This is a genomic window from Corynebacterium bovis DSM 20582 = CIP 54.80, assembly GCF_030408615.1.
In the GTDB taxonomy this organism is placed as follows: domain Bacteria; phylum Actinomycetota; class Actinomycetes; order Mycobacteriales; family Mycobacteriaceae; genus Corynebacterium; species Corynebacterium bovis.
Window position 1 is genome coordinate 2,476,736 of record NZ_CP047187.1, and the last position, 57,671, is coordinate 2,534,406.

Below are 57,671 nucleotides of genomic sequence, written 5' to 3' on the forward strand. Positions count from 1 at the left end.
GTGCCGGCCGGGGACACGGCCCCCGGGACCACGGTCGTGTTCGAGGACCCGTGGCGCACCGCCGCGGCAGACACCGCCGCATCAGACACGGCCGCGGGAGACACCGCCGGCCCGGACGCCCCGCCCGCCGGACCGCCCGCCGGCCCGTCCGCCGCGCCGCTGTCGGTCACCCTCGCCCCCGGCACCGCGGCGACGTACTCCCTGCTCGTCGACGGCACCCGCACCGCGGACCCGGCGAACCCGGACGCCGCGGGCCCGACCGCCTCCCTCGTCCACCACCCGTCGGTCGACCGGTCGCTGTGGCCCGCCCGCCCCGCGGACGCGGTCGCCGACATGCCCGGGTCGCGCCTCCGCCTCGACCGCGCGGTCCTCGGCCGCCGCGCGACGCTCCGGCTCGACGTCCCGGACGCGGCGAACGCCACGGCTGCGGACGGCCCGGACGCCGACGACACAGACGCCACGGCCGCCGCCCGCCCGCTCCCGGTCGTCGTCGTCCTCGACGGGGACGACTGGATCCACCTCCACGACCTCACCACGGCCCTCGACACGGCCGTCACCCGCGGGCTCCTGCCGCCCCACGCACGCGTCTTCGTGCCGGCCGCCCCGGACCGCGCGGAGTTCGCGGACCCGGCGGCGGCGGAGGGGTTCGTCGGACCCCTTCTCGACACCGTCACCGCGGCCGTGGCCGCCGCCGGCGCGCGGCCAGGGCCGGTGGTGCTCGTGGGGCAGAGTCTCGGCGGGCTCGGGGCGGTCCTCGGCGCGCTCGCGGACCGGGGGCGCGGGCGGGTCGCGGGGGTGCTCGCGCAGTCGCCGTCACTGTGGTGGCCGGGCGCGGAGGAGGGGGACGACGCACCCCTCTCCGGACCGGCCGGAGGGGACCTCGTGCAGCGTGCGGCCGGGATGGACGGCGCGGACGCGGGGGCGACGGCCGGCGCGGGGATGGCGCGGCTGCTGCTCACCGTCGGCGAGGGCGAACCGGAGATGCACCGGCACGTCGACGCCGGGGCGGAGGCGCTGCGCCGGCTGGGCGCGGACGTCACCGTGCGCCGCGTGCCCGGGGGTCACGACCGCGCGATGTGGCGGCTCGGGATCGTGCCGGGGCTCGCGGAGCTGCTGGCGTCGCCGGGGCGTCCGGAGCAGGTGGCGTAGCCGGGGGCGTGGGGACGGGAGCGGGGACGGTCCGCGACCGGGGTCGGCCGGTCACGTCCGGGCCGGTCAGCGGCGGGGGTGCGGGCGGTCGGCGGCGGGGCGGGGCGCGTCCTCGTCACGCTCCATGAACAACCCGTGCGCCGGGCGCATGACGAGGTTCTTCGCCACGAGCGTGGACGTGATCCGGTCGATGCCGGGCAACGTGGCGATGTACCGGTCGATGAAACGGTTGTAGGACTCCAGGTCCTCCGTCCGCACGCGGAGCAGGTACCCCGGGTTGCCGAAGAGCCGCTGCGCCTGGAGCACGTGCGGCAGGCGGGTGACGGCGCGCTCGAACGCCTCGATGGTCTCCAGGTTGTCGTGGTTGAGGGTGAGGAACAGCGCGGCCTCGAACCCGAGGCCGAGGGCCCCCGGGTCGACGAGCGTCCGGTAGCCCGTGATGACGCCCTCCTCCTCGAGGCGGCGCAGCCGACGGTGCGTCGGCGCGACCGTGAGCCCGATGCGCCCCGCAAGATCCGTGAGGCTCATCCGCGCGTTGTCCCGCAGATGGGAAATAATTTTTCTGTCTGTCTCGTCGATCACGCACGATCCTTTCGCCGGCTGTCGTCGTCCCGCAAGCATCATTAGGCTGGGCGGCGTTGACAGCGTGATTCTCGCACACCACCCCTCCCTGCGCCGCTCACGGCGGGTCGGACCGGTGCGGTCGGTCGATCGGGACCGCCGGTCGGTCGGCCCGTCGGGGCCGGTCAGGTCCGCCGGCCGGGTCCGGCAGGTCGGCGGGGTGGGTGCGCGGGAGAGGAGACTCGCCGAGCGAGAGAGGGAGACACAGGTGGATTCTGCGGTTCTGGTGGCGTTCCTGGGCCTGGCCCTGGTGCTGATCCCGGTGCCCGGTCCGGACTTCTTCTTCATGCTCACCACAGGCATGCGCTACCACGCCGTCCTCCGGCCCGTCGCCGGGGTGGCGGCCGGGCACCTCATGCTCGTCGCGCTCGTCGTCGTGGGGCTCGGACCACTGGTCAGCGCGCACCCCGTGGCGTTGAAGGTGCTGACCGTCGTCGGGGGCCTCTACCTGCTCTACCTCGGCGCGACGGTCCTCCGCTCGGTCCGGTCGGCGAGCTTCACCGGCGGCGACGGGACCGGGTCGGACAGCGTGAACCACCTCATCCGGCAGGGGTTCGGCGTCGCCGCGCTCAACCCGAAGTCCCTGCTGTTCTACGCGGCGATCCTCCCGCAGTTCGTCCGCCCGGGGGCCGGGTGGCCGGTGCCGCTCCAGTTCAGCGTGCTGAGCGTCGTGTTCCTCGCCGGCCTGCTGACCTTCTACGCCGCCGTGGGCATGGCGGGCGGGCGGCTCGGCAACGCCAGCCCCCGCATCGCGCAGATCATCACCGCCGTCGCCGGCGCCGTGATGATCCTGCTCGCCCTCGCGCTGCTCGGCGAGGCCGCCTGGGAGGCGCTCGCCGGGTAGCCGCGCGCGGCGGCCACGACGCCGGCGGGCCGGCGGACGGAACACACCGGGACGGGCCGGCCCGCGCCCGCACCGCCCCCGCGCCCGCGGCCACCGGGGCGCGGGGCACGGGAGGGCGGCGTCGGACCCCCACCCGTCAGGGCTCCACGCCCGCCTCCTCCAGGGCGGCGGCGAGGGCCTCGACCGTGCGCAGGGCGTAGATGTCCCGCACCGTGAGCTCCCCGCCGAGATCACCGCGCAGCAGCGCCGTGAGACGGATCGCGGCCATCGAGTGCCCGCCGATGTCGAAGAAGTCCGCGTCCGCGGGGACGTCGCCGGGGTCGACGTCGATCGCGTCGGCGACGATCTCCGCGACGACCTCCTCCATCTCCCCGCGCGGGGCGCGGCCGGTCTCCGCGACGCGCTCGCCGGGGCCGAGGGCCGCCAGGTCCACCTTCCCGTTGACCGTCAGCGGCAGCTCCGCGACGACCGACCAGCGGGACGGGACCATGTACGACGGCAGCACGTCGCGGAGCACCGCCCGGGCCTCGCGGACGAGGGCCTGCGCGGCGGAGTCCGGGCCGGTGGCGTCCGTGCCCGTGCCGGAGTCCGTGCCGGTGTCCGTGCCGGCGGCGGCCACGTCAGGCGCGACGAGGTGGCACGCGAGCTCCACCCCGGCCGCGGCGCCGTCGTCCCCGTCGTCCCCGGCCGCACCACCGGCTACCGGCACCGTCACGCACCCGGACACCCGGTCGCCGAGCCGCGCGGTCACCGTCGCGGAGACCTCGCCGGGGTCGACGCGGTGCCCGCGGATCTTCACCTGGTCGTCGCTGCGGCCGAGGTACTCGACCATCCCGTCGGCGCGGCGGCGGACGACGTCGCCGGTGCGGTACATCCGCCCGCCCGGCGCGCCGAACGGGCACGCGGTCATCGCCGCGGCCGTCCGCCCCGCCAAGCCGTGGTACGACCGTGCCAGTCCGGTGCCGGCGAGGTACAGCTCACCCGGCACACCGTCCGGCACCGGCCGCAGCCAGCGGTCGAGGACCAGCGCGGCCGTCCGGTCGACGGGCGTGCCGATGACCGGCGTGGCGGACTCGTCCGTCCCCGCGCCGAGCGCGTTGATCGTGTACTCCGTCGGCCCGTACAGGTTGTAGCCGCGGACGCCGGGGGTGTCGCGCAGCGTCGACCACACCGCCGGCGACACCGCCTCCCCGCCGAGCAGCACGAGCCCCGGCGCGTGCCCGTCGCCGGACAGCATCCCCACGGCCAGCAGCTGCTCGGCGAGCGACGGGGTGACGTTGACGACGTCGATCCCCACCCGCCGGATCTCCGCGACGGTCGCGGCGGCGTCGTGCCGCAGGTCCTCGTCGAGGATGTGCACCTCGTGGCCGTCGGCGAGCCAGAACAGCTCCTCCCACGACATGTCGAAGGCGAAGGACACCGCGTGGGCGACGCGCAGCACCGGGGTCTCGCGCGGGTCGCCGGTCGTGGTGCCGGTGCCGGTCATGTCGCGGGTCGCGTCGCCGGTCGCGTCGCCGGTCGCGTCACGGTCCGCGGTCGCCGTACCGGAGGGGGACGACGCCGCCCCCCGCGTCCGCTCCCGCACCGCCTCCACGGCCGGCGCGAAGATCCGCCTCCGGTGGTTGCCCAGCATGGCGGCCAGGCCGTCGTGCTGGACGACGACCCCCTTCGGCGTGCCCGTCGAGCCCGAGGTGTAGATCACGTACGCGTCGTCGGCGAGGCCGGCCGCGGGGGCCGGCGGCGCGGCGACGGGGTCCTGCGCCGTGACGTCGACGAGCGGGGCGTCGGTGAGCCCGGCGAGCCGGTCGGTCAGGCCGGGGTCGACGACCACCGCGTCCGGCCGGCAGTCGTCGAGGATGACGCGCAGCCGCCCGTCCGGGTGCGCCGGGTCCAGCGGCACGTACCGCGCCCCGGCCCACAGGGCACCGAGGATCGCGGCGACCGTCGCCGTGGAGCGGTCGACGGCCACGGCCACGGTCGCGCCCGGCCCCGCCCCGACGTCGCGCAGCGCGGCGGCGACCGCGGCGCACCGGCCGGCGAGATCACGGAAGGTCCAGGCCACGTCGCCGCAGACGACCGCCGTGCGGTCCGGCACCGCGAGCGCGGTGCGGTGGATGACGTCCACGACCGTGCCGTCGAGGGCGGGGGTGGTGTCGGCGGCGGGGGTGTCGGCGTCTGCGTCAGCGGTGTCGGCGTCTGCGCCCGTGGCACCGGCGTCCGGGACCGCGGGGGTGCCCGCCGGCGGGAGGGCGGCGTCGTCCCCCTCGACCGGGAGCCCCTGCCACGCGGCGAGGGTGCCCCGGTCCGGGAGCGCGGCGGCCGTCGCGGCGTCGACGGGCACGGCCCCCGCGACCGGCTGCGACGGGTCCTCCGCCACCGCCTTGAGCACAGCTGTGACAGTGTCGGCGAGGGCGCGCGCCCGGTCCGCGTCGACGAGGTCCGCGCGGTGCTCGATCTTCAGGTGCAGACTCTCACCCGGGGTGAACACCCAGGTCAGCGGGAAGTGCGTGGAGTCCTCCGCGCTCTCCGCGACGACGCCGTGCTCCCGCCGGAGCTCCTCCGCCGCCGCCGGGTCGAGGAAGTTCTGGACCACCACGATGCTGTCGAGCAACCGGTCCCACCCGGTCGCCCGCTGCACGTCGCCGAGGTCCACGCCGTCGTGCGGCATCGCGTCCACGCGGTCCCGGTGCGCCGCCGCGACGAGGTCCGCGAGCGACTGCCCCGGGCGCGGGGTCACCCGGGCCGGGACGGTGTTGAGGAGGAGGCCGACGACGCCGTCGACCGCCGGGTCCGGGGAGAGGTCACGGCCGGAGACCGACTGGCCGAAGACGACGTCCGTCTCCCCGGTCGCGACACCGAGGGTGAGACCCGTCGCCGCCGTCACCGCCGAGGTGAGGGTCGCGCCGAGGTCCCGGAGCGTCGCCGTGAGCCGGGCGGTCCACTCCCGGCCGAGGTCCACGTGCACCTGGTGGGGCAGGTCGGCGGTCTCCGCGGCGCAGTCCCCGTCGGCGACCGTCGTCGGGGCGGGCAGGCCCGCGAGGCGGTCCACCCAGTAGGCGACGTCCGCCTCCGGGTCCGCGGCGGCGGCGAGGTCGCGGACGACGTCGGCGACGCCGGGGCGTGCCGGGGTCGGGGCCGCGGGCGCGGTGGCGGCACCGTCGGCCCCGCCCAGCGCCCGCGTCCACGCCGTGAGCCGTTCGAGCAGCGTGCGCAGCATGATCGCCCGCGACCAGCCGTCGATGAGCACGAGGTGGTAGGTGAACAGCAGGGTGTCCCCGGGCTCACCGTCCCACCCGCGGATGACCGTCGCCCGGGCGAGCGGCGCGGCGGCCGTGTCGAAGGCCGTGTGCCGGTCCGCCTCCCGCACGGCGTCCAGCCCGCCGGCCCGCTCCCGGTCCGCGGCCGCGACGACCGTCACCGGCAGGGTGACCCGGCGGCCGGTCCACGGCAGGTGCTGGACGGGCCGGCCGTCCGCGTCCGTGCCGAAGGACGCGCCCATCGCCGGGTGGACGGTCACGGTGTCCCGGAACGCGCGCACCAGCGCCTCCGGGTCGAGGCGGTGGTCGAGGACGAGTTCCGTCTGCGCCACGTACGCCCCGGCCGGCGCGACCTGCGACTGGAAGTAGATGCCGCGCTGGAGCACGGTGAGCGGCACCTCGCGGGTGCCGTGGTCGACGACGCCGTGGACGTGGCCGACGAGCTCCCCGCAGAGGTCGCGGACGTGCGCCGCGAGGTCCCGGGGGTCGACGCCGTGCTGCGCGAGGACCGACGCGACGACCGTGAGGTCGGCGGCGAGGTCCCCCGCGGAGGTCGTCCAGACGTCGGCCTCGACGATGTGGTCGGTGGCGTGGTCCACGCCCTGGTCCGTGGCGTGGTCAGCGGCCTGCTCCACACCCTGCTCCACCGTCGGGGCGGGGAGCACGGCGTCGGACTCCCCGCGGCCGAGGTAGTTCACGAGGATCTGCGCCCCACCGGCGAGCTCCGCCGCCGCCCCCGGGTGGAGGTGCCGCAGCGCCAGGTGCCCGCGCCGGTCCGGCAGGGTGCCGTCGGCGTGGCCGGCCCGCGCGCGGGCGGCGGCGACGGCCGCGGCGACCGGGTCGTCCCCCGCGGGCAGGGCGACCGGCGCGACGGTCGTGAACCAGCCGACCGTGCGGGAGACGTCCGTGTCATCGGGCCGGCCGTGGCCCTCGACGTCGACCGCCCAGCTGGGAGCGTCGTCGTCCCCGGGACCACCGGGACCACCGGGGCGGCCGGTGGCGGCCGGCCCCCCGAGCGCCCGGGACACCGCCGCGGACACCACGCCCGTGACGATGTCCTGCACCGTCACGCCGAGGATCTCCGGGGCGGCGTCGTGGAGCGTCCGGGCGACGTCACCGGCGACGGACGCCCGCACCGTGACCGTGTCCGCGGTCGGCCAGCGCACCGCGTCCGGGACGGGGCGCGGCAGGGCGTGCAGGGCGCGCCAGTGGGCGAGGTCGTCGAGGAACGGGCCGTGCGCGCCGAGGAGGTCCGCGACGGCGGCGGCGCGCAGGGGGACGACCTCGGTGGTCGTCGCGGCGTCCGGGTCCGTGCCGTCGAGGACCGCGGCGACGGCGGCGCGGAGGTCGTCCTCGACGATCATCCACGACACGCTGTCGACGACCGCGTGGTGGCACACCGCGAGGACGTCGCCGGGGGCCGGGGCGGGCGTGCCGGTGGTTCCGGCGGCAATGTCGCCGGCGGTGGCGGCGTCCGTGCCGCCGGGCAGCACCAGGACCAGCGGCGTTCCCGCCGCGAGGGACACGTGTCCCGCGAGCACCCGCACGTCGTCCGCGACGACGACCGGCACCTCGGGGGCGGCCGTGGCGTCGGGGCCGTCCGTCACCCCGGGGCCGTCGGCCGCGCCGCCGCCCCGGGGGTCGGGCACGACCATGCGCACGACCGGCCCCCGCGGATCCCGCGGCCCCCCGTCCGCCGCGACCGTCACCCGCGCGCCGAGCGCCGGGTGCGCGCGCCGCACGGCCGCGACCGCGCGCCGCAGCACGTCCACGGTGAGCCGCCCGTCGGTCACGCCGGTGGCGAGCCGCCGGACCTGCACGACCGTGTCGTCCAGCCCCAGCTCCGCCTGCCGGCGCAGGATCGCGGGCGCGGGCACCTCACCGTACGGCCCAGTCACGGGGTCCGTCCCGGGGGTCGACGCCGCGCTCCCGTCCCCGCCCGCGCCGGCGGGTGCGGCGTCGGGCGTGGACGGCCCGTCCGCCGCGGGCGCGCCGACCCGCGCGGCGATGCCGCGCGGGGTCCGGCCGAGGAACACGTCCCGCGGCGTGGCCGGGACCCCCGCCCGGGTGAGGGCGTGGGTGACGCGGATCGCGAGGATGGAGTCCCCGCCGAGGCGGAGGAAGTCGTCGTCCGCGCCGACGGGGGCGTCGAGGTCGAGCACGTCGGCGATGACGGCGGCGACCGTGCCGGCGGTGTCGGCGGCGGCGGCGGAGGCAGCGGCGGTCGCCGCGTCCGACGGCGCACCGGTGCCGGTGGCCGCGTCAGCGGCAGCGTCACCAGCGTCGACGCTGCCGGCGCCGGCGGCTGTACCGGCGACCGTACCGGCCGCGCCCGTCCCGGCGTCCTGCCCGGCCGCACCGGCCCCCACGTCACCGGCGTCGGCGGACAGGAGGAGCCGCTGGAGCGCGGCGTCGTCCCTCTTCCCGTTGACGGTGACCGGGAGGGCGTCCACGACCGTCACCACCTGCGGCACCATGTACGCCGGCACCGCCGACCGGGCCGCCCGGCGCGCCTCCCGGACCAGGTCACGGCCACTTCCGGCCGACCCGGGGCCGTCGGTGACGACCGCCGCGCGGAGCTCCTCCCCGCCCGGGCCGTCGACGACGGCCACCGCCGCGTCCGTCACCCCGAGCACCGACCGCAGCGCGGCCTCGACCTCCCCCGGCTCGATGCGGAACCCGCGCAGCTGCACCTGCCGGTCCGCGCGGCCGATGTAGTCGAGCGTGCCGTCCGGCAGCACCCGCACGACGTCGTTGGAGCAGTACATGCGCCGGCCGCCGCCGAGGAACGGGTCGGCGACGAACCGCCCGGCGGTGAGCCCGGGCATCCCCACGTACCCGCGGGACACCTGCGCCCCGGCGACGTACAGCACGCCCGTGCCGCCGACGCCGACCGGGCGGAGCCGGTCGTCGAGGACGTGGACGGTGAGCCCGTCGAGCGGGCGGCCCACGGGGCTCGTGCCGGTGGCGTGGCCGGCCGGGAGGTCGTGGACGGTGACGTGGACGGTCGTCTCCGTGATCCCGTACATGTTCAGCACCCTGACCTGCGGGTTCACCGCACGGAAGGGGGTGAGGGCGGACGGGCGGAGCGCCTCCCCGCCGAAGACGAGCAGCCGCAGGGACGGCAGCGCCGGGGCGGTGGAGGCGGTCCGGGCGGCCGGGGCGGGCCGGGAGGTCCCGGCGGGCTGGCCGGCCGGAGCGGTCGCCGTGCCGGCCGCCCCTCCCGCGGTGCCCGGTCCGCCGCCGGCGGTGCACAGCGCGGCGAAGGCCGTCGGCGTCTGGTTGAGCACCGTCACCCCGAACCGGTCGAGGGCCCCCGCGAGGTCCTGCGGCGACCGGCTCAGCGCGTGCCCGACGACGAGCGCGTGCCCGCCCGTCGCCAGCGGCCCCCACAGCTCCCACACGGAGAAGTCGAAGGCGAAGGAGTGGAACACGGTCCACACGTCGTCCGGGCCGGTCGCGGTGTGGCTGCGCGCGTGCGCGAGCAGGGCGGTGACGTTGCCGTGGGTCACGGCGACACCCTTCGGCCGCCCGGTCGACCCGGAGGTGTAGAGGATGTAGGCGACGTCCCCCGGCCGGGGTGCCGTCGCGGGGTCGTCGGCGGGGAGGTCCCGGGGGACGACGCCGCCCGCGTGCTCCGGGGAGGTCGTGCCGTCGGCCCGGGTCGCCTCGTCCCCGGCATCCGGGACGACGACGGGACGCTCCCCCCGCCCGGCGTGGACGAGCAGGTCACGGGCCAGGTCGCGGTGGTCCGCGGTCGCGACGACGGCGTCCGGGCGGCAGTCCCCGACGATGAGCGCGAGGCGGTCCTCCGGCGAGGTCGGGTCGACGGGGACGTAGGTGCCGCCGAGGAGTGTGACGGCGAGGATCGCCGCGACGTGGTCGACGCCGCGGTCCATGAGGAGGACGACGCGCGGGCCGGCGGTGCCGGTGGCGCGGGCGTCGGTGTCGGCGAGGCGGTCGCGCAGCCGGCCGGCGAGCGCGCGGGCCCGGCGGTCGAGCGCCGCGTAGTCCACCGGTCCCCCGGTGACCGTCACGCAGTCGCCGCCCGCGCCGACCGCGCCAGCCGCGCCGCCGGTGCCGTCACCGTCATCCGCGCCGCCCGCGTCGACGACCGACACCGCCGGACGCCCCGGGTGCGCGGCGACGGACCGCCGCCACACGCCGGCCAGCGTCCCCGGCAGCGCGTCGTCCGCATCCGGGGAGGTGGCGTCGCCCGCGGGGAGGTGGGCGTCGTCCCCCTCCCCCGGACCGGAGACCCCGGCGAGGTCCGCGGCGAGCTCCCCCGCCGACCGGCCGTCACCGAGCACCGCCGCGACCGCCGAGCCGAGCATCCGCGCGATGCGCCCGGCGCGGACGTCACCGACGACGGCGGGGTCGTGGATGATCCGCAGCGGACGCTCCGCCGACGGGTCCACGACCAGCGACAACGGGAAGTGCGGCGCGCCGTTGTTCGCCAGGCGCGTGACCGTGAACCCGGTGCCCGGGCGGGAGACCTCCGCCGGGTCGAGCGCGACCTCGACGACGGCGAGGGTGTCGAGCAGCTCGCCGGCGGTCGTGCCCGCCGCCCGGCAGATGTCCGTGAGCCCGACGTACTGGAGGTCCCGCACCCGGTTCGTGTGCCCGGCGACGACGCGCACGAGGTCAGACGCCGGGGCGGTCGGCCCGACCCCGCCCGCGACGACGGGCACCGTGTTGATCATCATCCCCACCGCGTCGGTCACGCCCGGCACCGGGACGTCCCGGCCGGAGACCGTCGAGCCGAAGACGACGGCCTCGCCCGGCGCGTGGCCGGTCACCGCGCGCAGCACCGCGCCCCACGCGGCGTGGACGACGTCGGCGGTCCCGGCGCCCGCGTCCCGGGCCCGGTCGGCGAGACCGGCGGTGCGGGGGTCGTCGACGACGAGCTCGCGGCGCTCCCCCGCCTCCGGGTCGCGGGAGGACAGGACGACGGGCCGCGCGCCGTCGAGTTCGGCGCGCCACGTGGCGAGGTCGCTGGCGTGGTCGCGGTCCGCGGCCCAGCGGACGAGGCCGGCCGCGCCGGCGTGCGGGTCGTGGCGGCGGAGGCCCGCGGTGGGGCTGCGGTCGTCCGCCCGGTAGAGGTCGAACAGGTCGCGGAGCATGACGGGCACGGACCAGCCGTCGGCGATGAGGTGGTGGACGGTCTGGACGAGGGCGACGCGCGCCCGGGCGTCGGGGTGCCCGGCGGTCGGGGTGGCGGCGGTCGCGGGGTCGGGTCCCGCGGGGTCGGCCGCCGGGGAGTCGGGTCCCGCGGAAGCAACCGCCGCAGAGTCGGCCGCCGGGGTGCGGACGACGGTCCACCGCATGAGCGGGGCGTCCGTCACGGGGATGCCGCGGTCGAGGTCCTCCCGGGCGATCCGGTCGAGCGCGGCGTCGAACCCCTCCCCCGAGACCTCACCGGCCTCGACGACGGTGACGGCGAGGTCGTCGGCCGTTCCGGTGTCGAGAGCTGCGACGACGTACCCCTCCGCGGTCTCGACGGCACGGGTGCACAGGGCGGGGTGGCGGCGCAGCAGGGCGCGGGCGGCGGCGCGGAACCGGTCGACGTCGAGGACCGTCGCCACGGGCGTGGCCGTGGGCGTGGCCGTGGACGTAGTCGCGGGCGCGGCCCCGCCCGTGCCCGGCGCGGCGGTGTCGCCGGCGGGCGCGGAGCCGGGCGCGACGTCGGGCCCGAGGTGGATGATCTGCTGCTCGACGTACGTCGACGGCGAGTCGTCGAACACCGAGTGGAAGTACATGCCGTGCTGCAGCGGGGTCAGCGGCAGGACGTCGACGAGACCCGGGGACGCGAGGTCCTCCAGGTCGGCCTGCGTGACAGGCGCGGGGTGGACGTCGCCCGGGGACAGGGTGGCGTGGTCGGCGACGGCGGCGACCTCGCGGAGGGCCTCGTCCCAGAGGCGGAGCAGGAGGTCGATGCGGTCGTCGGCGATGCGGCCGTCGACCCACGAGACGGTCGTGCGCAGCACGTAGCCGCCGGACGCCCCGGCCTCGCCCGGCTCGCCGGTCCAGCCTGTCCCGCCCGCCGCGGTGGCGGTGGCGGGCGCGGGTTCGGCGACGGCGTTGAACTCCAGCTCGCGCGGCAGGGCCTGGCCGGGGTCGCGGCGCTCGCCGAGCTGCCCCGTCGGGCCGACGGCCCGGAACATGCGCGCCCCGGCGGCCGTGTCACCGCCCGCACCGCCGGTTGTTCCGCCGGCCGCACCGCCGGCTGCGTCACCGTCCGCGCCGCCACCAGCACCGCCGGCCGCACCGCCTGCCGTGTCAGCGGCCGCGTCACCGGTCCCGGCCTCAACCCGGCCGAGGAAGTTGAACAGCACCTGCGGCTGCGGCGGCCGCGGCGCCGCCGGGTCGAGCGCGCTGACCGCCTGGTAGGGCACGCCGTGCCCGGGCACCGCCGCGAGCGCGTCCTTGACCTGCGACACCGCCCGGGCGATCGCCCGGGCGTCCACGCCGGCATCCGTCACGGCGTCCGCGCCGGCACCCTCCGGCGCATCCACGCCGCGCGCGCCGACGACCGCCCCCGGGTCCACGACCACGGGGTACAGGGACGTGAACCAGCCGACCGTCCGCGACAGGTCCGCCTCCCGCCCGCCGGGCCCGGGCACGAACCGGGTCTCCCGGCCGTGGCCCTCCCGCTCGATGAGACTCCACGTCTGGGGCTCCGCGTCCGGGTCGGGGGTCGACGCCGCGCGCCACCGGGCGAGCGCCACAGCGAGGGCGGTGACGAGCACCGCGTCGGCACCCGTGCGGAAGGCCCGGGGGACGTCCTCGAGGAGCGCGGACGTCGTGGCCGCGGACGCCTCGTGGACGGTCTGCCGTTCGTCGGCGACCGTCGCGTCGAGGGGCCCCGCCGCCGCGCCGCCGTCCGCCAGCGGCGTGTCCGTGCCGGGGAGGACCGGCCGGGACGCGCGGGCGTCGGCGTCGAACGAACCGTCGGCGACGGCCGCGTCGAGGAGCTGCGCCCACCGGCGCAGGGACGTCTGTTCCGGGGCGGGGGTGCGCCCCGCGTGCACGGCCTCGAGATCCTCCGCGATGACCTGCCAGGACACCGCGTCGACGACGAGGTGGTGGGCGACGACGAGCAGCCGGCCCGGGCGCACCAGGGCCGCGACGAGACACCCGGCCCCCGGGTCGAGGTCCCCGGCGACCGTGCCGACGGCGTCCTCCGCCTCCTCCGGGCGGAGCGTCGCCCCGTCCCGGACGGGCACGTCGGCGGCGGCGTCGGCCGGCGGGACGGTGAGCCGCAGCGGCGACCGCTCCACGCGGGCGCGCAGCGCCGGGTGCGCCCGGACGACCTCGCCGAGCATCCGGCGGGCCTCCGCGACGTCGACGTCCCCCGGCACCGCGAACTCGACGGCCTGGATGAAGCCGTCGATGTGGTCGGTGAGCTCCCCGAACCAGCGGATGACCGGCAGGGTCGTGACCTCACCGGTCGGCTCGTCGTCCGGGTCCGGCCCCGTGGAGCCCGCGCCCCGGACCACCCCGGCGAGCGCCCGGGGCGTGCGGGCGCGGAAGATGTCGCCGACGCCGGCCTCCAGGCCCCGGCGGGCGAGCGCGCCGACGAGCGTGATCGCGCGCAGGCTGTCCCCGCCGGCGTCGAAGAAGTCCACGTCCGCGCCGAGTCCCGGCAGGTCGAGCGCCTCCGCCATCGCCCCGGCGACGGCCGCGGTGGTGTCGGCGGTGGTGTCCCCGGTGGTTCCGGCGTCCGCGCCGTCACCGCCGGCCCCGTCACCGCCGCCGGCACCGTCACCGTCGACGGACCCGCCGGCCCGCCGGAGCGTGGCGTCGTCCCCCTCCCCGGACCCCGCACCCGGCGCCGCACCCGACCCGGACCCGGACCCGGCACCGCCGCCGCCGACCCCCGTGACCTGCGACCAGTCTGGCTCCGGCAACGCCCGCCGGTCGACCTTCCCGTTCGCCGTGACCGGCATCGCGTCGAGGACCGTGACCACCGCCGGGACCATGTACCCGGGCAGGACGTCCCGGACCCACCGGCGGACCCCCACCCCGTCCGGCGTCACCGACCCGTCGCCGGTGACGTACCCCAGCAGCCGCCCGTCACGGGCGACGACACTCGCCGCGTGCACGTGCGGGTGCTCCACGAGCGCGCTCTCCACATCCTCCAGCTCCAGGCGCATCCCCCGGATCTTCACCTGGTTGTCCGCCCGGCCGACGAACTCCAGCGACCCGTCGTCCAGACGCCGGACCAGGTCGCCCGTGCGGTACATCCGCTCGCCGCCGCCCGTCGGGTCCGCCACGAACCGCCCGGCCGTGAGCCCCGGCGCGGACACGTACCCGCGGGCCAGGAGGAACCCCGCGGCGTAGAGTTCGCCGGTCTCACCGGTGGGGACGGTGCGCAGCTCGTCGTCGAGGACGTACAGCCGGCAGTTCGGGTTGGCGACGCCGATGGACGTGCCGAGCCGGTCCTCGTCACCCCGGTAGATGACGTGCGAGACGCCGATCGTCGCCTCCGCCGGGCCGTAGCCGTGGTACAGCGGGATCGCGAGCTGCCGCCGGAAGCGGCGGAACAGGGCCTGGGTGAGCATCTCGCCGCCGCACCACACGTGGCGGAGGCTGTCGAGCAGGTCCGTGCCCTCGGCCTGGCGGAGCATGACGTCGAGCACCGAGGACACCAGGTAGGCGAAGGTCACGCCCTCCCGGTGGATGAGGTGGAGCAGGGCCAGGGGGTCCTGTTCGACGCCCGGCGCCGCGACGACGACACGCCCGCCGCTGACGAGCGGCAGCAGGATCTCGTTGACGGAGATGTCGAACGCGAGCGGCGCCTTGAAGACCGTGGCGTCGTCCGGGCCGAAGCCGAGGATCTCGTCGCGCTGCCACAGCATCCGCTCGACGATGGCCTCGCGGCGGATCATCGCGCCCTTCGGGCGGCCGGTCGAGCCCGAGGTGAAGATGACGTACGCCCTGGTCGCGCCGGGCGGCGGGGTGAACCCGGCGAGGGGGTCGGCCGGGTCCACCGGGTGGGGGAGGTGCCGGGCGGTGGCGGGGTCGAGGAGCCGGGGGAGGTCGACGACGACCGCCGTGACGCCCTCCGCCGTGGCGACCGTGGCGGGGTCGGCGGGGTCGGCGGCACCCGCGGCAGCCGCAGCCGTGTCAGCCGCATCGGCGCCAGCCGCACCCGCGACATCGCCGGCAGTCTCTGCCGCACTCGCGTCAGCCGCATCGGCGAGGGCGGCGGCACCCGCGTCAGCCGCACCCGCGACATCGCCGGGGGCCGTGACGGTCACCGTGATGTCCGCGTCCGCGATGACCGAGGCACGGCGCTGCTCCGGCCACTCCGGATCAAGTGGCACAAATGAGCCACCAGCGATGAGGGTGGCGAGGATGCCGGTGAGCATCTCGGCGCTCCGGCCCGTGGAGATGCCGACGGTCGCCTCGTCCCGGATGCCGAGCGCCCGCAGCTGCTCCGCCAGCACGGCCGCGGCCTGCGTGAACTGGGCGTAGGTGAGGTGGCGGTCGCCGTCGACGACCGCGACGGCGTCCGGGGTGGCGCGGGCGTGCCCGGCGATGACCTCGACGATGTCCGGACGCTCTCGTGGTGCATCTGTGTCATTCCACGCGGCGACCCGGCGGAGGCGGTCCGCCGCGGACTCCGCGCGCACCGTGGCGAGGCTCCGGTCCGGGAACTCCACGAGGTCCGCCAGGACCGTGGTGAGCGCGTCCGCGGTCACGCCCGCCGCCGGGTGGTCGACCTCCGCGGTGACCGTGCCGGTGCCGGGGTCGACGACGACCGCGCAGCGCGCGTCGCCCGCGAGGGCGGTCCCCGTCGCCGGGCCGGCCGAGCGTGCATCTCCGCTGGTCCCGGTGGCGCCGGCCGGGCGCACATCCCCGCTGGTGCCGGTCGGACGTGCATCCCCGCCGGTCCCGCTGTCCCCGTCCCGCGCCGCGACGACCGTGGCGAGGAGTTCCGGCAGCCGCGTCGCGCCGCTGAGGGTGAGGTCGACACCCCTCCCGGCTGCGGTGAGCGCGGCCGGCAGCTCCCCACCGGTCGAGCGCGCGGCCCCCTCCCCGGAGTTCTCGCCGGAGTCCTGCCCGCTCGCGGTCGCGGCCGGCCCGCCGTCACCCCGGTGCGGCCCGGTCGCCCACCACAGCAGGGCGGCGGCGAGGACCGCTGCGAGGGCGGCGTCGACGTGCGCGTCGGCGGCGGCGTCGGCAGCGACATCGGCGCCACTACCTGCGGTGATGCCGGCCCTCCGCCGGAGATCCGTGACGGTGGCGGGGACGTGGACGGACAGGACGGGGTGGGTGTGGCTCACGGAGGGCCTTTCAGTGTCGCCGGCGGGGCGGTCACCGCCGGGTCTGGTGGGTGGACGTGCCGAGGTGGATCAGCGTGACGGACAACAGCGTGGTTCAGGGTGGTTCAGCGTGGTGCATGGTTACGCGGGGTGGTTCACCGTGGTGCAACGTAGTTCAGCGTGGTTCCTGGTGACGTGGGGTGACACAAGGCGGTCCGGCCGGCGCGGCCGACATAGCCGGCGCTGCCCGCCGGTCCAACCGCCCGGAGTGGCAAAGCTTCTTGCACGATTTCGGCCGAAAACGTGCAAAAAACGTAGCCACAACACCCGGGACAGCGGCGCGGCCCGGGCTGTCGGCCGAGGAGGCCGGCTCGACCGGGGTTCCAGGGCGGTCCGGCCGGCGCGACCGACGTGGCCGGCGCTGCCCGCCGGCCCAACCGCCCGGTGTGGCAAAGCTTCTTGCACGATTTCGGCCGAAAACGTGCAAAAAACGTAGCCACAGCACCCGAGACAGCGGCCCGGCCGGCGCTGCCGGCCCAGGACGTCGGCCCGACCGGGGTTCCAGGACGGTCCAGCCGGCGCGACCGACATAGCCGGCGCTGCCCGCCGGTCCAACCGCCCGGAGTGGCAAAGCTTCTTGCACGATTTCGGCCGAAAACGTGCAAAAAACGTAGTCACAGCACCCGAGACGCCGGCCCGAGCGGAGCTGCCGGCCCGGGAGGCCGGCCCGAGCGGAGCTGCCGGCCCGGGAGGCCGGCCCGACCGGAGTTCCAGGGTGGTCCAGCCGGCGCGAGCGACATAGCCGGCGCTGCACGCCGGTCCAACCGCCCGGAGTGGCAAAGCTTCTTGCACGATTTCGGCCGAAAACGTGCAAAAAACGTAGCCACAACACCCGGGACGCCGGCCCGACCGGAGCTGCCGGTCGGGACGCCGGTGCACCCGGGGCCGGTCACTCGGTCGCGGCCCCGGCGAAGCGGTCGGCCCCGGCCCCGGCCTCGGCGCCAGCCCCGACACGCGGGTCGCCCGCACTGCCGGCAACGTCCAGGTCAGCACGCAGCGCCTCGACGAGCTCCCCCGACCGCGTGGCGATGTTGGACAGCAGCGTGGAGCCCAGCCCGTGCGTGGCCTCGGTCGCACCCTGGACGAACAGCCCCGGGACCGGGCCGTCCCCGCCGACCACGTGGTAGTCGCGGGTGACGCCCCGGACCGCGCTGCGGTCGTCGTCGACCTCCCCGGAGACCCCGGAGACCCCGGAACCCCCGAACGCCCCGGCACCGGTCAGCCCGGTGAGCCCCCGGGAGACGAACCCGGTCGCGCAGACCACGATGTCGTAGGCGTCCGCGGTGCGCTCGCCGGTGATCCGGTCGCGCAGCCCGACCTCGACGCGCCCGTCCGGCAGCGCCCGCACCCCGTCGACGACGGTGGTGCGCCGCAGGTCGAGCCGGCGGTCACCGGTGATCTGCTCCCGGTACTCGCGCTCGTAGAGCTCGGTGACGAGCTCGGACTCCACGCAGGCGTAGTTCGTGTACCGGTGGCGGATCATGAGCTCGCCGCGGACGTCGTCGGGGGCGGTGAAGAAGTCGTCGACCGCCGACGGGTCGAAGACGCGGTTGGCGTAGGGGCTGTCGTCCGCGGGGACGAAGCCGAAGCCGTTGAAGGTGCAGGTCACGGTCGCGCCGCCGTCGTGGAGGTGGCGGACGACCTCGGCCGCGGACTGCCCGCCGCCGACGACGAGCGCCCGCACGCCGGTGCCGTCCCAGCCCCGGCCGGTCGCCCGCCCGACGGTCCCGTCGAGTTGGTCGAGGCGGGGCACGATGTCGATGTTGTGGACGACCCGGCCGGTCGCGGCGATCTCCGGGTCGGTGGCCCACGCGGGCATCCGGGGACGCAGGCCCCGGGCGACGACGACGCTGCGGGTGGGGATCTCGACGGTCCCGCCGTCGACCTCGGCGCGGACGAGGAAGCGCGCGCCGTCGGCCCGGGCACCGTCGCCCGCGGCATCCGGACCGCCGGTGGCAGGGTCGCCGGCACGGTCGCCGGCACCGTCGGCGGCGTCGATCTCCTCGACGGCGACGACCTGCGCCCCGTAGCGGACGTCGGCCTCGACGGTCTCGGCGACCCAGGCGAGGTAGTCGGTGAACTCGACACGCTCGGGGGTGAACGTCTGCCGGTTGATGAAGTCGACGAGGCGGCCCCGTTCCCGCAGGTAGTTGGTGAAGGTGTACCGGCTGCGGGGGTTGCGCACGGTGGCGAGGTCCTTGAGGAAGGAGATCTGCATGTTCGCCCCGGGCAGGAGCATCCCGGGGTGCCAGGCGAAGTGGTCGCGGGATTCGAGGAAGAGGGCGTCCAGCCCCGGGTTCTCCTCCTCGAGGGCGACGGCCAGGCCGAGGTTGCCGGGGCCGAAGCCGACGCCGACGACGTCCCGTACCCGGCCGGCGTCGCCGGTCGCGGCGGGGTCGGTGGTCCCGGTGGGCTGCGTGGTGGTGGCGGATGTGGCGGAGGCCGACCCGGTGGAGGCGGGTGCGGTGGCGGATGTGGCGGAGGCCGACCCGGTGGAGGCGGGTGCGGTAGCGGATGTGGCGGAGGCCGACCCGGTGGTGGTGGGTGCCTCGGTGGCCGGGAGGGTTGAGCTGCGAGCGACGTCAGTCACGGAGACCTCTCTGGTGGGGACGACGGGCCTGCGCGCCCGCCTGCGAACTGTCGGTAGGTTAGGCTAACCGTCCACCCTGGCGGGGAGCAAGGTCCGTCCCCCCCGCAGCCCCGCCCTCACCCGGCGACGACGCGGTCCGCGACGGAACGGAACGCCGGCCCCGCCGCGAGCACGACCGTCGTCCGGCCCTTCCGCAGGTCACGCACCGTCCGGGCGACGGTGACGCCGGTCATCGAGTCCACGGCCGACACCGGGTCGACGAGCACGAGGATCTCCCGGTCCGCGACGAGAGACCGGGCGAGCGCGAGCCGTTGCCGCTGCCCGCCGGACAGGTTCGCCGCCCCGTCCCGGAGCTGGAGCGACAGCACGTCGTCCATCCGGGTGCCGAGCTCGCCGAGGCCGAGGGCCGCGAGCAGCGCCACGACGGCGCGAACACCGTCACCCCCGTCAGCATTCGGTACCGCGGGGCCGCGCGCGCCACCAGCCGCGCCGAGGGCCTCCCGCACGCTCCCCGCGAAGACCGTCGGGTGCCGCGGCTCGGCGAGGACCCGCGCCCGCACGTCCCCGAGGTCGAGCGCCCCGACCGGCACCCCGCGCACGCACACGTCCACCACGTCTCCCGCGTCTCCCGCGGCCCCGGCGTCCACACCGCTCCCGGCGCCCACAGCACCCCCCGCGACCAGCGCCTCGACGATCGCCGCGGCCCGCTCGGGCGGGCACGTCACGGCGCTGAGGAGCCCGTCGTCGACCCCCACCTCCGGCCCCCCACCGGTGACGGTGAGCGCGGGCACCCCCGCCGTCGCCTCCGGCACGGGCCGCCCGGGCCGCGCCGCCGCCGCGCGCCGCACCCGCACGACCCGGCGCGCGGAGGCCCGCGCGTGGCCGAGGTACCGGGGCATCCGGCTGAGCGTGCGCAACGGCTCGGCGATGAACTGCGACAGGGCGACGACCGTCACGAGGTCGCCGACGGTGATCTGCCCGCCGACGGCCCGGTACCCGGCGGCCACCCCGACGGTCGCGACGAGCAGCACGCCGGCGGCCGTCGACACGCCCTCGTACCCGCCCGTCACCCGCGACAGCCGTTCGGCCTGGTCACGGGCGCGCCGGGAGAGGTCCACGTAGCCGTCGTACGCGGGGCGCTGCCCGCTGACCCCGGCGACGGGCCGCAGCCCGCGGAGGATGTCGGTGAGCCGGGACGTCGCCTCGGCGAGGAGCCGCTGCTGGTCCTCGCCCCGGCGGGTCACCGCGGTGGAGAGCAGGTGGAGGACGACGAGCACGACCACGGTCGCACCGATCACCCCGAGCCCCAGCGGGAGGTCCACGACGGCGAGCGCCGCCGCGCAGAACACCACGCCCACGGCCGCGGACAGGGACACGGGCACGACCTCGATGACGTCCGAGGTCTGCACGACGTCCTCGCCGACGACCGTCGGCAGTTCGCCGTGGGGGATGTCCCCCTCGCGCACCCCGCCGGGCGGGTCGACGTGCCCGATGACCCGCGCGGCGAGCTCCGCGCGCATCCGGTGCACCTGGTCCGCGTTCCGGCTCTGGAGGATGCGGAAGGCCGTGCGCCAGCTCGCGGACACCACGGCGATGACGATGCCGAGGAGGACGACGCCGCCCACCAGCCGCCGCACGTCCCCGGAGGGCAGGACGTGGTCGGCGAGCACGCCGAGGACCAGCGCGACCGACGCCTCGGCCACCTGGTAGACGCACAGCAGGAGGGTGGTGCCGGCGATGACCGCGCGGTGGCGGCGGAGGATGGCGCGGAGCAGCGCGTCGCCGGCGCGGGCGGCCGCGCGGGCGGTCAGCGGCCCCGGCGCGGTGGCCGCGGTGGCCGGGGTCCCCGGCGGGGTGGCCGGGTCATCGTCCGGGAGGGTACCCGGCGCGGCGCCCGCGCCGTCGTCCGGGAGGGGCTCCGGCCGGTGGCGGCGGCGGTCTCGACGTCGACCGGTCAGCACTGTTCTCCTTCCGTTCCGGACCACGCGGCCCAGAGGTCGGCGTACCGGCCCCCGGCCGCGAGCAGGTCCACGTGGTGTCCGTGTTCGACGACGGTGCCGCCGTCCATGACGGCGATCTCGTCCGCGGTGACGGCCTGGCTCAGCCGGTGGGCGATGACGAGCGCGGTCCGCCCGCGCACGGCGGCGACGGCCGCGGCCTCCAGCGGGACGACGGGTGTGTCCCGGTCACCCCGGGCTCCCCCCGCGTCGGGGTGCGGCACGGTGGGCCCGCCCGCGCCCGCGCCGGCCACGGCGCCGACCGGCGCGGGCGCGGCGTCGTCCTCGGCGGTCGACTCGTCGAGCACGACGACCGGCGCCGGGGACACCGCGATCCGCGCGAGGCTCAGGCGTTGGACCGTCGCACCGTCGGGTTCGACGCCCCCCTCCCCGACGGCCGTGTCCAGCCCGTCGGGCAGCCCGGCGAGCCACGGCCCGAGGCCCACGGCGTGGAGGGCGGCGGTGAGGGTGGCGTCGTCGGCGCGCGGGTCGGCCAGGCGCAGGTCGTCGCGGAGCGTGCCGGCGAACACGTGCGTGTCCTGGGAGGCGACGCACACGAGGCCGCGCCGCGCCGCCGCGCCGAGGTCCCGCAGACTCCGCCCGCCCACGGTGACCGTGCCGTCGCCGGCGGCGGTGCGGGCGGGGGTCGCGGAGAGGGCGGCGTCGTCCCCCTGCCCGGAACCCGTGCGGACCGCGACGGCCGTCGCCCCGCCGGTGCCCGTCGCCGGGTGCGGCACGGTCCCCGCGATGATCCCCGCGACCGTGGACTTCCCGGCCCCGGACCCGCCGACGACCGCGAGCGTCCGACCGGCCGGGATGTGCAGGTCGACCCCGCCGACCGCGCGCCGCCCGTCCGGGTAGGTGTGCCGCAGGCCCCGCACCTCGACGTCCACGGGGGCCGTGGGCAGCCGGTGGGGGTCGACGGGCGCCGGCGCGTCGCCACCCGTCAGCCGGATGAGGCCGATGATCCGGGTGAGCGCCGCGCCCGACCGCTGGGCCTCGTCGAAGGAGAAGAGGATCTGGCCGACCGGCACGAACTGGCGGTGGAAGAGGATCGTCGCGGCGGTGACGTCGCCGATCGTCACGTGGCCGGCGCGCAGCAGGAGCCAGCCGACGACCGTCAACGCGGCGAGGCCGGTGAACTCCGCGAGGTTCTCGCCGGCGACGAGGCGCGAGAACCGGCGGAACGCGGCGACGGACGTGTCGCGCGAGTCCGCGGCGGCGCGCGTCGTGAGGGAGCGGCGGTGGTCGACGAGCCCGTGGGACCGGACCGTGCCGAGGCCGTCGACGGAACTCATGAGCGACCCGAGGACCGTGGCCTCGTGGGCGCGCTGCTGCCGGTACAACGGGCCCGAATGGCCGAGGTACAGGCGTAGCGCCACGACGTAGCACGGCAGGGACAGCAGACCGGCGAGGGCGAGCCTCCAGTCCAGGCCCGCGATGCCGCCGCTGGCCGTGACGACGAGCACGAGTGCGCTGAGGATCGCCGGTACAGCCGTGCGCGCCCCCGAGACGAGCACGGCGACGTCCGCGCCGACCCGGCCGATGACGTCACCCCGGCCGAAGCGTTCGATCTCCCCGGTGGGAAGGCGCAGGACCGAGGCGACCGCGCGTTCGCGCAGGTCGGCGAGGACCCGGGCGATGAGCGTGCCGAGCGCGGTCTCTGCCGCGGCCGCGACGAGGCCGACGCCGAGCACCGCCGCCAGGGCGAGCACGAGGATGCGCGGCAGCTGGTCCGTGCCCGCGCCCGTCGCGACGGCGTCAACGACGTCCCGGAGCATGAGCACCGGGACCAGGGACAACGCCGCGCCGACGAAGGAGAGGACGACGGCCGCGAGGGCCGTGCCCGGCCAGCGGCCGACGGTGCGGAGCAGGTCGGCGGCGGCGGTGCCCGCCCCGGCCGTGGGGACGCGGGGCGGGCCGGCGGGTGCGGCGGCGGGACCGGGTGCGACCGCCTGCGCGGATCCGCCCGGGCTGCTGGGGGGCGGCGTCGAACCCGACCCCCCTCCCTGACCGGACCCGCCGGTCACCGCGCGTTCCGCAGGCTCTCCGGGCGCATGTCCGTCCAGGTCCTGTCGATGAACTCCAGGGCGTCGTCGCGGGTGGTGCCGTCGGGGCCGCCGTGGGCGATGGTCCACCCGTCCGGGACCGGCGAGAACGTGGGCCACAGCGAGTACTGGCCCTCGTCGTTGACGAGCGCGTAGAACGTGCCGTCGGGATCGTCGAACGGGTTACCTGCCATGGGGTGACCTCCGGGTCGTGAGGGGTGGGACGGTGGGAGAACAGGCGCTGACCTGGGGGCGCCGGTGGCGCCGGGCAGCCTCGCGGGCGACCCGTGGGCGACCTCGCGGGCGACCCGCGGGCGACCCCGGCAGCGCTGAAGTGAGCCTAGACTAACACGCCGTGCCGGGTGGGCCCCGGGGCCGCCGGCTGAGCGCCGGACCCCGCCGTCCGACCTGGGCGTTCGCCGCGCGGCCCGCGCCCCCGGCCGCGGTGCAGCGCACAGCCCGACCACCCACACATATGGCCACACTTATGGCCACACATATGCCCCCGGACACGGCCCCAGAAATGACACCGTCGTGCCACTCATTCAGGACGACGAGGAATCCACCCGCCCCGCGCGACGCTCAGCGTGAGACCATCGTGGGGACAACGGAGAACACTCGGACATCAAGGGAGGACCATGAAAGGCTCGGCGCTGTCTTTCATTCTGGGGGCACTGTGTATCGCAGGCGGACTGAAACTGGGGATGATCGGCGAACACCAACCGTCACTCAACAACGCCTACACCACCTACGGCGTATGCCTCTGGACCGCGGGGGGTGGGCTGATCTTCACGGCGGTGTTTCTCCCGCTGGTACGGCGGATGACATTTTCCCTGTCGCTCACTCTGTCAGGCCTGGTCGTCATTGCGTTGCCGTACGCGTTCCACGGACTGAGGCTCGACGCCCAGGGCCCGGTCATCTTCTCTCCGTGGCTGCTCCTGTATCCCGCCCTGGGTTTCGTGTTCGCCACTGTCGCTGTCGGCGCGCGGCGTGCGTTGACGAGCGACAGTTAGACATCCATCCGTATCACTCAGAACTCCCCGCGCCCGCGCGCAGTTCGCCCCCGAACCCCCGCTACACCAGCCCGGCGACGACGCGCACGAGGTGGTCCACGTCGTACGCCGTGTTGTGCGGGCTCATCGCCACGCACACGGCGCCGCCCTGTTCGGCGACACCCATCTGGTCGAGCAGCGCGCTGTCCTCCAGCGGCACGACCTGCGCGATGACGTTGTTCGCCACGAGTCGCCGCCCGACCGTCGCGGCGTCGAGCCCCGCGACCATGAAGCTGACGCGCGGGATCCGCTCCACGGAGTCGTAGCTGAAGGGTTCGTCGAACTCCCCGTCGAGCCCGACGACGTGCACGCCCCGCAGGCTCTGGAGCCCGTGGACGAGGTGCTGCGCGAGGACGTGCATGTAGCTCTCGGCCTTGGGCAGGGACTCCTCGAGGCGGCGGCGCCGGGTCCCGGAGGCGGCGTCGTCGAGGTTCGCGAGGTGGTCGACGGCCGCGGGCACCCCGCCGAGCAGCCCCGGCGCGTGCCCGCCGACCTCGAGCGCGCGGAGCCGACGCTCCGCCTCCGCCTCCACGTCGACGGTCGCGTGCCGGCCCCGCGCCACGTCCATGAGCTTGAGCTGGGCGGGGAGGGTGGGGTCGCGGAACACGAGCGCGCCGATCTCCGGCCCGCCGAGCGGGGCGAGGTCGACGGCGACGACGTCGGCCTCCCAGGCGTCGATGTCGATGACCCGGTAGGGGGCGTAGGCGGTGGCGTCGACGACGACCCATCCGCGCGACCGCCGGTGCACCTCCCGCGCGACGGCCGCGACATCCGTCACGGTCCCGACGTGCGCGTTCGCCGCGGCGACGGCGACGAGGGCGGTGTCCGGCGTCACGAGGTCGCCGTACTGCCACTCGGGCAGCGTGCCGGTGGACAGGTCGGCCTCCGCCCACCGCACCTGCGCGCCGTAGAGGTCGCAGGCCATGAGCCACGGGGCGATGTTCGCGGGGTCGTCGACCCGGCTGAGCACGACCTCCCGGCCCATCCGCAGCTGCCGGGACATGGCGGTGGAGAGGGTGTGGAGGAGAACGGCCCGGTTCGGTCCGAGGACGACGCCGTCAGGCCGGCCCCCGACGAGGTCCGCCACGGCGAGCCGCGCGGAGGCGGTGATCTGTGCACCCACCGCCCCGCCGGGGACCTGGGCGCGGGAGTGGCTGCCGCTCGACATCTCCGTGTGGGCCTGCAGCGGGGCCGTGCGGAAGGCGCGGGACACCGCGGAGCTCACGCGTTCCGGCACCTGGGCCCGTTCGCCGGCGTTGAGGTAGGTCCAGCCGTCTGACAGAGAGACGTAGAGGCCCCGCACGCGCGCGACATCGAACACCACGTATCCACCTTCCGGTCAACGGATCCACCTGGGGGCGGGGCTCCGTCAGTGCGGGCCCCGGACTGGTGTCAGACTACTCGACGCCCGCCCCCGGCGACCACCGCCCGGGCAGGACTGTGGGCACCGCCTCATCCGCCCCGCTCCGGGGCTTCGCGACACCGCCGCCGCACCCCCGCTCCCCCGCCCCGGCCGTGCCCCGGCCGCCCCGGCCGCACCGCCGGCTCCCCCGCCGCACCGCGCCGCCGCACCGCACCGCTCCCCCGCCCCGGCCGCCGCGCCACACCCCGCCGCACCGCGCCGCCGCCACGCCCCGGCCGCCCCGCCACACCCCGCCGCACCGCACCGCCGCCCCGCCCCGGCCGCCGCGCGGAGCAGCGCGGAGGTTCGGCCGTCGTCCCCCTCCCAGGTAGATTGACACACGTGTCTTCCACAGATCAGAGCACTCCCTCCCCGGACCCGGAGTCGTCCGCACCGGGACCGGACACCGACGACGCGGACCGCGCCCGCCCCGCCGCCGGCTCCCCCGCCGCGCAGGCCCCCGCCGGCGCGCACCCCGCCACGGTCGCGGACCGCACCGGCGACGCCGACCTCGCGCGCATCACGGCGGCGCCCGTCGGCACCCCGCCCCCGTCGCGGTCGTCGACGGTCGGCGCCGCGTGGCGGGACCTCACCCGGGGCTTCCAGCAGCGGGAGCTGTGGCTCGCGCTCGGGTGGCAGGACATCAAGCAGCGTTACCGCCGCTCGGTCCTGGGCCCGTTGTGGATCACGATCTCGCGGGCGGTCATGGCGTTGGCGCTGGGCCTGCTGTACTCCCTCCTGTTCGAGATCGACCTCAAGGAGTTCCTCCCGCACGTGGCCGTCGGCCTCATCATCTGGGACTTCATCGCCGGGTGCGTGATCGAGGGCTCGCAGGTGTTCATCGCGAACGAGGGGCTCATCAAGCAGCTGCCCTCGGCGTTGTCGGTGCACGTGTACCGGCTGGTGTGGCGGCAGTTCCTGTTCATGTGCCACAACCTCGTCATCTGGCTGGCGCTGCTGGTGATCTTCCGCATCCCGGTCGGGTGGGAGGTCCTGTACGCGGTGCCGGGGATCGTGCTGCTCGTGGCGAACGGCGTGTGGGTGACGATGTTCTTCGGGATCGTGTCCACCCGGTTCCGGGACGTCGCCCCGCTGCTGGAGTCCCTGGTGCAGCTGGCGTTCTACATGACCCCCATCGTGTGGTCGGTGAGCATCATCGAGCGCCAGGGCGGCGCGGCGGCGGACCGGGCGGTCCTCGCGGAGTTCAACCCGTTCTTCCACTACCTCTCGGTCGTGCGCGGGCCGATGATCGACGAGCCGGTGGAGATGCGCAGCTGGCTCATCGTCATCGCGCTCACCGTCGCGGGCACGGCCCTGGCTCTCGCGGTCATGCGGAAGTGGCGTTTCCGCGTGAGCTACTGGGTCTGACGCCCGCCGGGCCCCACTGCCGGCCCCCGCCACCGCGCGCCCGCCGGGCCCCCCGCACCACCGAACCTCCGAGACCGTCAGAGAGGCCGCACACATGGTCAGCATCGACACCTACAACGCGAGCGTCGACTTCCCGATCTTCGACGCGAAGTCCCGCTCGATGAAGCACACCTTCCTCGGCGCGGCCGGCGGTGCCATCGGCCGCAACGAGTCGAACACCGTCATGGTCGAGGCGCTGCGGGACGTCAACCTGCACCTCCGGGAGGGCGACCGGATCGGCCTCGTCGGCCACAACGGGGCCGGCAAGTCCACCCTGCTGCGCCTGCTGTCCGGCATCTACGAGCCGACGCGCGGCTCGGCCGTCGTCGAGGGCCGCGTGGCCCCGGTGTTCGACCTCGGGGTGGGCATGGACCCGGAGATCTCCGGGTACGAGAACATCGTCATCCGCGGCCTGTTCCTCGGCGAGTCCCGCCGGTCGATCAACCGCAAGGTCGACGAGATCGCGGAGTTCTCCGAGCTCGGCGACTATCTCTCGATGCCGCTGCGCACGTACTCCACGGGTATGCGGATCCGGCTGGCCCTCGGGGTGGTCACGTCGATCGAGCCGGAGATCCTCCTTCTCGACGAGGGCATCGGCGCGGTCGACGCCGCCTTCATGGAGAAGGCCCGCTCCCGCCTGCAGGAACTGGTCGCGAAGTCCGGCATCCTCGTGTTCGCCTCCCACTCCAACGAGTTCCTCGCGCAGCTGTGCGACAAGGCGCTGTGGGTGGACCACGGCGAGGTCCGGTCCTGCGGGGCGGTCGAGGACGTCGTCGGCGAGTACGAGGGCCCGGAGGCCCGGGAGCAGGTCCTGCACGTCCTGGAGAAGCTCGGCCGCCGCGACGCCGCGCGGTAGCGCCGGGGGTCGGGGCCGGGCCCGGGGGGTCGGGGTCGGGATAGGGGCACGACGCCGGCCGCCCGGGTGGTTGCGGTCAGCGGCGGGCCGCGGCCGGGGTGTGTAGCACGTTCCCGCGTGGACATGCGCCGCGCCCGGACGGTCTAGCGTGGCGGGCGCTGGCGCGGAGCCCGCGGAGCGGGGCGTCGACACCCTCCCAGAACACCACCTGACCAGGAAGGACCCATCATGACCGACACCTCACGGACCACCGACCCGACCACCGGCCCGACGACCGGCGACGCGCAGCGGGTCGCCGCCGTCACCGGGGCGGGGGCCGGCATCGGCGCGGCCGTCGCCGAACTGCTCGCCGCCCGGGGGTACGCGGTGGTGGTGTCCGACGTCGACCTCTCCGCCGCGGAGCAGGTCGTCGAGCGGATCACCTCCGCCGGGGGCACCGCCACCGCCGTCACCGTCAACGCGGGGGACGAACAGGACCAGCGGGCGCTCGTCGACACGGCCGTGGAGACCTACGGGCGGCTCGACGCGGCGGTGAACAACGCCGGGCTCGGCGCGCCGGTCAACCGGCTGGCCGACATCACCCCGGAGCAGTACCACCGGGCGGTCGACGTGACCCTGACCGGCACGTTCCTGGGCATGCGCGCCCAGCTGGCCCAGATGGAACGGCAGGGCTCCGGCGCCGTGGTGAACGTCATCTCCATCGGCGGGCTGCGCCCGGCGGCGGGCATGTCCCCGTACACCTCCGCGAAGCACGGCGTGACCGGCCTCACGGAGGTCGCGGCGCTGGACTACGCGGACCGCGGCATCCGGGTCAACGGCGTGGCCCCCGGCCCGATCGACACCGCGGCGCTGGCGACCCTCAGCGAGGAACGCCGGCACGCCGAGGAGCAGAAGATCCCGGTCAAGCGGCTCGGGACGCCGGAGGAGGTCGCGAAGGCCGTGGCCTGGCTGCTGTCCGACGACGCCTCCTTCACGACGGGCGCGGTGCTCACCGTCGACGGCGGGGCGTCGCTGCTCTGACGCGGGGCGTCACCTGATGACGCGGAGTGCCGGACGGTCGGCCGGTGTGCCCGGCACCAGCTCCCGGCGCGGCGGTCCGGACCCCGGTGACGGCCCCGGCGTCCCGGACACCGCCTGGAGCCGGGTGCCGAGGATCAGAGCGTGGACGTCGTCGCGGGGAATCCCCAGATCGTCGGCGACGGACGCCACGGACAGCGCGCCCGGTGTGTCCGGGGAGAACACGGTGGAGAACACCCGGGAGCGCTCGTAGGCCCCCATCCCGCCCGGTTCGGACGACCGGAACCCCTTCCCCGCGAGGGTCCTGCACACCGCCCGGTAGGCGTAGTCGGACAGGAACCCTGCGCGGTGGAGGCTGACGGCCGTCGCCATCGCGGACGCCCGGTACGCGGAACGGACACGCAGGATGTCCCGGAGCCCGGGGTGCCGCGGGACCGTCGCCGCCAGGGCCGTGCGGGGCAACAGGAACTCGGACGCGAACTCGTCCGCCTCCACCTCCCGGTCCTCCGACGATGACGGCCCCCGGTGCATGACGAGGTGCCCCAGTTCATGGGCGATGTCGAACCGTGCCCCCTCCGGGGTCCGTCGCCGGGCGAGGAAGATGTACGGGTCGCCGTCGTACCAGCAGGAATAGGCGTCGACGGCGTACGCCGACGGCGGGAGACCGTGGACACGGACACCCCGTGACTCACACAACTGGACGAGGTTCGGCAGGGGCGCATCGCCGAGGCTCCACCGGTCGCGCAGGAGGCGGGCGGCTGTGCGCGGCGTATGACCGCTCACGTCCGGGAGGTCGACCTCCGGGAGGACGAAGCGCCGCCGGATGTACCGGTCGACGTCCACGCCGCACCGGCCGACGGCGACAGCCGCCTGCTTCGCCGCGTCGGGCGCCCGCCGCCCCGCGCGGAAGATGGCCTCGGAGGCGTCGAGCCGGATGTCCCCGTCACGGACGAAGAACCGCCGGGGGAAGTCGAACGCTGTGGCCAGGTTGTCCGCCTGGCGCACCGGGGCACCGTCCTGCTCGTAGCGACGGTACGTGCGCGGTGTGACCCCGAGGGCCCGTGCGGCCGCGGCCGTCGTCATCCCCCGGCGGAGCCGGGCCGTCTCCAGCCGGTCACCGGGGAGGACATCACTCATTGCGCGGCTCGACGATGCCGGGACGGACCGCGTCCACTCGACTGGTGCATGACAGATCCCCCATGTCTGACGTGCGCCTCGTTCGCTGCGCACCACAGGATAATATCCGCTTCATCGTAACGGACAGAGGGGCCGGAGCACAGGATGACAGCGCATCCCGTGCTCCGGCCCCTCGGCGCGGGGTGGACTCAGTGGTCGTCCCAGTGCCCGTCGTGGAAGGCGTGGCGGTGGCCGTCGTGGATGTAGTCCACGTGGTCGTCGTGCGGGACGGCGACGTGGCCGCAACCCGGGCCGTGCTCGTGGTCGTGGCCCTCGTGGACGACGTGACCGGTGGGCTCGCACTCGTCCCAGTGGCCGTCGTGCTCGCGGTGGAGGTGGCCGTCGTGGACGAAGTCGACGTGGTCCTCGTGCGGGACGGCGACGTGGCCGCAGCCCGGGCCGTGCTGGTGGTCGTGGTCGGTGTGGGTGGCGTGCTGTGTGGCAACCATGGGGTTCCTCCGGATACGTCGGCGATCGCGTGTGATTCGGGCGAATCACACATGTGGTGCAGCGGCGACAGCGGGTGTGCCGCCTGTCTCCACTGACCCTACGCGCATTTTCATTAGTTTTTCAATAGCGGGAACGCCGCAGCTCAGAGCCAGTATGGAATGTGATTGTCAACAGCGTTCATCGCTCCAGGTCACCCCGGTGCAGCCCGGCCGGGACCGAGCCGACGACCGCGTCCATCCGCCCGAGTGATTCGCGTGTGTTACGGCGTGTCGCGCGGGAGGGCGGCGTCGTCCCCCTCCCGACACCGGCCCGGTGGCACGCCCCCGACCGCACCCGGCGCGGCCGTCAGATCCGCTTCCGCAGCCAGGCGGACGTCTGGTCCACGATGACGACCAGCAGGAGCACCATGATGATGTAGGTGGTCATCTCATCGAACCGGAACGTCTTGATCGACCGGTTGATGAGCAGGCCGATCCCGCCCGCACCGACGAGCCCGAGAACCAGCGAACTGCGGACGTTGACGTCGAAGCGGTACAGGAGCAGCCCCGTGAGCTGCGGCAACGACACCGGCAGGGTGGCGTGGGCGATCTGCTGGAGGCGCGTCGCCCCGGCCGTCCGCAGCGCGGTCTGCGGGCCCTGGTCGGCCTCCTCGACGGCCTCCGCCCACAGCTTCCCCATCACACCTGTGTTGTGGAAGATGTGCGCGAGGACGCCGGCGAACGGTCCGAGCCCGACGGCTGTGACGAAGATCAGGGCAAACACGATGTCGGGCACGGCCCGCAGGAAGGACAGGACCGACCGGCAGAACTGGTACACCACGACGTTCGACGTCACGGTCCGCGCGGCGCCCATCGCGAGGACGAACGCCACCGGCACGGAGAACGTCGTGCCGAGCAACCCGATCCACAGCGTCGTCAGCAGCCCCTTCAGACCGGGCAGCACGACCCGCTCCCAGGAGAGGTCCGGGGGCACGGCGTCGCCGAGGAAGCGGACGATGTTGGCCCACCCGGCACCGAGTTTCTGCACGTAGAACTCGGTGCCGTCGACCGCGGCCCAGTGCACGGCGACGAGGACGACGACGGCCACGCCCCACGCGACGAGGGTGCGCGTCCGGCTGCGCTCCGGCACGGGGAACGGGTGGACCAGGGGGTCGCGGGGGCCGGTGCCGGTCGGTGCGGCACCGGCGGGTGACGGTGAGGACGGCGAGGGCGGTGTGGACGGTGAGGTGGCGGTGGTCATCGGGACTCCTCGGTGGGGGTGGTGGGCCCGGTGGCGGGCACGGTCACGGTCACGGGCACGGTCGCGGGGGTGTCGGCGGTGGCGGTGGATGGCGTGGCGGCACGGTAGAGCGCCGAGATGCGCCCGAGGTCGGCCTCCGCGGCGGGCAGGGTGAAGGCGACCCGCCCCTCCCGGATGCCGACGACGGTGTCGCAGTACTCCAGCGCGAGTTCCGGTTGGTGGACGACGGCCACGCACGCGACCCCGGCCGTCTTCGCGATGTCCCGGAGCAGGGCCATGACCTGGTGCGCCGCGGTGGGGTCGAGCGCGGACGTCGGTTCGTCGGCGAGGATGAGCTCCGCCCGCTGGCACAGCGCGCGGGCCACGGCGACCCGCTGCTGCTGACCGCCGGAGAGGGACCCGGCGCGGTCGTGCGCCCGGTCGGCGAGGCCGACCCGCCGGAGGCAGCCCATCGCCTCCTCGCGCAGGGTGGTGGGGAACGTCGCCGGCAGCAGGCTCCGCCACCGGGGGATGTGCGCGATGCCCCCGGCGCAGACGTTGTCCAGCACCGACCGGCGCGGCACCAGGTGGACCTTCTGGAAGATGACGGCGGTGCCGGTCCCGCCGGGGACGTCGACGTCGCCCCGGTCGTGCCGGTCCAGGCCGGCGATGATCCGCAGGGCGGTGGACTTGCCGCTGCCGTTCGCGCCGAGCAGGGCGACGACCTCACCCCGGTGGGCGTCCAGCGAGATGTCCCGGAGCACGTGGTTCGTGCCGAAGCTGCGGGCGATGTGGGTCACGCGGAGGACCCGGTCGGTCGCGGGCCCGGTCGGGCCGGCGGTCGCGGGCCCGGTCGGGCCGGCGGGTGCGGCGCCGGCGGGTGCGGCGCCGGCCGGCGTGATGGGCGTGGTGGGCGTGGTGGGCGTGGTGTGGTCGGTCATGAGACGTCCTCGGGGGTCATGTGGAGTTCATCGGCGAGGCGGAACAGCGAGGTGTAGTCGTCCTTCGTGACGGGCACGAGCGGGCCCGGGGGGTCGACGTCGAGCAGCCGCGCGACCTCGCTGATCGTCTCCGGGCTGAGGGAGGTGAGCGCGCGGCGGAGGTTCTCCTTGAGTTCGGCCGGCGCATCGCCGGCGACGGTGACGGGGTCGTTCGGCACGGGCCCGGAGATCCAGATCTGCCGGAAGTCCCCGGGCCGGAACGTGCCGTCCGCGGTGGCGGTGGCGAGGGTCTGGGAGTTGATCTCCGCCGCGTCGACCGCCCCGTTCGTCAGCGCGAGGAGCGCCTCCGGGTGGCCGCCGGCGTAGTCCATGCGGAGGTCGTCCTCGCGGAGTCCGGCTTCGGAGACGGCCATGCGGGGCAGCGCGTCGCCGGAGGTCGACCCGACGGACCCCAGGGCCAGCTGCCGTCCCCGCAGGTCGGCGACGGTGCGGATCGGGGAGTCCGCGGCGACCCAGATGCCGGCGGTGTACGTCGAGAGCACGCCGTCGGCGTCGCCGAAGCTCACGACCGGCTCGGCGCGCGCGACCCGGTCGGCGAAGACGTACCCCAGCGGGCCGAACTGGCCGAGGGTCAGCGAGCCGTTCCGCATGGCGAGGACCTCGGCGGAGTAGTCGTCGACGACCTGCACCTCGACCTCGCAGTCGAGCGCCCGGCCGAGGTCGGCGGCGATCGCCCGGTAGGCGGGCTCCAGGGTGTCGGGGGACTCGAACGGCTCGACGCCGAAGGCGATCCTGCCGTTCGGGCAGGTCGGGTCGTCCGGGCCGCGGCCGCCGGGGGCGCACGCGGCGGTCCCCAGGGTGAGGCCGAGGATGGTGGTCAGGGTGACGACGCGGACCGCCGCGCGCCGTGCGGTCGGCGGTCGGTGCCGGGCGGGTGGGGGGTCGGGGACGAGGGGCGGGGTCCGGAGAATGCGCATGTCCGGGGCCTTTCATGGGGTGCGGGTGGTGTGTGGTCGGGTGGTGTCCGGGACTGTGGTGTGCGGTGCTGTGGTGCTGTGGTGCGCCGGGCCCGGTGTGCGGCCCGGGTGGGGTGCGGGGCGGCCCCGCGGTCAGAACGCCGGCGCCTCCCCGCCGCCGAGCACGAGGTCGGCGATGCCGAAGGAGAGCGTCATCCCGATCCCGGAGGTCACGACGGCGACCGTCGTCCGGGCGTCGGGCCGGTGGAGGACGAGGTTCCGCGACGGGCTGTCCGCGTACCGGCCCTGCCAGCGCTGGAGGACCACCGGGCGGCGGATCCCCAGGTAGCGCGCGGCCCGGTCGACGAGCAGATCGGATGTCGGCGCGTCGATGAAGGGCTCCGGGCTGGTGTCGTACCCGTGGGAGTCGCCGACGATGACCCCGCCCGGGTGGCCGGGGGTCGGGGGGACGGCGGTCGCCATGAGGTTGGCGTCGCACCCCCTGAGCTCCGGCTCCCGGGCGGCGAGCTCCCCGCGGAGGGCGGCCGCCGCCGGCATCGCGGCGATGCCGTCGTACCTGGTCATCGACGTGCCCGTGAGCATGGCGAGGTCGACCGGTGTGTGGTCCGGCCGGGCGATGAGCGCCATCGTCAGCGTGCAGGTGCGCACCCCGGCATCGACGGCGAGGTCGGGCAGGAGGTCGCGGAGGGAGTGACCGGGACACACGACGACCTCGGCCCCGCGGACGGTCCCGCGGGAGGTGTCGACGACGCCGTCGCCGACGCCGTGGACCGCCGTGGACCAGCTGAAACGCACGCCCTGCCGGGCGAGCCACCGGGCGAGCGCGGGGACGGCCTCACGCGGGTTGACCCGCATGTCCCGCGGGAGATGCGCGCCACCGGTGAGGGCCGGGGCGTCCGCCGACCCCGCGGCCCCGGTGAGCCGGGCGGTCTCCGCGGCGTCGAGCACCCGGACCTCCTCCGGCCCGCGGTGGGCCCGGAACTCCTCGATGACCTGCATCTCGACCGGGGTGACGGCCGGGATGACGGTGCCCGGACGCCGGGCGCGGAATCCCGCGTCGGCCGCGGCGCGCGTCCACCCCGCCGCGGAGATCCGGGCGAGGTCCTGGACGGCGTCGGCCTGCGCGGTGAAGCAGGCGTGGCCGAAGTTCTGCACGGACGCCCCGACGGGACGGTCCGAGCGGTCGATGACGTGCACGGTCCGGCCCTCGCGGTGGGCCTGCCAGGCCGTCGCGAGGCCGAGGACGCCCGCACCGACGACGACGAGGTCGGCGGTCGCGCCGGCGGCCGGGCGGGCCCCGGGCGTGCGGGCGGGGTCGGAGGAGGTGGCTGGGTCGGTGTCTCTGTCGGTGTCGGTCACGCCCTCAGTGTCGGGCCCGCCGTCACCCCTGTCCACACTTGTACGTACATGTTCATCGTCAATTCATGAGTTCACGTCAGATCCACCCGGAGATCATCCACCGTTCCACGTGAAACACCTCGTCCATACTGGTCACGGCATGTACACTCAGCACCCATGGACGCCGGATCCACTCCCCGCCTGCACGTACAAATCGCCCACCACCTCCGCGAACTCATCACGTCCGGGGACCTCCGCCCGGGTGACGAGCTCCCCAGCGAGGCCGAGCTGTGCCGCCGGTTCCGGACCTCCCGCAGCCCCGTCCGCCAGGCCCTCACGGCCCTGCGCACCGAAGGGTTGATCTCGGCGGGACAGGGCCGGCGCTCCGTCGTCCTGTCCCGGGCGTCCTCACAGAGCTTCAGCACCCTGTTGTCCTTCACCGAGTGGTGCCGGTCCCTCGGCGTCACCCCGGGCCAGTGGACCCTGGAGCTCGCCCGCCGTCCCGCGTCCGAGGAGACCGCCGAACTCCTCGACACCGACCCGGCCGCCCCGGTCGTCGAGATCCTGCGTCTGCGCAGCATGGACGGCACCCCGGTCATGCTCGAACGCGCGACGTTCCCCCTCGACGTCGGCCGCCACCTCTTCGACGTCGACACGGACGCCTGCTCGATCTACGAGCACCTCACCTCGCGGGGCATCGAGCTGTACCGCGCGGAGCACCGGATCGACGCCCTCGCCGCCCCGGAGGCGGACGCCGCCGTCCTCGGCACCGACCCCGGCTCACCGCTGCTGCGGGTGCGGCGGCGGACCACGGACCTCCGCGGCCGCGTCGTCGAGCTCGCCGACGACCGCTACCTGCCCGAACACGCGACGTTCACCGTCGTCAACACCCGCACAGGCACCGCCGGCCTGCACCACGGCCGCGGCACCGCCGCCCCGTCCTGGACCCCCGAACCGTGACCTCCCCGACCCACCCCACCGGAAGGACCCTCCCCATGCCACTCCTCGTCTGCGACATCGCCGGCACCACCGTCGACGACGGCGGCGTCGTCTACCGCGAACTCCGCTCCGCCGTCGAGGCGCGCGGCGTGACCCCGACCGCCGCGCAGCTCAGCGCCGTCAAGGGGACGGAGAAGCGCTCGGCCGTCGCCACGCTCCTCACCACCGGCGGGCGGACCACCGACGACGACGAGGTCGCCGCCACGTTCGCCGCGTTCCTCGACGCCCTGCGCCGCGCCTACTCCGCCCGCCCCCCGAGGCCGCTCCCGGGCGTCGCCGACGCGCTGACGACCCTCCGCGACCGGGGCGTCTCCCTCGCCCTGACCACCGGCTTCCAGCGCTCCATCGCGGAGATCGTCCTCGGCGCGTGCGGCTGGGGCACGCGCGCACTGTCCACCTCGCCCGGGGAGCCCACGCCGGCGTCCTCCCCGCTGCTCGAGGGGAACGACGCCCACCGCCTCGTCGTCGACGCCCTCGTCACCTCGGACACCGTCCCCGCCGGCCGCCCGGCTCCGCACCTCATCCACCGGGCGATGGAGCTCACCGGCACCGGGTCCGTCGCGGACGTCGTCTCGGCCGGGGACACAGTCGCCGACCTCCGCGCGGCGGCGAACGCGGGCGTCGCCGGGGTGGGCGTGCTCACCGGTGGGGTGGACCGGGCGGTCCTCGCGGCGGAGCCGCACGCGGTGATCCTCGGGTCGCTCGCGGACGTCACCCGGCCGGAGATCGTCCGCGCGCTGGGACTGCCGGAGGCGTGAGGACGCGAGAGGGCGGCGTCGTCCTCCTCCCTGCACGGGCCCGGCGGCACGGGCCCCTCCCCCTCCCGGCCGCACGGGCCCCTCCCCCTCCCGTCCGCACGCGCCCCTCCCCCTCCCGACACCGCACGTCGCGCACCCCGGCCGCGCCCTCCGGCCGTGGCACAATGTCACCCATGCCGAGCGCCCCGACCTCCCCCGACCACCTTCACCCGGGCATGTCCGTCGCCGCGGTCATCGTCACGCACCACCGCGTGGCGCTGCTGCGGCACTCGCTGGAGCAGGTGTGCTCGCAGTCGCACCCGGTGGACCACGTCATCGTCGTGGACAACGGCGCCGAGCCGGAGGTCCGGGAGCTGCTCAGCGACCTGGCCGGGGACCGGGCGGTGTACCTGCCGTCGCGGACGAACCTCGGCGGCGCCGGGGGGTTCGCCTACGGGTTCCTCACCGCCCTCGCCCTCGGCGCGGACGCGGTGTGGTGCGCCGACGACGACGGCCGGCCCGCCGACGGCGAGGTGCTGGCGACGCTGCTCGACGTCGCGGCGGAGCACGGCCTCGACGAGGTCTCCCCGGTCGTGTGCACGATCGACGACCCGGGCGCGCTGGCCTTCCCGCTGCGGCAGGGGCTCGTGTGGCGGCGGCGGCTCGACGAACTCGAGGGTGACTTCCTCCCCGGCATCGCGAGCCTGTTCAACGGGGCGGTGATCTCCGCCCGGGCGATGGAGGCCATCGGCGTGCCGGACTACCGGCTGTTCATCCGGGGTGACGAGGTGGAGTACCACCGCCGGCTCGTCCGCTCCGGGCTGGCGTTCGGCACGTGTCTCACGACCGCCTACCTGCACCCGGACGGGTCCGCGGAGTTCAAGCCGATCCTCGGCGGGCGGATGCACACCCAGTACCCGGACAACGAGGTCAAGCGGTTCTTCACCTACCGCAACCGCGGGTACGTCATGAACCAGCCGGGGATGCGGAAGCTGCTGCCGCAGGAGTACGCGCGGTTCGCGTGGTTCTTCCTCGTGCAGCGACGGGACCCGCGCGGGTTCGCCGAGTGGTTCCGGCTGCACCGGAGGGGACGACGGGAACAGTTCAGCAGGGGGTGACAGCGCCCGCCGCGGCGGGGTGGGCCCGCGGCGGGGCGGCCGCCCGCCCCCACCCCGGCGGCGCAGCCGGTTGGGGCGGGGGAGGGGATGTCAGTCGCCCGGGGTCCCGGATTTCTCCGCGGCCCGGTTAGCCCTGGTCCGCGCGTCCTTGATTTCCACGCACAGCACGGCCAACGCGAGGAACCCGAACAACCAGACCGTACCCGAGTTCAGCCCGGCGACAATGTCACCCTCATTGAGGGCGATCTGCAGGAGAATCAGGAACACGAGGGCGAGAACCACGCACCGGGTCGGCCCCCACTGCCTTTTCAGGTCGAAGAACCTCAGGATCCCCATGACGGCTCCTTTCGTCAGCAGTGATCAGCCGCACCGTGCGGGATCACCGACGAGCCTAGGGGGCTTCAGATCACCTGCCCATGAGATTTCCACACTGTTTACGAATCGTTATCTCTCTTTTTATTTGTACCGATTCCTTCGGAATTCTTCGCCCGGCAGTGTCGCCCCACCACTCCATCCCCCCTGCAGCCAGTCGTCAGCTGCCGCCCGTCAGCCGTCAGTCGCGGCCCAGGATCCACGCGCGGATCATGTCAGGCCACCGGGCCGCCTCGTCCGGGGTCTCGGCGACGGACAGCGTCGACCCCCCGACGGCCCCGTGGAGCATCCGGGCGACCTCGACCGGGTGCGACGGGTCCCCCACCCACGCCAGGATCTGAACCGGCACACCTGTGCCATCCGGGCCCCCGCGGCGGCCGATCTCCGCGACGGTCTCCGCCGGCGGCAGGTCCGTCATCGCCGCCCCACGGAACACCGCAGGCAGCAGCTCTTCCGTGACATCCGGGTACGTGAACGGCCGGGCCGGGTCGACGGCGGGCGGCAGCGGCTCATCCCGGGTCCCCTCCGCAAAAGTGTCACGGCCGTACTTATCGACGATGTCCGCGGACCGCAGGTACTCCTCCCGCTGCTCCTCCCGCAGCGACCACGCGGTCGGCGGGATGACCAGCGTGAGCGACGCGAACCGCTCCGGGTGCGCGCACGCCGCCGTGATGAGCGTCGCCGTGCCCATCGACTGCCCCACCCCGTGGACGGGCTCGTCCGGCACGGTCGCGTCGAGCACCGCCCACAGGTCCTCCGCGAGCCGCGGCCACGTGTAGGCCTCCGGGTCCGCGGGGCCGTCGGACCGCCCGTGACCTGCGGCGTCGTAGCGGATGACGTCCAGCCCGTCGATGCCGGCGGTGAAGTCCATGCCGAGCGCGACGTCCCGCCGGCGACTCGACGTCAGCCCGTGGAGCTGCACCGTCGGCACCCCCGCACCCCGCCGGTCGAGGGCGAGCGAGACCCGCGTCCCACCCCTCCGGGTGACGCGCACGGCCGGACCGTTCACCATCGAGACCTTTCCCTGTAACATTCGGGCCTTAACGTTTGACCCATGAGGCTTACAACCATAACGCGCATGTCCCTCGACCCCGGAACCGTGTGGCGGTACGAGGTCCGGGCCACGGACGTCGACACGGGTGTCGACGACGCCCACGCCGGCGCGGGCGACGCGGAGGGGGCCGACGCGGCGTCCCGCGGCGCGGGCGGGGCGACCGACCGGGCGGGCGACCCGGCGTTCCCCACGAGTTTCGACCAGCGGCGGCACTGCGCCCCCGGCACCCGCCCGGGGACGTGGATGGCCCTCTCGTTCCCCGTGGCGGGCGCCGGGCCGGCCCTCCGGGACCGCGTCGCGGCGGCGTGGATGGACGTCATCGCCCGGCACGGCACGCTGCGGACGGTGGTGAACCCGGACGCCCGGAGCCTGACCCCCGTCGAGGTCACCGGCCTCGGCTGGTCCCGGGCGACGCCGTCCGGCGCGACCGGCGCGTCGCCCACCGGCACGGCCACCGGCACCCCGGCGCGCCCGGCGCGCCCGGCGCGACCGGCCCGTCGCCCACCGACCCCCGCACCGTGCTGCGGGGCATCTTCGACACCGCCTGCGAGCCCTTCGCCCGGCCGTCCCACGCCCTGTGCCTCGTGGAGCACCCGCCCGCGGCGGGTGCGGCCCCCGCGGCGACCGGCACGCCCCACGACGCCGACGCCCCCACCGACGCGCCGGCGCCCGCCCGCTCGACCGTCGTCGTCGGCATGGACCACTCGCACACGGACGCGTGGTCGCTCCGCGTGCTGCTGCGCGACCTCGCGGTGCTGCTCCACGACCCGGAGGCCCCGCTCCCGCCGGCGCCGTCGTTCACCGAGCACACCCGTGACCTGCGGACCCGACCGCCCGCCCCGGAGGAGGTGCACGCCCGGTGGCGGCACATCCTCGACGTCGGCGACGGCGGGATGCCGGTGTTCCCCCTCGACCTCGGGCTCGACGCCGCGCCCGGGGAGCCCGGGGAGCCCGACGCCGGCTCCGGCGCGGACCGGGGGGACGACGTCGTCGACATCCACCGCATCCTCGACCCCGCGGGGGTCACGGCCCTCGAGGCGGCCGCCCGTGCCGCCGGGGTCCGCCCCATCGCACTGGCGGTGTCCGCGATGACGGCGGTCACGCAGCGCATGTCGGGGCAGCCGTTGCGGGCGGTCTTCCCCGTCCATTCCCGACGCGGACCTGACAGCGACCCGTCGCGGTGGCAGAACTCGGTCGGGTGGTTCATCACGAACTCGGTGCTGGAGTGCACGTCGACGGACCCGGCGGAGTGCGCGGACGCGGTGCGGGCCGCCGTGCGTCTCGGCGGGCACCCGCTGGCCCCGATCCTCGACCCGTCCGGCGAGGACCCCTGCGGGGGCATGCCGAACACGCGGGGGATGTTCGCCCTGTCGTGGCTGGACAACCGGCGGCTGCCGGTGGCGGTGCCCGCGTCGGCGGACGTCGACGGGGTGACGGCGGACGCGCAGCACGTCTCGGCGGACGTGCGGACCGACGGGGTGATGGTGTGGTTCGTCCTCGACGACACGGGCCTCACCCTCCGGTGCCGGTACCCGGACACGCCGACGGCGCGGCGCACGGCCGGGGCGTGGACCCTGGCCGTGTGCGACGCGGTCGCGGACGCGGCGGCGGGGGCGTGACCGCACGCCGACCGGGCCGTGGCCGGCCCCTTCCCGGGGCCGTAACCGCACCACCGGCCCGCACGCACGACTGACCGGGTGACCGCACCACCACGCGGTGGACGGTCACCCGGTCAGAGGGTGCGGCAGCTCAGCGGCTCACAGGCTCAGCCGTTGCAGCCGCAGGAGCCCTTCGGGCCCGGGGCCGGGGCCGGCTGGGCCGGGCGCGGGGCACCGGACAGCGGCAGGCCGCGGAGGATCGCCCCGAGGTCCGGCAGCGCCGGCAGCTTCGGCAGCGCGGGCAGCCCCGGCAGCGGCGGGAGGCCCGGCAGGCCACCGATGAGCGCGCCGACCGCGGTGGCGAGGACACCCGCCACGCCGAGCCCGGCGATGACACCGACGAGCGCGCCGAGCAGGCCCTGGGTGTCGTTCGGCAGGGAGCCGACCGGGATCGACCCGGACGGGACGGAGCCCGCCGGCGGCGGGGTCGGCTTCGGGTCCTTCGGGACGTAGCGGTAGATCGCGTCCTTGGTCCCGTCGTTGCCGAAGGCCACGCGGGAGACGACGTTGACGGTGCCGTCCGGCTCCACGGCGACGTGGTTCGGCGTGGCACCCGCGTCGAGCTGGCCGATGACGTTCATGCTGTCCGCGTCGATGATCGTGACCGTCGACCCGCCGAAGTTCGTCACGTAGACCCGCTTGTACACGGGGTCGTACGCGGCGTTGAGCGGGTTGACGCCGGTGCGGATGTCGCGGATGACCTTGCCCTCACGGACGTCGTACACGAGGACGCTGTTGGACGTCTGACCGACGACGTAGAGCCGCTGCGTGTCCGGGTCCCAGGCCACGCCGGACGCCCGGTCCATCTGCTCCTTCGGGAGCTGGTAGATCGTGACCTTGTTGCCGTTGCGCACGTCGATCCGCGCGGCCGCCGGCGTGTTGAGGGACACGGTGTACAGCGCACCGGTCTTCGGGTCGAAGTCGAGGCTCATCGTGTCGTTGAACACGGTCCGGTCGTCGGAGACGGAGATCGTCTCGAGCTGCTCCTTCGTCTCACCGTCGAACACCGCGATGTCCGCGCGCGGGCCCGCGGCGCTGGAGACGTAGGCGCGGCCGGTGGTCTCGTCGACAATGACGTCCCGGGAGTGCAGGACCGAGTCCTTCGGGAAGTCCTTGACCAGCTCGAGGGTGTCCTGCTTGAAGAGCATGACGGTGTTCGCGCGCGTGTCGGTCGCCCAGACCAGGCCGCGCTGGTTGTCGAGGCCGAGGCCGAAGACGCCGCGGCCGGTGCCGTCGTTGGGGATGGTGACCTGCCGCTTGATCTGGAGGGTCGCCGGGTCGAGGACGAGCAGCGCGGAGACCTCGTCCTTGCCGCGGCCGACCGACTGCGTCACGAAGATCTCACCGGTCTTCGGGTTCGTGCGCACCTGGTAGACGCCGCGGGGGAGCTCGGTGTTCTTCGTCGTCTCGTACCGGTCGCCGACATTGTTGTCGACGGCCAGCGTCACCGTGGCGCCGACGCTGGTCTCCTGGGGTGGTGTCGCCCGTGCGGAACGTCGCCCCGATCGTGTCCCCGACGATCGCCTGGTCGGTCGGCACGTCGAAGACCGCGGACGCCGGCTCCTTGTCCGTCGCCGGCGTGACGTCGCGGACGGGCACGCTCTCGGCACCGACGGTGACGGACTCGATGACCGACCCGGGGGCGGCGTTGACGAGCTCCACGCGGGCGCCCTTCGTCCCCAGCGGGACGCCGAGCCCGGCGCGGGACGTCGGCGTGGCCTTGACCAGCGCCTGGGCCGACGTCAGGAACGGCGTCGACGCCGTGCGGCCGTCCTCACCGGTGAGGACCAGGGTGTGCACCCCGGCCGGGGCGACGCCCGGGGCCAGGGACACGACGACGGTCACGGTGCCGTCCGCCTCGGCGGCGACGGGGGCGTCCGGCGCGCCCTTGGCCAGCGCGACGGGCTTGCCGTCGACCGTGGCCCGGACGTTACGGGAAGGGGTGAAGCCGAGGGCGCTCACCGCGAGGTCCGTCGTGCCGCGGTAGTTGATGTCGGCCACGGACGCGGTGACCGACGGGCCCTGGGCCTGCTCCTGCGGGGCCGGGGCCGGGGCCTCGGTGCTCGGAGCCGGGGCCGGCGCCGGCGCCGGGGGCGCGGACGGGTCCGGGACGGTGAACTCGACGAACTTCGACACGACCGGGCCGCCGTCGCTGCCGCCGAGGATCCTGATCCAGTGGGTGCCCGGGGTCAGGTCCGCCGGGAGCCGGATGGCCATGGTGAACGTGCCGTCGTCGCCCGGGAGGTTCTCGGGCTTCGTCCCGTAGTGGGCGGCCCGCTTCGCGACGAGGTCCGCGCCCTCCTGGTCCGTCGGGAGGGGGATGGCACCGTCGTCGAGCTTGACGGCGAGCTGGTACTGGTTGCCGTCACGCTTCTCGAAACCGGAGCCCTTGATCCTGACGATCCCGCCCGCCGGGACGGTCGGGGACCCGACGATCTGGAGCGTGCCCTGGCCGACTCCCGGACGCGGGGCGTCGGTCTGGGCGGAGGCGACGGGCAGGACCGAGTCGGACGACGGGGCGACGGTGAAGCCGGCGGCACCGACCGCGACGGCCGTGGCGCAGGCGATGATCCGGCGTCGCAGGAGTCCGGCCCCGCGAAGCCGTGGTGTGTGGGTCATGTGTGTTCTCTCTCTCGCGTGGTGACGCTCCCCACGGGCACCCCACACATGGGTGCCGACTGACGATAAGGGAAGCATTACCTGAGAGAGTAGACGGGGTACGGGACAAAGGCAACACCTCTGCAGCCCGCCCGGCCCCCGCGGCGGTCGGCGTCGGACCCCTCAGGCCCGGAAGATCACCCACCGCTGGATGATGAAGTTCAGCACCGTCGCCGTCCCCTGCGCGATGACGAAACTCACCGCCCGCACCCAGAAGTCCCCCAGCCCGTGCCCCTCCAACCACGGGATGGACACCTGGTACAACCCCCACTGCACGACGAAGGTCAGCAGGTAGGTGGCCATCGTCACGAGGAACCGGCGCACCGACGGCTCCGCCCGGAACGTCCACCGGCGGTTGATGAGGTACGCCGTCAACGTGCCGAGGATGAACCCGACGGCCTTCGACACCCCGTCGCCGACACCCAGGTGGTGCAGGAGGATCGTCGACCCGAAGTCCACCACCGCGGAGAACCCGCCGACGATGATGAACCGGACGAGCTGCTGGGCGAGCGGCAACGTCGGCGGGGCCGGGTCCGTGCCCGGCGCCGGGAGGACGACGTCCGCCGGCGGGTGTCCTGTGGGGTTCGCGCTCATCGTGCGTCTCGGTCCTTTCCGCTCTGCGGGCCGGTCACTCAGCGGGCCGGTCACCGGGGCATGGGTGCGCACGGGGCGTGCGCGGGGTACAGGTGCAGGTGCAGGGGGCACAGGTGCAGGAGGCACGGGTGGCCGGGGGCGCGCGACCCCGACGGGACCGCGCGGCAGGGTCAGCTCGCCGGGATCTCCGCGACACCGGCCTCCCGGCGGTGCTCCCGCACGGCCCGGAACGTCCACACCTTGTTCAACAGGAAATTCACGGGCAGTGCCGCGACGACGCCGATGAAATTACCCCAGTACGTGCGGGTACGCAGACCCGTCGAATTGTCGAAGACGTCCACGGGCAACGAGACCGGCGACTGCGTGTTCACCAACGCCCAGTGCACCGCCAACGTGATGATGAGACCACCGACGCCGACCAGCATGAACGGCACCAGTTCCCGGAACCAGTGGCTCTTCCCCGAGGTCCTGAACGTCCACCGGCGGTTGAGCATGAAATTCCACAGGTTCGCGACGACGAACGCCAGAACGGAGAACAGCATGTACCACCGGACGTGGAACTGCGTGCCGAACAGGTTCAGGGCCGCGGACTCCGCATCCACACCCCACCCCCATTCGGTGAGTTTCTTCACGGCCACGAACACGCCCTGGTTCACGACGAACCCGGACGCGCCGACGAGACCGAACTTCACGAACTGGCGGACGACCCGGCGGCTGCGCTCGGCGGCGAGCCGACGCCTCTCGACGGAACGCCAGCTCCCGGCCGCAGACGGGTCCCCCGTGGTGGCGGCAGCGGCGCCGGCGGACGGTGCGGAGTCCCGGCTGGCGGCCTGCTGCGTGGCGGAATCGGTCACGGACGTCGTCTCCTGTTCACTGTGGCTGTCCGCTACACCGTAGTTCGTATGCACCACGGACCGGAAACTCCGCGCCGCCGGGTGCGTCGCCGCGTGGGCCGCCGGGCGCGTCGCCGCGTGGGCCGCCGGGCGCCCGGCGGATGTCCGGCGGCGGTGGCCGCCGGCCGTGGCTGGCGCGCCGGGGCGGCGTCGTCACCTCCCCCGGTTCTGGAGCAGGTACCGGTAGATCTCCAGGCGGTCGACGACACTCCTCCGCGGCACGAGCGCCGAGGCCCCACCCGGCGCGCCCCCGCCGGGCCACCCGTCCGCCCCGCACACGGCCAGCAGCCGCCCGGTGCCCGCGGACAGGGCGCGGATCTCCGCGCTGTCCAGCGGGTCCCCCGACTGCCGACCCTCGGTCACCGGCAGCCCGGCGTCCGCGCGCGTGACCCCCAGCCCGACCATGACGGACTCGCTGACCTCGTCGACGATCTCCTGCTCGCACAGCGTCGACAACGCCATGATCCGCGACCACGCCGCCGCCCGGCCGGCGGCCGTCGTCTCGACGGGCACGTCCGCGAGCACCGACCGGATGTGCTCGCTGACCTGCGCGGGACGCTGCAGGTCGAGGGCCTGGAGCAGGGGGACGAACTCCATCAGGCCGTGGCCCTCGAGCAGGTCCCGGACCTCCGGCCGGACCGTCTGCATGACGTCCGCGCACCGGGCCTCCCCCGCGAGCGCGACGTTCACCGCCGCGATGTCCGGCGCCGCCGGGATGCCCAGCGGGTGCAGCGAGCCGATGATGTCCGTCAGGCTGTCGACGTACTCCCGGTCCACGTCCCAGCGCCCGGTCACCGCGTCCGTGCTGAGGTCCGGGACGAACTCCCCGCCGAGGCAGACCGCGTCCGGGGTCGAGGCGTCCCGCACGACGGCGCCCGTGACGTTGATGTAGATCTCGTAGCGCGCCGGCGGCCCGGCGGTCGTGTCCGCGGTGGCGGCGGGTCCGGTGGTGCCCGGCCCGGCCCCCTCCCCGGCCGCGGCGTCCCCCTCCCCGGCCGGGTCCGCCTCCCTGACCTGCAGCACCCCGGCCCCGTCGGCACCCAGGGCGTCGGCGACGGTCGTGTCCGGCGAGACCTTCCCCGGACCGTAGATCAGCACCCGGCCGCCAGGGGACGTCCACAGGGTCCACTGCGCGGTGGTGGCGTCGTCCCCGTCCTGCACCCCCGGCCAGCGGAAACTCGTGAGCACCGCGCGGCACATGTCCGCGACCGACGCCGCGCCGTCGATGCCGACCGTGCGCGAGAAGTGCCCCACCCCCCGGTGGAAATGCTCCGCGAGCAGCAGCAACGTCGCCCGGGACGGGTCCTCGACGTCGCGGGTGCGCATACTCAGCGGCAGGGCGGGCCGGGCCGGCGCGGGGGCGGTCGTCCGGGCGAGGGCCTGGGGGGCGGTGCCGTCGCCCCGGGGTGACCGACGGCCGGCGGCGGGACGGCCGGGGGTGGGCTCCCCCGGGGCGGGACGGTCGGGGGTGGGGTGGCCGGCGGCGGGGTGGCCGTGGGTCGGGTGGCCGGCGGTCGGGCGGCCGGGTGGGGTCCGGCGGTCCGGCGACTGTCCCGCGCGCCCGTCGCGGTCGGCCCACGGCACGTCAGCGGGGGTTCCGGACCCGGTCGACGGGCCTGTTCCGGCGACGACGCGGAGTCCGGGTCGTCGACCGTCCCCGGGGACGTGCTGAGCACTCATGGGACCCAGGGTAGACACGGTCCATCGCGAGTGCAGCAGTCAAGGGCGGGCCGTTGATCCCGCCGATCCGCCTCCCCCGGGCGCGCCCCGGGCCGCCGCGGGTCAGTGCACCGTCGCGCCGTCCCGGTCGACGAGGGGCAGCGGCCGGGCGTCGCCCCCGAGCCGCCGGACCCGCAGCTTCTCGTTCTGGTTCCACGCGCGCACGAGCCCGCGGACCCCCCGCGCCCACGCCATCGCCTCGACGACGGCGGCGGTCGCGTCCTCGTCCAGCCCCTCCGGTGCGCGCCCGGACAGCGGCGTGAGCTCGAGGGTCTCCCACGCAGGCTGGCGCGCCCCGGTCCCGCCCGCCCGGATCGCCTCGCGGGTGCGCTCGAGGTCCCGGTGGAGGTTCCCGACGGTCGCCTCCGCGTCCACCAGCGGGACGCCGAGGTCGGCGGGGAGGTCGGGCTCGCCGACGACGAACACGGGTCGGGCGAGGAGGAGGCGGAGCACGGCGTCGTGATCCCCCCTCTCCGGGATCCACTCCGCACCGGCGGCGAACCCGGTGACGCCGTCCGACGTGACGAGCCAGGCACCGCTGAAGTCGCCGAGCAGCACCCTCGGGTCCGTCTCGACCTGCCACACGGCGACGGTGGATCCGCGGCCGGCGGCCACGAGCACCGGGTCGAACTGGGGCGTGGTCGTCGCGTCCGGTGTGGTCGCGTCGGCGGGCGTCGTGGCCTCAGCGGGCGTGGTCGCGTCCGGTGCGGTCCCGGCGGCCGTCGTGGCGTCAGTGGCCGTCGTGGCGTCCGGCGTGGTCGGGGAGTCAGCCATGGTCAGCACGATACCGGAGGGGGCGGCGCTAGACTGGCCGCCATGTTTGAGCGCATTCTCGGCGGCACCGGCTCCGAACCCCGCGACCCCGGTAAGAAGCGGATGAGGAAGAGCCTGTCGTCGCGGGATGTCGGCCGCGGCGCGGGGGAGAAGGGGTCCGACGTCCCGACGAGCACCCTCGGCGGCGTCGACCGGGACGAGGTGTACGAGGCGGCCGAGCACACGACCGCTCCCCTCGACCCGTTCATGACCCGCCTCATGGCCCAGGAGCTGCCGATCATGGACTCGACGAGCCGTCAGCGCGTGAACACGATCCTCCGCGAGTGGGAGGGACCGCAGATCACGGACCCGGCGGACCTGCCGGAGGAGATCCGGCGGATCATGGACCTCTGACCGCCCACCCGGCGTGACCCGGCGCGCACCGGCGGGCCCGGCGGAGCGCACCCGCCCCCATGAACCGGTGGTCCCGGCGGAGCGCACCCGCCCCGCCGGCACCCGGCACCCCCCTGTCCGACAACCGGTGCCCTACCCCTCCCGGAGCGCGAGAAGTGTCCGGTGGAACGCGGCGGCGGCCTCGGGTTCGTCCCGGTAGACGCCGGTCAGCCGGTCGAGTTCCCGCAGGACACCGTCGGCGATGTACGTGTTCCCGTCGGCGGCGGCCCGGTGGTAGGTCTCGGCGTACGTCCGGCAGGAGCGGTCGATGTCGTCGAGCATCTGGGCGGTGAACCCCTCGGAGAACATCACCCAGTGGAGCAGCCGGTGCGCCTCCTCCCGGTCGTGGGCGGTGGCCCGGGGGTCGCGGAGGATGTCCTCCGCGGTGGGGGTGACGAGGCCGCGCCGCCACCGGGCGATCTCGTCCGCCTCGCGGGACAGGGACGCGTCCATGAGCTCGTTGAGCAGCTTCTCGGACTCCTCGTTGATCTCGTCGAGAGTGGCGACGTCCGGGCTGGTGTCCCGGTACCGTTCGGCGGCCGAGCGCATCGTCGCGGAGAAGTTGGACCACAGCACCGCCCACCGGCCCTCGGGGTCGTAGAGCCCGGCCAGCGCCGCATGGATGCTCGCGTGGACGGAGTACACGGCGATGAGCCATTCATGGTGGGGCTGGTCGGGGAACCCCCAGCCCATGAGCTCGACGGCCAGGTCCCACGCCTCGTTGTCGATCCCGGCGGTGACCAGGGCCTTCAGCTCGTTGGAACGGGCCTCGGCGATGATCTGCGGGTCCCCGGTCGCCACGGCGAGCCCGGCGGCCTTCCGGCCGCTCGCCGCCGCGCAGACAACGCTGTCCAGGGCGCCGTACGCCCGGGAGAGCATGACCGCGTGCTCCGCCTGGACCGCCCGGAGGGTCTCCCGGCGGGCGTCGTCGTCGGGGGCGTCGCCGAGGAGGCGCAGCCGCCGGTCGACAAGGGCGAGGTAACGCCAGGTGATCCCCACCGCGTCGAGCACGCGGTGGCGCCGCGCGGCCCACCGGGCGCCGATGTCGAGGCGCGTGAGGTCCACGACGCCCAGCGGCCATCCGAGCAGCGCGTCGGTGAACATGCCCGTCAGCGCGTCCGTGAGCTGCGGGTCCTGGCCCGCGGGCGGCTCGTCGACGATGAGCGACAGCCGGTGGAGGGCGAACCGCGGGGCACAGCGCATGACGATCGGCAGGGCGCGCACGGCGAAGGCGACGGTCTCCGCGGACGCGGGGACCACCCGCTCCGTCCCGGCTCCCGTGCCCTCCATGGCGGGGAAGCGGGTGCACAGGAGGATGTACACCTCCGCGAGCGGCTTGGCCGGCTCCGGGAGGGCACGCCACCGGTCGGCGATGTCGGAGAGCGCGGCCGCCCGGTCCGCGGGCGTGGCCGCGGCCCCGGGGAACCTCGTCACCGCGTCGCAGAGTGTGAGGAAGCCTGCGAGTCCGGCGACGGCGCCGGCCGCCTCCTCCGGGGTCGCCCCGGGCGCGCCGGCGTCGCGCCGGTCCCGGCCGGCCTGCGGGTGCATCTGGTGGAGGATCGCCGAGGCGACGTCGTGGTCGTCGAGCGTCGTGTCGGTGAGCATGGCCTGCCACTCGTCCGGGTCGACGACGTCGGGTTTCCGGTGTCGGCCCCCGGCGGCCGTGGCGTCGGCCCCCTGCGCCGCGACCCCGGCGGTGACGTCGCCGGCCGCCCACATCGTCGTCTCCGTCGACTCCCCCACCCCGGTCGCCCCGGTCACCGCGGACCCGGCCCCGTGACCGGCCCCGATCCCGCCCGGCGCGCCGGAGAGCTCCTGCACCGCCTCGAGGACCGGGTCGACGTCGAACGTCCCGGACGTGACGACCCGGTCGACGACCAGCACCGCGGACTCCCACGTGCCCGGCAGGGCCCGCGCCCGGACGCGCGCGAGGGCCGCCGCGGCCCGGTCGTCGTCCCCGGCGATCCGGAAGCACATCAGCGCGGCCGGGAGGTCGGCGTCGGCGATCGCGTCGACGTCCACCGGCTCACCGTCCCGGGCCGCGTCCGGCGGGACGGTGAACGACTCCGCGGTGAACCCGGCCGGGCAGGCGGTCGTCAGGGCGGGGATCCGGTCCAGCCGCAGCTGGGCGACGTGGTCCGCCGCCAGGGGCGGGACCGGCCACGTGCGCGGCGCGGTGCGGTGGGCGTCGGTGCCGTTGCGCCGGTCGAGCGCCTCCCGGCGGGCGTCGCACCGGCTGGTGACCACGTGGTGCAGGTCGGCGACCGTGGGGTCGACGCGCCCGATGACCCCCTCGAACTCGGGCAGCCCGAGGCGCGGCAGCCGCACGTCCCCGGCGCCCGCGGCGACGGCCGACACGAGCACGGGTTCCAGCAGCGCGTCGACGTCCACGACGCGCCGGTCGGGGTCGAGCAGCATGAGGGGCAGGAGCCGCTCGACGAGGGAGAGTGCGACGTCGACGTCGACGGCCTGGGCGAGGTACGCCGCGGCCCCCGCCACCACCGCGGTCCTGCCGGGGTCGCCGAGCTCGAACGTCAGCATCCGCCCGACCCGCTGCGCGGTGAGCTCGGCGGGGACGGTCGCGGCCGTCGCCCGGAGCATCGGGGCCGTGAGGCACCCCGGCCAGTCGCCGACGGAGGGCATCGCCTCCGCGTACGCCACGAGTTCCGCGACCCGGTCACCGTCGCCCGCCCGGAGCGCGAGGTCGGTGCGGGAGGCGACCTCGCGGTACCGGCGGATCACGGACGCCACCGGGGCCTGCGGGCTGATGTCGAGGTCGCTCGTCAGCTCCCGGGCGGCGGCCAGGCGCGTCGCCTCGGGGATCCTGCCGAGGGCGGTGAGCAGGGACACCCGTCGCCCGGTGAGCTCGTCCGGGGACACCCCGAGGTGCCGCAGCGCGTTCTCACCGTCCTCGAGCAGCCGCTCCGCCTCCTCGAGGGGGTAGGAGGGGTCGGCCGCCGCGGCGTGGGCCAGGTCGTCCCACACCGAGTGGTACAGGTGGGGCAGAGGTTCGCCGTCGCCGTCCACCGGACTGTCGGTGACGGAGGTCCGGCCGCCGGTGGCGAGCGCGTCGTGGTGCGCGGGGAAGGTCCCGGGATTCCCGACGTACGCCTCCCACAGCCGGTACAGGAGCCCCACGGCCTCCCGGTCCCCGACGGACACGAGGAGCGTGAGACGCGTGAGGTCGATGCGGTACGCGAGGCCATGATGCCCGCCGTCGAGCGCCCGGGCGGACAGGTCACGCAGCTCACCGGCGAGGGCGGTCGCGCCGACCCCGGTGAGCCGGCCCGTCAGCACCGCCGCCGCGTACGTCCTCACGGACACGGCCTCGGCGACGGCCCGCCAGCGCGCGACGATGTCCTCCGCCCCCGGCGTGGACCACGGTTCCGCGCCGGCCCCACCGCGCCCGCGCCCGCGGTCACCGACCTGTGCGCCGCCACGGGGTGCGTCGTCCCCCTCCGCGCCCCTGGCGCGGCGACCCCGCCCGAACCATCCGAAACCTGCCATCACCGGCACTCCTTCCGCACCACAACCTCCGCAGTGCTTCACCAATCATGCACGGCCCGACCCTCTACCGCACCCCTGCTGCACCTTTTTTCCGGAATCTGTGGACACCCCGGCCACCCCACGCCCCCGACCACCACACCTGTGGACACCCCCGGCCCGCCCCGCACCCGTCGCCACCGCCCCTGTGGACAACCGCCGGCACCCGGCGGGACGGCCCCGGCCACCCTGCGGATTGTCCGCGAACTCACAGTCGACCCCACGGTGGCACTCACGGGTGAGTGTCCGACCCGGCGGTAGGGTGGACCGAGTACCGAAACCCTGCCGACCCTCCCGACGGAGACACGTAACGATGGACTTGCAGACAACCACCCGCACCCTCACCGGCTGGGGCCGCACGGCCCCGTCGACCGCGGAGGTGCTCCGGACCCGGGACACCGACGTCATCGCCCGCGCCGTGGCACAGGTCGCGGACAGCAACGCGGACAAGCCCGCCCACCTCACCCGGGGCGTCATCGCCCGCGGCATGGGCCGGTCGTACGGGGACCCGGCGATGAACGGTGGCGGTCTCGTCGTCGACATGCAGGACCTCAACCGGATCCACAGCATCGACCCGGACACCGCCCTCGTCGACGTCGACGCCGGGGTGACCCTCGACCAGCTCATGAAGGCCGCCCTCCCCCACGGGCTGTGGGTGCCCGTGCTGCCGGGCACGCGCCAGGTGACCATCGGCGGGGCGATCGGCCCGGACATCCACGGCAAGAACCACCACTCCGCCGGGTCGTTCGGCAACCACGTCGCCTCGATGGAGCTCCTCGTCGCCGACGGGCGCATCCTCCACCTCGAACCCGAGGGCTCCCCCGACGACCCGACGGGCGAGCTGTTCTGGGCGACCGTCGGCGGCATGGGCCTCACCGGCATCATCCTCCGCGCGACGATCCGCATGACCCGCACGGAGACCGCCTACTTCATCGCCGACGGCGACCTCACCCGCGACCTCGACGAGACGATCGCCTTCCACTCCGACGGCTCCGAGGTCAACTACACCTATTCCTCCGCCTGGTTCGACGCGATCTCCGCACCCCCGAAGCTCGGCCGCGCCGCGATCTCCCGTGGGTCCCTGGCGACGCTGGACCAGCTGAAGGAACTCGCGCCGAAGCTGGCGAAGGACCCGCTGAAGTTCAACGCACCGCAGCTCATGACGGTGCCGGACATCTTCCCCAGCTTCACGATGAACAAGCTGTCCATGATCGCCGTCGGTGAACTGTGGTGGCTGAAGTCCGGCGAGTACCGCAACGCCGTCCAGAACCTCACGCAGTTCTACCAGCCGCTCGACCTCATCGGGGAGTGGAACCGGGGCTACGGGCCGAAGGGTTTCCTCCAGTACCAGTTCGTCGTCCCCACCGAGGCCGTGGAGCCGTTCAAGGAGATCATCCGGGACATCCAGCGGTCCGGCCACTACTCCGCCCTCAACGTGTTCAAGCTCTTCGGCGAGGGCAACCGGGCGCCGCTGTCCTACCCGATGCCCGGGTGGAACGTGTGCGTGGACTTCCCGATCAAGAAGGGCCTCGGCGCGTTCCTCGACGAGCTCGACAAGCGCGTCATGGAGTTCGGCGGCCGGCTGTACCTGGCGAAGGAGTCCCGCACGTCGGCGGAGAACTTCCACCGCATGTACCCGGGCCTGGAGGGCTGGCTGCGGACCCGACGGGAGATCGACCCGACCGGGGTGTTCGCCTCGGACATGTCCCGCCGCCTCGAGCTGAACTGACCCGCCGGGGGCGCCGTGCCGACCGGTGCCCCGACCGGCCGGCGCCGCCGGCCCCCGCCGGCGCCCCGACCCCCGTCACCTGACCTGCCCGACCCTCCCCGCCCATCCCCTGAAAGGCCATCCATGATCAACGCAGTCGGAAAGCCCCAGTCCATCCTCCTTCTCGGCGGTGCGTCCGACATGGGCCTCGCCGTCGTCGAGGAGTTCCTCTCCCGCGGCCCGGCCCGCGTCGTCCTCGCCGCGCGCGGCGGGGAGGACCTCGTCGCCGCCGAGCGCCGGGTCACCGCCGCCGGCGCGTCCTCCGTCGAGACCGTCCAGTTCGACGCCGTGGACTTCGACTCCCACCCCGCCGTCTTCGACGAGATCTGGGCCGGCGGGGACATCGACCTCGCCATCGTCGCGTTCGGCGTCCTCGGCGACAACGAGCAGCAGTGGCACGACCAGCGCCAGGCGGTCCTCGCCGCGCAGGTCAACTACACCGGCGCGGTGTCGGTCGGTGTGCTCCTCGCGGAGCGCATGACGGCGCAGGGCCACGGGCAGATCGTGGCGTTCTCCTCCGTCGCCGGCGAGATGGTCCGCCGCTCCAACTTCGTCTACGGCTCCACGAAGGCCGGGCTGGACGGCTTCTACCGGATGCTCGGTGAGGCGCTGCGCGGGACCGGTGTGAATGTGCTGGTGGTCCGCCCCGGCCAGGTCCGCACGAACATGACCCGGGGTCTCGACGACGCGCCTCTGACGGTGGACAAGTCCGTCGCCGCGAAGGCCGTGGCGGCCGGCGTGGACAACCGGAAGCCCGTGATCTGGGTCCACCCGCTGTTCCGGCCGATCATGATGATCCTCAAGAACCTCCCCCAGGCGGTCGTCCGCCGGCTGCCGCTGTAACCCGCGGGCGGTCCCGTGCGCGGTTGTTCCGCGGGCCGCCGCTGTCGCAGCCGTTCCACCGCGCGATCGTCCGCGCGCCGCCGTGACCCCGGGCGCTGCCCCGGGCGGTCCCGCGCGCGGCGGCCCCGGAAGGTGCTCACCTACGATCAGTGGCATGACCGCATCAGACGACACCGCGCCGACCGCCTCCGCCCGCCCGACCCCGGGCCCCCTCCCGGACCCGATCCTCGACCGGGCGACCGCGGGCCGGCTCATCGACTCCGCCCGCATCCGACACGGCCTGACGTGGCGTGACATCGCGGCCGCCGTCGACCGCCCGCTCGTGTGGACGACGTCGGCGTGCCTCGGCAGTTTCCCGGTCGAGCCCGCGGTCGCGGACCGGATCTGCGCGCTGCTCGAGCTCCCCCCGGAGGTCGCGGAGTCCCTCCGGACCCAGCCGACCCGCGTCCGCGACGACGCGCTCCTCACCGACCCCACGGTCTACCGCCTCACCGAGGCGATCCAGGTCCACGGCGCGGCGATCAAGGCGCTCATCCACGAGGAGTTCGGCGACGGGATCATGTCCGCCATCAACTTCACCCTCGACATCGACCGCCGGGAGGACCCGGACGGCGACCGGGTGGTCATCACCATGGACGGGAAGTTCCTCGACTACCGCTGGTAATCCCCCCGGCATTGCGCCTGACCGGGGCAGACCCGAACCCCGGCACTGCCGGCCCGGGCCCCCGTCAGCCCGGGCCCGAGCCGCCCCCGTCACCCCGGGCCCGGCACACCGATCCCGGCACACCGAACCCGGGCACCCCGCCCCCCACAGCGCCGGCATTCCCCCGAGCGGACCCCCGGCAGTTACACGGGCTCGGCGACCGTGATGATGTTGTCCGCGTAGCCGAGCTGCCCGCCGACGAAATCGCCGCCGCAGGTGATGAGCACGACCTTGTTGGGCCCGGAGGCGTCGTTGACGACATCCGGCAGCGGCGCCCCCTTCGCGAGCCGGTACGGCGCCTGAGTGACACGGAACGCCTTATCCTGGCCGTCCATCGTGATATGAAATTCCTCGCCGGTGGTCATCGTCGTGAATTCTTGGGCGAATCCCATTCCCTGACCCTCGTAGTTGATGTGGCCGGTGATCACCGTGGATCCCGCGGCACCCTCCTGACCCGGCACCGCGGACGCCGAGTACCAGCCCAGCCGCTGGACGTCGAGCGGCGGGATGAGCATGCCGGTGTCGGTGAGCTGGATCGGGTCGACGGGGGCGGTGTCCGCGCCGACGGTCAGCGCCATGCCCTCGATGCCCCGGGGGTCGCCGGGCGCGGCGTCGAGGGGGTGCTGCTGGAGCCCGCCCTGGTCGTCGACGTAGGGCGCCTCGGACGTTGCGGTGGGCTGGCTGGCCTGGGGCGACGTACCCTCCCCGGAGTTGTCCCCGTCCCCGGAGGCGAACCGCAGCAGCACGACGGCGACGATGACGATCACCGCGATGACCGCGACGACGGCGACGGCGGTGCCGACGCGGCGGCCTGACCGCGCCGGCGTCGTCCCGGTGGCGCCGGCCTGCGCGTCCGGCGTCTCACCGGTGGCGCCGGCCCGGTCAGCCGGAACCGACCCGGATGCGGGGTTCCGGTCGTCCGGCGACTCGCCGGGGCTCGAGGGGGTGGTGTTGTTCTGCACTGTCAATCTCCTGATTTCTCGGCTACCGCTGACTTTTCCACATCTGCCAGGGAGACACGTATTCCGTCACCTCTGCTGTACCACAACGCTGCTCTGATGTGACACGCGTGTATGACGTTTGTCCGGCGTCCGGTCCATGACCGGGGACCCCCAACCACCCCGACCACCGACCGCACACCGGCCAACCCCCCGGACACGGCTCCGCCCCACCTGCCACCACACACACGGCAGCAAGCGGGGCGGACAACCAGTCACACGCTCACATCACACGCGAACTCAGATGAACAACGGCATACCCGCATCCAGATGAGCCGCACCCGACGGGATGGAACGAATCTCCTGACGACCGGCATCCGCAGGCAGCGGCGCACCACTGTCCGGAACACCACCCTGCTCAAGAACCGTCACACCCTCATCCGGCGTGACCTGATCATCACCCGGACCATTCGGCCCCGGCTGATCATGATCCGTCACCGTCTGATCAGCATCAGTGATGTCATGATGCGTCGCCACAACAGCACCCGACGCATCCTTCAACGTCTCGAACGCAACCTGCTCGGAACACCCGGCATCAGTCACAGAAATCGGGACGTTGACCTTCCCGTCAGCCTGATTCGGAACGAACTCCACCGTCGACCGCGCCTGCGTCGGCTGACCATCAGCCTTGCACACCAGGTTCGCCTCCAGGGTGTACTTCTTACCCGGCTGCAGACCCGTGAACCGCACCTGGTCAACCACAACCGCACCCTCAACCAACGGACCGTTGTCCTTGATCTCCGCGTGCGTCGAAATCGACGGCTGACCGCCACGACCCTGACCAGCCGGAACACCCGGCTTACCGGCAGCCGGCGTGACCTGCTGCTCAGAACTCGGCTTCGACTCACCCGACGTCACCGTCTGGTTGTCGTCGTTGATGTCCTTGTGCTCAGCGATCTGATTGTCGTCACTGACATCATCCGGAGTGTCACCACCCTGCGGATTCTGCTTACCCTGCGCATCGACATCAGTCGACGTCAAGGACTCGAACGCCACAGCAGACGCCACCGGCTCAGTCACCGACTCATCCACCGTGATCGGAACAACCACAGAACCATTCGACGTCGTCGGAATGAAACTGGTCGAACCATGACCCAGAACCGTCGTACCGTCCTTCTTGTCCATCAACTGGGCAGTCAGGGTGTACCGCGTGTTCGGAACCAGATCCTCGAACATCACCGTGTCATTGATCTTCGTCCCGGCGACGATCTCCTTCTTGTTCTCGAACTTCGCCTCAGTCGCGATCTTCGGATGGCGCTCAGCAGCACTGTCCGACGTCACCGTCTGCTTCTGATCAGTGATGTCACGGTGCTTGGCAACCTGATTATCGTCCTTGGTCTCCGGGGTCTTGTCGCCCTTGACGTCATCCTTACCCTCAGCATCAACCTGAGTCGAGGTCAACGTCTCAAACGCCACCGCAGCCGGAACAACCTCAGTCACCGAATCATCAACCGTGATCGGAACAACCACAGAACCATCCGTCGACTCCGGCGTGAACGTCACAGACCCGTGGCCGACAACCGTCGTACCGTCCTTCTTGTCCATCAGCTCAGCAGTCAACGTGTACTGCTTACCCGGAATCAGGTTCGTGTACGTCACCGTGTCATTGACCACAGTGCCCGCAACGATCTCCTTCTTGTCCGCGAACTTCGCCTCCGTCTGAATCTTCGGAGTGACCTCCGACACCGGCAGCTCAGGCTTCGCAGACTCCGTCGGAGCCAACTTCTTCGTCGAAATCGGAGCCTCAGACGACTCCGACGGCACCTCAGACGTCGTCGTGGCCGGAGCCTCAGACGTCGTCGTCGGCACCTCAGACGTCGTGGCCGGCGCCTCAGACGTCGTGGTCGGTGCCTCGGACGTGGTCGTCGGGGCAGCAGACTCCGTCGGCTGATCCTCAGACGTCACCGTCTGATTCTCATCGTTGATGTCCTTGTGGTCAGCAACCTGGTTGTCATCCGAGGTCGTCTCCGGGGTGTCGCCACCCTTCGGGCTGTCCTCACCCTTGGCGTTGACCTCAGTAGAGCTCAGCTCCTCGAAGGCGACAGCAGCCTTCACCGGCTCCGACACGGACTGGTCGACCGTGATCGGGACAACAACCTCACCGTTGGCCTCGGACGGGGTGAACTCCTTGGTGCCC

At 74.4% G+C, this 57,671-nt stretch carries 39 protein-coding genes (2 of these 39 running past the window's edge); 14 read left to right on the forward strand and 25 right to left on the reverse strand.

From position 1 onward, the window contains the following. Positions 1 to 1,149, forward strand: the 3' portion of a protein-coding gene (locus CBOVI_RS10090; protein WP_183273670.1) for an alpha/beta hydrolase-fold protein. 96 nt of this gene lie to the left of the window's left edge; only the last 1,149 of its 1,245 coding nucleotides appear in the window; its start codon lies beyond the left edge, outside the window; the stop codon is at positions 1,147 to 1,149. A 66-nt stretch (positions 1,150 to 1,215) separates the two neighbouring features. Here the strand turns inward: CBOVI_RS10090 and CBOVI_RS10095 are convergent, their stop codons facing one another. Next, positions 1,216 to 1,731, reverse strand: a complete 516-nt coding sequence (locus CBOVI_RS10095; RefSeq protein ID WP_083826075.1) for an Lrp/AsnC family transcriptional regulator — start codon at positions 1,729 to 1,731, stop codon at positions 1,216 to 1,218. Positions 1,732 to 1,978: 247 nt separating this feature from the next. Here CBOVI_RS10095 and CBOVI_RS10100 point away from each other — a divergent pair, with 247 nt between their 5' ends. After that, the gene (locus CBOVI_RS10100) at positions 1,979 to 2,614 is read left to right on the forward strand and encodes a LysE family translocator (protein ID WP_183273671.1); all 636 of its coding nucleotides are present in this window, start codon (positions 1,979 to 1,981) and stop codon (positions 2,612 to 2,614) included. 136 nt (positions 2,615 to 2,750) lie between these two features. On the opposite strand, the gene CBOVI_RS10105 is transcribed toward CBOVI_RS10100, so the two are convergent. The 5 genes from CBOVI_RS10105 to CBOVI_RS10125 all read right to left on the reverse strand — a co-directional run bounded on the left by CBOVI_RS10105 (position 2,751) and on the right by CBOVI_RS10125 (position 23,031). After that, entirely contained in the window at positions 2,751 to 16,163 is a 13,413-nt protein-coding gene (locus tag CBOVI_RS10105) for a non-ribosomal peptide synthetase (RefSeq protein ID WP_290214685.1), read from the reverse strand. A 928-nt stretch (positions 16,164 to 17,091) separates the two neighbouring features. After that, positions 17,092 to 18,792 carry a lysine N(6)-hydroxylase/L-ornithine N(5)-oxygenase family protein gene (locus CBOVI_RS10110; protein WP_010272981.1) on the reverse strand — a complete coding sequence of 567 codons (1,701 nt, stop codon included), beginning with the start codon at positions 18,790 to 18,792 and terminating at the stop codon, positions 17,092 to 17,094. 116 nt (positions 18,793 to 18,908) lie between these two features. Next, positions 18,909 to 20,753 carry an ABC transporter transmembrane domain-containing protein gene (locus CBOVI_RS10115; RefSeq protein WP_125196950.1) on the reverse strand — a complete coding sequence of 615 codons (1,845 nt, stop codon included), beginning with the start codon at positions 20,751 to 20,753 and terminating at the stop codon, positions 18,909 to 18,911. Beyond that, a complete protein-coding gene (locus CBOVI_RS10120) occupies positions 20,747 to 22,819 on the reverse strand; it encodes an ABC transporter ATP-binding protein (protein WP_125187480.1) in 2,073 nt (690 codons plus the stop codon). Before CBOVI_RS10120 ends, CBOVI_RS10115 begins: the two co-directional genes overlap by 7 nt. After that, a complete protein-coding gene (locus tag CBOVI_RS10125; protein WP_010274196.1) occupies positions 22,816 to 23,031 on the reverse strand; it encodes an MbtH family protein in 216 nt (71 codons plus the stop codon). The genes CBOVI_RS10120 and CBOVI_RS10125 overlap by 4 nt, the downstream gene beginning before the upstream one ends. Before the next feature lie 444 nt (positions 23,032 to 23,475). Here CBOVI_RS10125 and CBOVI_RS10130 point away from each other — a divergent pair, with 444 nt between their 5' ends. Beyond that, complete coding sequence (locus CBOVI_RS10130) at positions 23,476 to 23,850, forward strand: hypothetical protein (protein ID WP_010271829.1); 375 nt, start codon at positions 23,476 to 23,478, stop codon at positions 23,848 to 23,850. 61 nt (positions 23,851 to 23,911) lie between these two features. Here CBOVI_RS10130 and CBOVI_RS10135 read toward each other — a convergent pair whose 3' ends face one another. Both CBOVI_RS10135 and CBOVI_RS10140 read right to left on the reverse strand, forming a co-directional pair. Continuing rightward, entirely contained in the window at positions 23,912 to 25,210 is a 1,299-nt protein-coding gene (locus tag CBOVI_RS10135) for an aminotransferase class V-fold PLP-dependent enzyme (protein WP_029157970.1), read from the reverse strand. Positions 25,211 to 25,286: 76 nt separating this feature from the next. Then, on the reverse strand, positions 25,287 to 25,631 hold the full coding sequence (locus CBOVI_RS10140) for a hypothetical protein (RefSeq protein ID WP_183273672.1): 345 nt from the start codon (positions 25,629 to 25,631) through the stop codon (positions 25,287 to 25,289). 179 nt (positions 25,632 to 25,810) lie between these two features. On the opposite strand from CBOVI_RS10140, the gene wzm reads away from it, so the two are divergent. The 3 genes from wzm (at position 25,811) to CBOVI_RS10155 (ending at position 28,574) form a co-directional block, all read left to right on the forward strand. Then, positions 25,811 to 26,659: a galactan export ABC transporter permease subunit Wzm/RfbD gene (wzm, locus tag CBOVI_RS10145; RefSeq protein WP_083825993.1), complete on the forward strand. Its 849-nt coding sequence runs from the start codon at positions 25,811 to 25,813 to the stop codon at positions 26,657 to 26,659. 94 nt (positions 26,660 to 26,753) lie between these two features. Continuing rightward, positions 26,754 to 27,554: a galactan export ABC transporter ATP-binding subunit Wzt/RfbE gene (wzt, locus tag CBOVI_RS10150; protein ID WP_010266336.1), complete on the forward strand. Its 801-nt coding sequence runs from the start codon at positions 26,754 to 26,756 to the stop codon at positions 27,552 to 27,554. 228 nt (positions 27,555 to 27,782) lie between these two features. After that, positions 27,783 to 28,574 carry an SDR family NAD(P)-dependent oxidoreductase gene (locus tag CBOVI_RS10155; protein ID WP_010266337.1) on the forward strand — a complete coding sequence of 264 codons (792 nt, stop codon included), beginning with the start codon at positions 27,783 to 27,785 and terminating at the stop codon, positions 28,572 to 28,574. Between the two features lie 9 nt (positions 28,575 to 28,583). Here CBOVI_RS10155 and CBOVI_RS10160 read toward each other — a convergent pair whose 3' ends face one another. The 6 genes from CBOVI_RS10160 to CBOVI_RS10185 form a co-directional block, all read right to left on the reverse strand. Further along, a complete protein-coding gene (locus CBOVI_RS10160; protein ID WP_010266338.1) occupies positions 28,584 to 29,708 on the reverse strand; it encodes an XRE family transcriptional regulator in 1,125 nt (374 codons plus the stop codon). A 188-nt stretch (positions 29,709 to 29,896) separates the two neighbouring features. Then, complete coding sequence (locus tag CBOVI_RS10165) at positions 29,897 to 30,196, reverse strand: hypothetical protein (protein WP_010266339.1); 300 nt, start codon at positions 30,194 to 30,196, stop codon at positions 29,897 to 29,899. A 346-nt stretch (positions 30,197 to 30,542) separates the two neighbouring features. After that, on the reverse strand, positions 30,543 to 31,436 hold the full coding sequence (gene phnE / locus CBOVI_RS10170) for a phosphonate ABC transporter, permease protein PhnE (RefSeq protein WP_010266340.1): 894 nt from the start codon (positions 31,434 to 31,436) through the stop codon (positions 30,543 to 30,545). Further along, positions 31,433 to 32,356 carry a phosphonate ABC transporter ATP-binding protein gene (locus tag CBOVI_RS10175; RefSeq protein ID WP_125187477.1) on the reverse strand — a complete coding sequence of 308 codons (924 nt, stop codon included), beginning with the start codon at positions 32,354 to 32,356 and terminating at the stop codon, positions 31,433 to 31,435. The genes phnE and CBOVI_RS10175 overlap by 4 nt, the downstream gene beginning before the upstream one ends. Continuing rightward, positions 32,353 to 33,333, reverse strand: a complete 981-nt coding sequence (locus CBOVI_RS10180; protein WP_010271814.1) for a phosphate/phosphite/phosphonate ABC transporter substrate-binding protein — start codon at positions 33,331 to 33,333, stop codon at positions 32,353 to 32,355. The genes CBOVI_RS10175 and CBOVI_RS10180 overlap by 4 nt, the downstream gene beginning before the upstream one ends. Before the next feature lie 132 nt (positions 33,334 to 33,465). Continuing rightward, complete coding sequence (locus tag CBOVI_RS10185) at positions 33,466 to 34,692, reverse strand: TIGR03364 family FAD-dependent oxidoreductase (RefSeq protein ID WP_125186377.1); 1,227 nt, start codon at positions 34,690 to 34,692, stop codon at positions 33,466 to 33,468. A 156-nt stretch (positions 34,693 to 34,848) separates the two neighbouring features. Between CBOVI_RS10185 and CBOVI_RS10190 the strand changes: the two genes are divergently transcribed. From CBOVI_RS10190 to glfT1, 3 genes are all read left to right on the forward strand, one after another. After that, positions 34,849 to 35,631 (forward strand): GntR family transcriptional regulator, encoded by a 783-nt coding sequence (locus CBOVI_RS10190; RefSeq protein WP_010271817.1) that lies wholly within the window; start codon positions 34,849 to 34,851, stop codon positions 35,629 to 35,631. A gap of 35 nt (positions 35,632 to 35,666) precedes the next feature. Next, positions 35,667 to 36,428, forward strand: a complete 762-nt coding sequence (locus CBOVI_RS10195) for an HAD family hydrolase (RefSeq protein ID WP_010271819.1) — start codon at positions 35,667 to 35,669, stop codon at positions 36,426 to 36,428. Positions 36,429 to 36,601: 173 nt separating this feature from the next. Continuing rightward, entirely contained in the window at positions 36,602 to 37,525 is a 924-nt protein-coding gene (glfT1, locus tag CBOVI_RS10200; RefSeq protein ID WP_010271821.1) for a galactofuranosyltransferase GlfT1, read from the forward strand. Positions 37,526 to 37,615: 90 nt separating this feature from the next. On the opposite strand, the gene CBOVI_RS10205 is transcribed toward glfT1, so the two are convergent. Then, on the reverse strand, positions 37,616 to 37,861 hold the full coding sequence (locus tag CBOVI_RS10205) for a hypothetical protein (protein WP_010271823.1): 246 nt from the start codon (positions 37,859 to 37,861) through the stop codon (positions 37,616 to 37,618). 217 nt (positions 37,862 to 38,078) lie between these two features. Further along, complete coding sequence (locus CBOVI_RS10210; RefSeq protein WP_232625726.1) at positions 38,079 to 38,930, reverse strand: alpha/beta fold hydrolase; 852 nt, start codon at positions 38,928 to 38,930, stop codon at positions 38,079 to 38,081. A gap of 539 nt (positions 38,931 to 39,469) precedes the next feature. Between CBOVI_RS10210 and CBOVI_RS10215 the strand changes: the two genes are divergently transcribed. Then, the gene (locus CBOVI_RS10215; RefSeq protein WP_183273673.1) at positions 39,470 to 40,570 is read left to right on the forward strand and encodes a condensation domain-containing protein; all 1,101 of its coding nucleotides are present in this window, start codon (positions 39,470 to 39,472) and stop codon (positions 40,568 to 40,570) included. A gap of 146 nt (positions 40,571 to 40,716) precedes the next feature. Here CBOVI_RS10215 and CBOVI_RS10220 read toward each other — a convergent pair whose 3' ends face one another. From CBOVI_RS10220 to CBOVI_RS10245, 6 genes are all read right to left on the reverse strand, one after another. Next, a complete protein-coding gene (locus tag CBOVI_RS10220; protein WP_010268384.1) occupies positions 40,717 to 42,057 on the reverse strand; it encodes a YncE family protein in 1,341 nt (446 codons plus the stop codon). After that, positions 41,951 to 43,228: a hypothetical protein gene (locus CBOVI_RS10225; RefSeq protein ID WP_010268389.1), complete on the reverse strand. Its 1,278-nt coding sequence runs from the start codon at positions 43,226 to 43,228 to the stop codon at positions 41,951 to 41,953. Before CBOVI_RS10225 ends, CBOVI_RS10220 begins: the two co-directional genes overlap by 107 nt. A 162-nt stretch (positions 43,229 to 43,390) precedes the next feature. Next, complete coding sequence (locus CBOVI_RS10230) at positions 43,391 to 43,861, reverse strand: GtrA family protein (RefSeq protein WP_010268393.1); 471 nt, start codon at positions 43,859 to 43,861, stop codon at positions 43,391 to 43,393. A 170-nt stretch (positions 43,862 to 44,031) separates the two neighbouring features. Then, positions 44,032 to 44,715, reverse strand: coding sequence for a GtrA family protein (locus CBOVI_RS10235; protein ID WP_083826035.1), 684 nt, complete (start codon positions 44,713 to 44,715; stop codon positions 44,032 to 44,034). 192 nt (positions 44,716 to 44,907) lie between these two features. Next, complete coding sequence (locus tag CBOVI_RS10240; RefSeq protein WP_183273674.1) at positions 44,908 to 46,434, reverse strand: hypothetical protein; 1,527 nt, start codon at positions 46,432 to 46,434, stop codon at positions 44,908 to 44,910. A 102-nt stretch (positions 46,435 to 46,536) separates the two neighbouring features. Next, a complete protein-coding gene (locus CBOVI_RS10245) occupies positions 46,537 to 47,247 on the reverse strand; it encodes a hypothetical protein (RefSeq protein WP_010268164.1) in 711 nt (236 codons plus the stop codon). Between the two features lie 42 nt (positions 47,248 to 47,289). On the opposite strand from CBOVI_RS10245, the gene CBOVI_RS10250 reads away from it, so the two are divergent. After that, the gene (locus CBOVI_RS10250; protein WP_010268160.1) at positions 47,290 to 47,640 is read left to right on the forward strand and encodes a hypothetical protein; all 351 of its coding nucleotides are present in this window, start codon (positions 47,290 to 47,292) and stop codon (positions 47,638 to 47,640) included. A 132-nt stretch (positions 47,641 to 47,772) separates the two neighbouring features. On the opposite strand, the gene CBOVI_RS10255 is transcribed toward CBOVI_RS10250, so the two are convergent. Beyond that, positions 47,773 to 51,186: a hypothetical protein gene (locus tag CBOVI_RS10255; protein ID WP_010268157.1), complete on the reverse strand. Its 3,414-nt coding sequence runs from the start codon at positions 51,184 to 51,186 to the stop codon at positions 47,773 to 47,775. Positions 51,187 to 51,535: 349 nt separating this feature from the next. Between CBOVI_RS10255 and dprE1 the strand changes: the two genes are divergently transcribed. The 3 genes from dprE1 to cynS all read left to right on the forward strand — a co-directional run bounded on the left by dprE1 (position 51,536) and on the right by cynS (position 54,497). Then, complete coding sequence (gene dprE1 / locus CBOVI_RS10260; RefSeq protein ID WP_010268152.1) at positions 51,536 to 52,951, forward strand: decaprenylphosphoryl-beta-D-ribose oxidase; 1,416 nt, start codon at positions 51,536 to 51,538, stop codon at positions 52,949 to 52,951. Positions 52,952 to 53,074: 123 nt separating this feature from the next. Then, positions 53,075 to 53,833 (forward strand): decaprenylphospho-beta-D-erythro-pentofuranosid-2-ulose 2-reductase, encoded by a 759-nt coding sequence (gene dprE2, locus CBOVI_RS10265; RefSeq protein WP_010268149.1) that lies wholly within the window; start codon positions 53,075 to 53,077, stop codon positions 53,831 to 53,833. A 154-nt stretch (positions 53,834 to 53,987) separates the two neighbouring features. Then, positions 53,988 to 54,497 carry a cyanase gene (gene cynS, locus CBOVI_RS10270; protein ID WP_010268145.1) on the forward strand — a complete coding sequence of 170 codons (510 nt, stop codon included), beginning with the start codon at positions 53,988 to 53,990 and terminating at the stop codon, positions 54,495 to 54,497. Between the two features lie 182 nt (positions 54,498 to 54,679). On the opposite strand, the gene CBOVI_RS10275 is transcribed toward cynS, so the two are convergent. Next, positions 54,680 to 55,498, reverse strand: coding sequence for a class F sortase (locus tag CBOVI_RS10275; protein ID WP_010268141.1), 819 nt, complete (start codon positions 55,496 to 55,498; stop codon positions 54,680 to 54,682). A 276-nt stretch (positions 55,499 to 55,774) separates the two neighbouring features. Further along, on the reverse strand, positions 55,775 to 57,671 hold the 3' portion of the coding sequence (locus CBOVI_RS10280; RefSeq protein WP_010268137.1) for a VaFE repeat-containing surface-anchored protein. The gene runs 1,121 nt beyond the window's last position; the window shows 1,897 of its 3,018 coding nt (coding positions 1,122-3,018); the start codon falls outside the window, past its right edge; its stop codon occupies positions 55,775 to 55,777.

Excerpts from the sequence above, each read along its gene's own strand:
- CBOVI_RS10125 (WP_010274196.1), bottom strand. The coding sequence starts at position 23,031 with ATGGCAGGTAACCCGTTCGACGATCCCGACGGCACGTTCTACGCGCTC.
- CBOVI_RS10130 (WP_010271829.1), top strand. The coding sequence starts at position 23,476 with ATGAAAGGCTCGGCGCTGTCTTTCATTCTGGGGGCACTGTGTATCGCA.
- wzt (WP_010266336.1), top strand. The coding sequence starts at position 26,754 with ATGGTCAGCATCGACACCTACAACGCGAGCGTCGACTTCCCGATCTTC.
- CBOVI_RS10155 (WP_010266337.1), top strand. The coding sequence starts at position 27,783 with ATGACCGACACCTCACGGACCACCGACCCGACCACCGGCCCGACGACC.
- CBOVI_RS10160 (WP_010266338.1), bottom strand. The coding sequence starts at position 29,708 with ATGAGTGATGTCCTCCCCGGTGACCGGCTGGAGACGGCCCGGCTCCGC.
- CBOVI_RS10165 (WP_010266339.1), bottom strand. The coding sequence starts at position 30,196 with ATGGTTGCCACACAGCACGCCACCCACACCGACCACGACCACCAGCAC.
- phnE (WP_010266340.1), bottom strand. The coding sequence starts at position 31,436 with ATGACCACCGCCACCTCACCGTCCACACCGCCCTCGCCGTCCTCACCG.
- CBOVI_RS10175 (WP_125187477.1), bottom strand. The coding sequence starts at position 32,356 with ATGACCGACCACACCACGCCCACCACGCCCACCACGCCCATCACGCCG.
- CBOVI_RS10180 (WP_010271814.1), bottom strand. The coding sequence starts at position 33,333 with ATGCGCATTCTCCGGACCCCGCCCCTCGTCCCCGACCCCCCACCCGCC.
- CBOVI_RS10190 (WP_010271817.1), top strand. The coding sequence starts at position 34,849 with ATGGACGCCGGATCCACTCCCCGCCTGCACGTACAAATCGCCCACCAC.
- CBOVI_RS10195 (WP_010271819.1), top strand. The coding sequence starts at position 35,667 with ATGCCACTCCTCGTCTGCGACATCGCCGGCACCACCGTCGACGACGGC.
- glfT1 (WP_010271821.1), top strand. The coding sequence starts at position 36,602 with ATGCCGAGCGCCCCGACCTCCCCCGACCACCTTCACCCGGGCATGTCC.
- CBOVI_RS10205 (WP_010271823.1), bottom strand. The coding sequence starts at position 37,861 with ATGGGGATCCTGAGGTTCTTCGACCTGAAAAGGCAGTGGGGGCCGACC.
- CBOVI_RS10210 (WP_232625726.1), bottom strand. The coding sequence starts at position 38,930 with ATGTTACAGGGAAAGGTCTCGATGGTGAACGGTCCGGCCGTGCGCGTC.
- CBOVI_RS10225 (WP_010268389.1), bottom strand. The coding sequence starts at position 43,228 with ATGACCCACACACCACGGCTTCGCGGGGCCGGACTCCTGCGACGCCGG.
- CBOVI_RS10230 (WP_010268393.1), bottom strand. The coding sequence starts at position 43,861 with ATGAGCGCGAACCCCACAGGACACCCGCCGGCGGACGTCGTCCTCCCG.
- CBOVI_RS10240 (WP_183273674.1), bottom strand. The coding sequence starts at position 46,434 with ATGAGTGCTCAGCACGTCCCCGGGGACGGTCGACGACCCGGACTCCGC.
- CBOVI_RS10245 (WP_010268164.1), bottom strand. The coding sequence starts at position 47,247 with ATGGCTGACTCCCCGACCACGCCGGACGCCACGACGGCCACTGACGCC.
- CBOVI_RS10250 (WP_010268160.1), top strand. The coding sequence starts at position 47,290 with ATGTTTGAGCGCATTCTCGGCGGCACCGGCTCCGAACCCCGCGACCCC.
- CBOVI_RS10255 (WP_010268157.1), bottom strand. The coding sequence starts at position 51,186 with ATGGCAGGTTTCGGATGGTTCGGGCGGGGTCGCCGCGCCAGGGGCGCG.
- dprE1 (WP_010268152.1), top strand. The coding sequence starts at position 51,536 with ATGGACTTGCAGACAACCACCCGCACCCTCACCGGCTGGGGCCGCACG.
- dprE2 (WP_010268149.1), top strand. The coding sequence starts at position 53,075 with ATGATCAACGCAGTCGGAAAGCCCCAGTCCATCCTCCTTCTCGGCGGT.
- cynS (WP_010268145.1), top strand. The coding sequence starts at position 53,988 with ATGACCGCATCAGACGACACCGCGCCGACCGCCTCCGCCCGCCCGACC.